53 protein-coding genes and 1 pseudogene (1 of these 54 only partly in view) are annotated in these 56,316 nt (G+C 62.3%); 13 read left to right on the top strand and 41 right to left on the bottom strand.

Annotation, left to right across the window (positions count from 1 at the left end):
- Positions 1-757, top strand: the 3' portion of a protein-coding gene (locus ACE04I_RS21780) for a nucleotide sugar dehydrogenase (protein ID WP_046794912.1). The gene continues 410 nt to the left of window position 1, outside the view; 757 of the gene's 1,167 nt are visible here — the last part of the coding sequence; its start codon lies beyond the left edge, outside the window; the stop codon is at positions 755-757.
- A gap of 12 nt (positions 758-769) precedes the next feature.
- Here the strand turns inward: ACE04I_RS21780 and ACE04I_RS21775 are convergent, their stop codons facing one another.
- The 10 genes from ACE04I_RS21775 to ACE04I_RS21730 form a co-directional block, all read right to left on the bottom strand.
- Complete coding sequence (locus tag ACE04I_RS21775; RefSeq protein ID WP_046795109.1) at positions 770-1,555, bottom strand: metallophosphoesterase family protein; 786 nt, start codon at positions 1,553-1,555, stop codon at positions 770-772.
- The gene (locus tag ACE04I_RS21770) at positions 1,555-2,988 is read right to left on the bottom strand and encodes a phosphomannomutase (protein ID WP_170986273.1); all 1,434 of its coding nucleotides are present in this window, start codon (positions 2,986-2,988) and stop codon (positions 1,555-1,557) included. The genes ACE04I_RS21775 and ACE04I_RS21770 overlap by 1 nt, the downstream gene beginning before the upstream one ends.
- Positions 2,989-3,196: 208 nt before the next feature.
- Entirely contained in the window at positions 3,197-4,063 is an 867-nt protein-coding gene (rfbA, locus tag ACE04I_RS21765; protein WP_046794914.1) for a glucose-1-phosphate thymidylyltransferase RfbA, read from the bottom strand.
- Positions 4,060-4,962, bottom strand: a complete 903-nt coding sequence (rfbD, locus tag ACE04I_RS21760) for a dTDP-4-dehydrorhamnose reductase (RefSeq protein WP_046794915.1) — start codon at positions 4,960-4,962, stop codon at positions 4,060-4,062. Before rfbD ends, rfbA begins: the two co-directional genes overlap by 4 nt.
- Positions 4,963-4,965: 3 nt before the next feature.
- Positions 4,966-6,021 (bottom strand): dTDP-glucose 4,6-dehydratase, encoded by a 1,056-nt coding sequence (rfbB, locus tag ACE04I_RS21755; RefSeq protein ID WP_046794916.1) that lies wholly within the window; start codon positions 6,019-6,021, stop codon positions 4,966-4,968.
- A 27-nt stretch (positions 6,022-6,048) separates the two neighbouring features.
- Entirely contained in the window at positions 6,049-6,603 is a 555-nt protein-coding gene (gene rfbC / locus ACE04I_RS21750; protein WP_046794917.1) for a dTDP-4-dehydrorhamnose 3,5-epimerase, read from the bottom strand.
- A 169-nt stretch (positions 6,604-6,772) separates the two neighbouring features.
- Positions 6,773-7,585 carry an NAD-dependent epimerase/dehydratase family protein gene (locus ACE04I_RS21745; RefSeq protein ID WP_046794918.1) on the bottom strand — a complete coding sequence of 271 codons (813 nt, stop codon included), beginning with the start codon at positions 7,583-7,585 and terminating at the stop codon, positions 6,773-6,775.
- A 4-nt stretch (positions 7,586-7,589) separates the two neighbouring features.
- Positions 7,590-8,459 carry an SMP-30/gluconolactonase/LRE family protein gene (locus ACE04I_RS21740; RefSeq protein ID WP_487207599.1) on the bottom strand — a complete coding sequence of 290 codons (870 nt, stop codon included), beginning with the start codon at positions 8,457-8,459 and terminating at the stop codon, positions 7,590-7,592.
- A gap of 53 nt (positions 8,460-8,512) precedes the next feature.
- Complete coding sequence (locus tag ACE04I_RS21735) at positions 8,513-9,421, bottom strand: dihydrodipicolinate synthase family protein (protein ID WP_046794920.1); 909 nt, start codon at positions 9,419-9,421, stop codon at positions 8,513-8,515.
- 12 nt (positions 9,422-9,433) lie between these two features.
- A complete protein-coding gene (locus ACE04I_RS21730; protein ID WP_046794921.1) occupies positions 9,434-10,117 on the bottom strand; it encodes a GntR family transcriptional regulator in 684 nt (227 codons plus the stop codon).
- 213 nt (positions 10,118-10,330) lie between these two features.
- On the opposite strand from ACE04I_RS21730, the gene araD reads away from it, so the two are divergent.
- Together araD and ACE04I_RS21720 are read left to right on the top strand one after the other, a co-directional pair.
- Positions 10,331-12,058 (top strand): L-arabinonate dehydratase, encoded by a 1,728-nt coding sequence (araD, locus tag ACE04I_RS21725; RefSeq protein WP_046794922.1) that lies wholly within the window; start codon positions 10,331-10,333, stop codon positions 12,056-12,058.
- A 13-nt stretch (positions 12,059-12,071) separates the two neighbouring features.
- Entirely contained in the window at positions 12,072-12,797 is a 726-nt protein-coding gene (locus ACE04I_RS21720; RefSeq protein WP_046794923.1) for a ribonuclease activity regulator RraA, read from the top strand.
- A 38-nt stretch (positions 12,798-12,835) separates the two neighbouring features.
- On the opposite strand, the gene ACE04I_RS21715 is transcribed toward ACE04I_RS21720, so the two are convergent.
- The 6 genes from ACE04I_RS21715 to speB form a co-directional block, all read right to left on the bottom strand.
- A complete protein-coding gene (locus ACE04I_RS21715) occupies positions 12,836-13,609 on the bottom strand; it encodes a carbon-nitrogen hydrolase family protein (protein ID WP_046794924.1) in 774 nt (257 codons plus the stop codon).
- Positions 13,606-14,400, bottom strand: coding sequence for an ABC transporter permease (locus ACE04I_RS21710; RefSeq protein ID WP_046794925.1), 795 nt, complete (start codon positions 14,398-14,400; stop codon positions 13,606-13,608). The genes ACE04I_RS21715 and ACE04I_RS21710 overlap by 4 nt, the downstream gene beginning before the upstream one ends.
- A complete protein-coding gene (locus ACE04I_RS21705; RefSeq protein ID WP_487207598.1) occupies positions 14,397-15,251 on the bottom strand; it encodes an ABC transporter permease in 855 nt (284 codons plus the stop codon). Before ACE04I_RS21705 ends, ACE04I_RS21710 begins: the two co-directional genes overlap by 4 nt.
- Positions 15,248-16,282 carry an ABC transporter ATP-binding protein gene (locus ACE04I_RS21700; protein ID WP_046794927.1) on the bottom strand — a complete coding sequence of 345 codons (1,035 nt, stop codon included), beginning with the start codon at positions 16,280-16,282 and terminating at the stop codon, positions 15,248-15,250. Before ACE04I_RS21700 ends, ACE04I_RS21705 begins: the two co-directional genes overlap by 4 nt.
- Positions 16,283-16,450: 168 nt before the next feature.
- Positions 16,451-17,539 (bottom strand): ABC transporter substrate-binding protein, encoded by a 1,089-nt coding sequence (locus tag ACE04I_RS21695; RefSeq protein WP_046794928.1) that lies wholly within the window; start codon positions 17,537-17,539, stop codon positions 16,451-16,453.
- A 74-nt stretch (positions 17,540-17,613) separates the two neighbouring features.
- Positions 17,614-18,672: an agmatinase gene (speB, locus tag ACE04I_RS21690; RefSeq protein ID WP_046794929.1), complete on the bottom strand. Its 1,059-nt coding sequence runs from the start codon at positions 18,670-18,672 to the stop codon at positions 17,614-17,616.
- A gap of 162 nt (positions 18,673-18,834) precedes the next feature.
- On the opposite strand from speB, the gene gcvA reads away from it, so the two are divergent.
- From gcvA to ACE04I_RS21670, 4 genes are all read left to right on the top strand, one after another.
- Positions 18,835-19,800: a transcriptional regulator GcvA gene (gcvA, locus tag ACE04I_RS21685; protein ID WP_046794930.1), complete on the top strand. Its 966-nt coding sequence runs from the start codon at positions 18,835-18,837 to the stop codon at positions 19,798-19,800.
- Between the two features lie 332 nt (positions 19,801-20,132).
- A complete protein-coding gene (locus tag ACE04I_RS21680) occupies positions 20,133-21,062 on the top strand; it encodes a sugar ABC transporter substrate-binding protein (protein WP_046794931.1) in 930 nt (309 codons plus the stop codon).
- A gap of 72 nt (positions 21,063-21,134) precedes the next feature.
- The gene (locus ACE04I_RS21675) at positions 21,135-22,676 is read left to right on the top strand and encodes a sugar ABC transporter ATP-binding protein (RefSeq protein WP_046794932.1); all 1,542 of its coding nucleotides are present in this window, start codon (positions 21,135-21,137) and stop codon (positions 22,674-22,676) included.
- Between the two features lie 30 nt (positions 22,677-22,706).
- Positions 22,707-23,735, top strand: a complete 1,029-nt coding sequence (locus ACE04I_RS21670) for an ABC transporter permease (protein WP_046794933.1) — start codon at positions 22,707-22,709, stop codon at positions 23,733-23,735.
- Positions 23,736-23,854: 119 nt separating this feature from the next.
- On the opposite strand, the gene ACE04I_RS21665 is transcribed toward ACE04I_RS21670, so the two are convergent.
- From ACE04I_RS21665 to ACE04I_RS21640, 6 genes are all read right to left on the bottom strand, one after another.
- A complete protein-coding gene (locus ACE04I_RS21665; RefSeq protein ID WP_046794934.1) occupies positions 23,855-24,973 on the bottom strand; it encodes a Gfo/Idh/MocA family protein in 1,119 nt (372 codons plus the stop codon).
- Between the two features lie 44 nt (positions 24,974-25,017).
- Complete coding sequence (gene iolB, locus ACE04I_RS21660; RefSeq protein WP_046794935.1) at positions 25,018-25,827, bottom strand: 5-deoxy-glucuronate isomerase; 810 nt, start codon at positions 25,825-25,827, stop codon at positions 25,018-25,020.
- A complete protein-coding gene (gene iolE / locus ACE04I_RS21655) occupies positions 25,824-26,744 on the bottom strand; it encodes a myo-inosose-2 dehydratase (RefSeq protein WP_487207597.1) in 921 nt (306 codons plus the stop codon). The genes iolB and iolE overlap by 4 nt, the downstream gene beginning before the upstream one ends.
- Before the next feature lies 1 nt (position 26,745).
- Complete coding sequence (gene iolD, locus ACE04I_RS21650) at positions 26,746-28,569, bottom strand: 3D-(3,5/4)-trihydroxycyclohexane-1,2-dione acylhydrolase (decyclizing) (RefSeq protein WP_046794937.1); 1,824 nt, start codon at positions 28,567-28,569, stop codon at positions 26,746-26,748.
- The gene (locus tag ACE04I_RS21645) at positions 28,566-30,494 is read right to left on the bottom strand and encodes a bifunctional 5-dehydro-2-deoxygluconokinase/5-dehydro-2-deoxyphosphogluconate aldolase (RefSeq protein WP_046795110.1); all 1,929 of its coding nucleotides are present in this window, start codon (positions 30,492-30,494) and stop codon (positions 28,566-28,568) included. The genes iolD and ACE04I_RS21645 overlap by 4 nt, the downstream gene beginning before the upstream one ends.
- Before the next feature lie 117 nt (positions 30,495-30,611).
- Positions 30,612-31,427 (bottom strand): MurR/RpiR family transcriptional regulator, encoded by an 816-nt coding sequence (locus ACE04I_RS21640; protein WP_046794938.1) that lies wholly within the window; start codon positions 31,425-31,427, stop codon positions 30,612-30,614.
- Between the two features lie 171 nt (positions 31,428-31,598).
- Here ACE04I_RS21640 and iolG point away from each other — a divergent pair, with 171 nt between their 5' ends.
- On the top strand, positions 31,599-32,594 hold the full coding sequence (gene iolG / locus ACE04I_RS21635; RefSeq protein ID WP_046794939.1) for an inositol 2-dehydrogenase: 996 nt from the start codon (positions 31,599-31,601) through the stop codon (positions 32,592-32,594).
- 4 nt (positions 32,595-32,598) lie between these two features.
- On the opposite strand, the gene ACE04I_RS21630 is transcribed toward iolG, so the two are convergent.
- From ACE04I_RS21630 to ACE04I_RS21595, 8 genes and pseudogenes are all read right to left on the bottom strand, one after another.
- Positions 32,599-33,357 (bottom strand): TIGR04290 family methyltransferase, encoded by a 759-nt coding sequence (locus ACE04I_RS21630; protein WP_046794940.1) that lies wholly within the window; start codon positions 33,355-33,357, stop codon positions 32,599-32,601.
- 4 nt (positions 33,358-33,361) lie between these two features.
- Positions 33,362-34,402, bottom strand: a complete 1,041-nt coding sequence (locus ACE04I_RS21625; RefSeq protein WP_487207596.1) for a UDP-glucuronic acid decarboxylase family protein — start codon at positions 34,400-34,402, stop codon at positions 33,362-33,364.
- A gap of 19 nt (positions 34,403-34,421) precedes the next feature.
- Positions 34,422-35,531 carry a CgeB family protein gene (locus tag ACE04I_RS21620; RefSeq protein WP_046794942.1) on the bottom strand — a complete coding sequence of 370 codons (1,110 nt, stop codon included), beginning with the start codon at positions 35,529-35,531 and terminating at the stop codon, positions 34,422-34,424.
- Positions 35,528-36,616, bottom strand: coding sequence for a CgeB family protein (locus ACE04I_RS21615; RefSeq protein WP_046794943.1), 1,089 nt, complete (start codon positions 36,614-36,616; stop codon positions 35,528-35,530). The genes ACE04I_RS21620 and ACE04I_RS21615 overlap by 4 nt, the downstream gene beginning before the upstream one ends.
- The gene (locus ACE04I_RS21610) at positions 36,613-37,743 is read right to left on the bottom strand and encodes a CgeB family protein (protein ID WP_046794944.1); all 1,131 of its coding nucleotides are present in this window, start codon (positions 37,741-37,743) and stop codon (positions 36,613-36,615) included. Before ACE04I_RS21610 ends, ACE04I_RS21615 begins: the two co-directional genes overlap by 4 nt.
- 2 nt (positions 37,744-37,745) lie before the next feature.
- Positions 37,746-38,819: a glycosyltransferase family 4 protein gene (locus tag ACE04I_RS21605; protein ID WP_046795111.1), complete on the bottom strand. Its 1,074-nt coding sequence runs from the start codon at positions 38,817-38,819 to the stop codon at positions 37,746-37,748.
- Positions 38,820-38,857: 38 nt separating this feature from the next.
- Positions 38,858-39,922 (bottom strand): annotated as a pseudogene (locus ACE04I_RS21600) (SDR family NAD(P)-dependent oxidoreductase); the annotation flags it as partial.
- Positions 39,923-39,945: 23 nt separating this feature from the next.
- Positions 39,946-41,055 (bottom strand): NAD-dependent epimerase/dehydratase family protein, encoded by a 1,110-nt coding sequence (locus ACE04I_RS21595; RefSeq protein ID WP_082118368.1) that lies wholly within the window; start codon positions 41,053-41,055, stop codon positions 39,946-39,948.
- A 218-nt stretch (positions 41,056-41,273) separates the two neighbouring features.
- On the opposite strand from ACE04I_RS21595, the gene ACE04I_RS21590 reads away from it, so the two are divergent.
- The 3 genes from ACE04I_RS21590 to ACE04I_RS21580 all read left to right on the top strand — a co-directional run bounded on the left by ACE04I_RS21590 (position 41,274) and on the right by ACE04I_RS21580 (position 45,357).
- Positions 41,274-42,260: an MDR/zinc-dependent alcohol dehydrogenase-like family protein gene (locus ACE04I_RS21590; protein WP_046794947.1), complete on the top strand. Its 987-nt coding sequence runs from the start codon at positions 41,274-41,276 to the stop codon at positions 42,258-42,260.
- Positions 42,257-43,288 (top strand): Gfo/Idh/MocA family protein, encoded by a 1,032-nt coding sequence (locus tag ACE04I_RS21585; protein WP_046794948.1) that lies wholly within the window; start codon positions 42,257-42,259, stop codon positions 43,286-43,288. The genes ACE04I_RS21590 and ACE04I_RS21585 overlap by 4 nt, the downstream gene beginning before the upstream one ends.
- A gap of 92 nt (positions 43,289-43,380) precedes the next feature.
- Positions 43,381-45,357 carry a protein-L-isoaspartate(D-aspartate) O-methyltransferase gene (locus ACE04I_RS21580; protein WP_487207595.1) on the top strand — a complete coding sequence of 659 codons (1,977 nt, stop codon included), beginning with the start codon at positions 43,381-43,383 and terminating at the stop codon, positions 45,355-45,357.
- 18 nt (positions 45,358-45,375) lie between these two features.
- On the opposite strand, the gene ACE04I_RS21575 is transcribed toward ACE04I_RS21580, so the two are convergent.
- Positions 45,376-45,708 carry a four-helix bundle copper-binding protein gene (locus tag ACE04I_RS21575; RefSeq protein ID WP_046794950.1) on the bottom strand — a complete coding sequence of 111 codons (333 nt, stop codon included), beginning with the start codon at positions 45,706-45,708 and terminating at the stop codon, positions 45,376-45,378.
- 71 nt (positions 45,709-45,779) lie between these two features.
- On the bottom strand, positions 45,780-46,112 hold the full coding sequence (locus ACE04I_RS21570; protein WP_046794951.1) for a hypothetical protein: 333 nt from the start codon (positions 46,110-46,112) through the stop codon (positions 45,780-45,782).
- Positions 46,113-46,234: 122 nt separating this feature from the next.
- Between ACE04I_RS21570 and ACE04I_RS21565 the strand changes: the two genes are divergently transcribed.
- Entirely contained in the window at positions 46,235-46,456 is a 222-nt protein-coding gene (locus tag ACE04I_RS21565; RefSeq protein ID WP_046794952.1) for a hypothetical protein, read from the top strand.
- Positions 46,457-46,465: 9 nt separating this feature from the next.
- Here ACE04I_RS21565 and ACE04I_RS21560 read toward each other — a convergent pair whose 3' ends face one another.
- The 4 genes from ACE04I_RS21560 to ACE04I_RS21545 form a co-directional block, all read right to left on the bottom strand.
- A complete protein-coding gene (locus ACE04I_RS21560; protein ID WP_487207594.1) occupies positions 46,466-47,095 on the bottom strand; it encodes a nucleoside triphosphate hydrolase in 630 nt (209 codons plus the stop codon).
- Positions 47,092-47,886, bottom strand: coding sequence for an ATP-binding cassette domain-containing protein (locus tag ACE04I_RS21555; RefSeq protein WP_046794954.1), 795 nt, complete (start codon positions 47,884-47,886; stop codon positions 47,092-47,094). Before ACE04I_RS21555 ends, ACE04I_RS21560 begins: the two co-directional genes overlap by 4 nt.
- A complete protein-coding gene (locus ACE04I_RS21550; protein ID WP_046794955.1) occupies positions 47,886-48,965 on the bottom strand; it encodes an ABC transporter permease in 1,080 nt (359 codons plus the stop codon). The genes ACE04I_RS21555 and ACE04I_RS21550 overlap by 1 nt, the downstream gene beginning before the upstream one ends.
- Positions 48,966-49,122: 157 nt before the next feature.
- Complete coding sequence (locus ACE04I_RS21545) at positions 49,123-50,148, bottom strand: sugar ABC transporter substrate-binding protein (protein WP_046794956.1); 1,026 nt, start codon at positions 50,146-50,148, stop codon at positions 49,123-49,125.
- A gap of 213 nt (positions 50,149-50,361) precedes the next feature.
- Between ACE04I_RS21545 and ACE04I_RS21540 the strand changes: the two genes are divergently transcribed.
- Complete coding sequence (locus ACE04I_RS21540; protein ID WP_046794957.1) at positions 50,362-51,627, top strand: ROK family transcriptional regulator; 1,266 nt, start codon at positions 50,362-50,364, stop codon at positions 51,625-51,627.
- Here the strand turns inward: ACE04I_RS21540 and ACE04I_RS21535 are convergent.
- The 5 genes from ACE04I_RS21535 to galU all read right to left on the bottom strand — a co-directional run.
- Complete coding sequence (locus ACE04I_RS21535) at positions 51,575-51,994, bottom strand: DUF4112 domain-containing protein (RefSeq protein ID WP_046794958.1); 420 nt, start codon at positions 51,992-51,994, stop codon at positions 51,575-51,577. The two genes, ACE04I_RS21540 and ACE04I_RS21535, sit on opposite strands and share 53 nt — an antisense overlap.
- A gap of 94 nt (positions 51,995-52,088) precedes the next feature.
- On the bottom strand, positions 52,089-52,253 hold the full coding sequence (locus ACE04I_RS21530) for a hypothetical protein (protein ID WP_156176947.1): 165 nt from the start codon (positions 52,251-52,253) through the stop codon (positions 52,089-52,091).
- A gap of 169 nt (positions 52,254-52,422) precedes the next feature.
- On the bottom strand, positions 52,423-52,815 hold the full coding sequence (locus ACE04I_RS21525; RefSeq protein ID WP_487207593.1) for a DUF1236 domain-containing protein: 393 nt from the start codon (positions 52,813-52,815) through the stop codon (positions 52,423-52,425).
- Positions 52,816-53,006: 191 nt separating this feature from the next.
- The gene (locus ACE04I_RS21520) at positions 53,007-55,343 is read right to left on the bottom strand and encodes a polysaccharide biosynthesis tyrosine autokinase (protein WP_487207592.1); all 2,337 of its coding nucleotides are present in this window, start codon (positions 55,341-55,343) and stop codon (positions 53,007-53,009) included.
- Between the two features lie 75 nt (positions 55,344-55,418).
- A partial coding sequence (gene galU / locus ACE04I_RS21515; RefSeq protein WP_487207591.1) for a UTP--glucose-1-phosphate uridylyltransferase GalU occupies positions 55,419-56,316 on the bottom strand: 898 nt, incomplete at its 5' end.

Genomic DNA, 56,316 nt, shown 5'->3' with positions numbered 1-56,316 from the left:
CTTCTCGCCCGAGTTCCTGCGTGAAGGTAAGGCGCTGCACGACAATCTCTATCCTTCCCGGATCATCGTCGGCGACAAATCCGAAAGGGCCAGGATCTTTGCGGAACTGCTGCAGGAAGGGGCGATCCACAAGGACGCTCCCGTCATCTTCACCGGATCGAGCGAGGCGGAGGCGATCAAGCTGTTCGCCAATACCTATCTCGCCATGCGGGTTGCCTATTTCAACGAGGTGGACACCTATGCCGCCTCGCGCAGCCTGGCGACCAAGGAAATCATCGACGGCGTCTGCCTCGACCCCCGGATCGGCAGCCATTACAACAATCCCTCCTTCGGCTATGGCGGCTACTGCCTCCCGAAGGATACCAAGCAATTGCTGGCGAACTACAGCGAAGTTCCCCAGGCACTCATCCGAGCGATCGTCGATTCCAACTCGACGCGCAAGGACTTCATCGCCGACAGCATCTACCGCATGGACCCGAAAGTGGTGGGCGTCTACCGCCTGACCATGAAGGTGGGATCGGACAATTTCCGTGATTCCTCCGTCCAAGGCGTGATGAAGCGCATCAAGGCGAAGGGCATCGAGGTCGTGGTCTACGAGCCGTCCTACAACGAGCCGGAATTCTTCAGGTCGACGGTCATCCGCGATCTCGAGGAGTTCAAGGCGCGCAGCGACGTGATCCTCGCCAACCGCATCACGCCCGAGATCGCCGACGTTAAGGACAAGATCTATACGCGCGATCTCTTCGGCGTGGATTGAGCGGCCGGCCGCTCATACAACCGTTGCCCGCCCCTCGTCGATCTTCAGCACGGTCAGGTGACCGGAGAAAAAGGCACCCGTATCGATCCCGATCCGCCCCGGCCCGAACTCCAGTTCCTGAACCGGGGTGTGCCCATGGATCACGAGATAGGGCAATTTCGGGCCTTCCGTCAGGAAAGGGTCCCTGATCCACAGGAGATCCTGATCGCTCTGCTCTTCGAGAGAGATTCCCGGCCGAACGCCCGCATGCACGAAGAAATATTCCCCGATGCGGAAGGTGATCGGCAGCTCCTCGAGGAATTGGCGATGTTTCTGCGGCACGGCGTGTTCGAGAACCGAGCGAAGCGCCTCGCCGTCGGCACCGTAACGGGAGATCAGGTCCTGGGGATCGATGCCGTACGACATCAGGGTCTGCCGACCGCCGAGCTCGAGCCAGTCCCATAAGCGTTTCGGGTTCTGCAGGAAGCGCAGAAAAAGTTCGTCGTGATTGCCGCATAGGGCAATTCTTCTGAGATTATGGCGGTTCGGCGCGATGAGATGATCCAGAACCTCAGCCGAACGCGGCCCCCGATCGACGTAATCGCCGAGCAGCACCACGAGGCCGGGCCGCCCGCGCGCCATGATATCGGCCTGGATACGTTCCTCGGCAGCCAGGAGTTCGTCCAGGCAGCCATGCACGTCACCGATGACATAGATGGGGTAGCGCGGCGGCCTCTCGCCGAGATCGATCCGGCGCCGTGGGGGATTTCTCGACTCCGGAGAGTTCTTTCGCGCCAGCCAGCGCCCGATCTTCAGCATCATGCGCTCTTTCCGCCGGCCGCCCAGGTCTTGACCAGCGCAAGACCTTGTTGAAGCAGGGCCTTGGCGGCGTCTTCCGTCTCGGCTTCGACGTAGCAGCGCATCTCCGGCGCATTGCCGGAAGGACGGAAATGAATAATACGGCCATCCGCCAGGCTCACCCGCAGCCCATCCGTCTCGCTGGTCCAGGCAACCGGCCCGATCGGCGCGAGGAAAGCGGCGAGATTGTCCCGCGAGGCGCCAAGATGCGCCATCAGCGCGGCGCTGGTTTCAACCGGGAAATGTTCCAGACGGTCGGCGGCGGCGAATGGAAGCCCATAACCGGCGACGATCTCGGAGAGCGGGCGCTTCCGTTCCGCAGCGAGGTAGAGGGCCGCCAGCACCGGCAGGAAGCTGTCCCGCGTCGGCAGCGGGCTGATCCGGCCGGACGCGACGGAGAATTCGGAGGCCGTCAGCAAGCCGCCATTCGCCTCGAACCCCATGACTCCGCTCGCCCCTTCATCAAGCGCCTGCATCATTCCGGCGATCACGAAGGGAGAGCCGACCTTCGTGCGCACAACGCGGAAGCTGCCGGCCTTCTCGATCCCGGAATTGGATGTAACGGGGGTGACGACCACCTGGGCACCCAGGAAATTCGCGGCGATGAGACCGAGAAGATCGCCGCGCAAGGGCTCGCCGGTCTCATCCGCCACCAGCGGCCGGTCGCCGTCGCCATCGGCCGAGACGATCGCATCGAGCGCGTGCTTGGCTGCCCAATTGCGCAAGAGGCCGATGGTCTCCTCGGATACGGCTTCCGTATCCACGGGCACGAAATCCTCAGAGCGCCCGAGCGGCAGGGTCTCTGCCCCATAGCCCTCGAGCACCGTCACCAGCAGATCGCGTGCGGTGGTGGAATGCTGATAGACCCCGACCTTAAGGCCGGAAAGCGCCTTCGGCGGAAGAATGGCGGCATTGCGGGCGATGAACAGCGCTTCGGCATCCGCCGACTGGTCATTGGCGGCTCCCGGCGTGGCGTCGATCTCATCCCACTTCAGGCTTGCGGCGATCGCGGTAATGCGCGCTTCGTCCTGCTTGTCGATTTCGCCATCCGGTCGATAGAACTTGATGCCGTTCCGATCGGCCGGGATATGCGATCCGGTCACCATCAGCGAGGCTGCGCCGATCTGGAGACCCTGGAGCGCCAGAGCGGGCGTCGGCAGAGCGCCGCAATCGAGCGGCATCAGGCCAGCGCGGGCGAGCGCGCCGATGCAGGTGGCGGCAATGCCGGGGCTTGATGGACGGAAATCACGACCGACAAGCACGGGATCGCCCGCCTTCGCCATGCCGCTTCCCAGAAGATGCCGGGCAAACGCCGTGGCATAGAGCGCCGAAGCATGCCCTTCCAGATCGACGACAAGCCCGCGAAGGCCGCTGGTTCCGAATTTGAGGCTCAAGGCGCTCTTCCTGCTAAGTGCCGTTTCTGAAACGATGATTTCCATCAACGAGTTCTATGGAGCCATGTTCCAGATGGCAACCGCCTTCGCGCCGATTGAAAGGCATTCCGGTTCAGCAGGTAAAATCGGGTGGTGCACAGAGAGAGCGGTTTGCGGGCCCGATCGTCGTGCTGACGGACGCAAACCGGAACTATCCTGGAGGTAGCGGCTAATCCCGCAGAATCTTGGCGAGATAGCTTCCGTAGGCGCTCTTGCCAAGGTTCGTGGCAAGCAGTTCAAGCCCCCCGGCGTCTATATAGCCCATGCGGTAGGCCACCTCTTCGGGACAGGCGATCTTCAATCCCTGCCGCCGCTCCAGCGTACCCACGAAATCGGAAGCTTCGAGCAGGCTGTCGGGCGTGCCGGTATCCAGCCAGGCGAAACCGCGTCCCATCAGCGTTACGGAAAGGCTGCCGCGTTCGAGATAGGTGCGGTTGACATCGGTGATCTCCAGCTCGCCGCGCGCCGACGGCTTCAGATCGGCCGCGATATCGACGACCTGATGATCATAGAAATAAAGGCCGGTAACCGCCCAGCTGGACTTGGGGTGGGCTGGCTTCTCCTCGATGGATATGGCCGTCATGTCCCGGTCGAACTCCACCACGCCGTATCGTTCCGGATCGGTCACGTGATAGGCGAAGATGGTCGCGCCTTCGGTTTTCGTAGCGCCTTGCTGCAAAAGCTCCGGCAGGCTGTGGCCGTAGAAGATGTTGTCCCCGAGAACGAGAGCGGAGGGCCCGCCCGCGACGAAATCGGCGCCGATGATGAAGGCCTGGGCCAGGCCCTCCGGCCGCGGCTGCGCCGCATATTCCAGCGACAGGCCCCATTGGGAACCATCGCCCAGCAATCGCTGGAAGTTTTCCAGATCATGCGGCGTCGTGATGATGAGGATATCGCGGATTCCCGCCAGCATCAGCGTCGTCAGCGGATAATAGATCATCGGCTTGTCGTAGATAGGCATCAACTGCTTCGAGACCGCCTGGGTGATCGGGTAGAGCCGGGTGCCTGATCCGCCGGCGAGAATGATGCCCTTCATGATTTCACTTCCTCCCGTTGCCCTTCGAGCAGCACTTTCATGGTAGAAGCCAGCGAAACCCTCCAGTCGGGAAGCCTCAGGCCGTAGACCTGCTCCAGCTTGCCGGTGGAAAGCCGCGAATTGGCCGGCCGCCTGGCGGAAGTCGGGTATTCGGCGGTGGTGATCGGCCGCACCCGCACGCTCCTTCGGCCATACCCTTCGGCCAGCCGGAAGATTTCCTCGGCGAACTCCGCCCAGCTTGCCTCCCCCGTGGCAGCCATGTGGAACACGCCGCGCAGGTGCGGATCGGCGCTTTCCCGCAGCCTGCCGGCCGCCACCAGAAGCGCCTGCGCGATATCGAGCGCGGAGGTGGGGCAGCCGAGCTGGTCTGCGACGACGCAGACCTCATCCCGCGTCTCCGCGAGCTGCAGCATGCTCTTCAGAAAATTCTTTCCGTAAGGCGAGTAGATCCAGGCCGTGCGGAAGATCGCGTGGTTCAGCGTCGCTTGGCCGACCCGCCGCTCGCCTTCGAGCTTGGAGGCGCCGTAGACGGAGAGCGGCCCGACCGTGTCTTCCTCCGCATAGGGAGCGGGTTTTTGCCCGTCGAACACGTAATCCGTCGAAAGATGGATTATCGGAACCGACAATTCGCCGGCAACCTTGGCGACCTCGCCCGCGCCAAGGGCATTGACCGCGAAGGCGAGCTCCTTCTCGGTTTCGGCTTTGTCGACCGCCGTATAGGCTGCCGCGGAGATGATGACATCCGGCCTTGCGGCAAGAATGGCTTCCCGGATCGAGTGCGGCTCGGCTAGATCGAGCTCCGGCCGGCCCAGCCGCACCAGGTCGATGCCATGGGCTGGCGCTGCGCTCGCAAGCGCTTGCGCCACCTGACCTTGCTTGCCGGTCACCGCCACGCGCATCGGCTACACCTTCGTGAGCGTTCCAAGCCGCTCCCCCGAATAAACCTTCTCGCGCAAGGGGCGCCACCAGAGTTCGTTGTCGAGATACCAGATGATGGTCTTCTCTATGCCCGTGTCGAAGCTCTCGCGCGGGTTCCAGTCGAGTTCCGCCCTCAGTTTCGTCGCATCGATTGCATATCTGGCGTCATGCCCGGGGCGATCCGTGACATGGCTGATGAGCTTCTCGTGAGGTGCGCCCTGCGGTTTCAGCCGGTCCATGATGGCACAGATCCGCTTGACCACGTCGATGTTTCTGCGCTCGTTCTGACCTCCGACATTGTACTTTTCGCCGATCCTGCCGCGGGAGGCGATGAGATGCAGCGCGCGGGCGTGATCCTCGACATAGAGCCAATCGCGCACATTCGCTCCGCTGCCATAGATCGGCAGCGCCTTCTGCTCGAGCGCGTTGAGGATGGTGAGCGGGATAAGCTTTTCCGGAAAATGGAAGGGGCCGTAATTGTTCGAACAGTTCGAGACGACCACCGGTAATCCATAGGTCCGATGCCAGGCGATCGCCAGGTGATCGCTGGCAGCCTTCGAGGCCGAGTAGGGCGAGGACGGATCGTACGGCGTCATCTCATGAAAAAGCCCTTCGTCCCCGAGCGAACCGTAGACCTCGTCGGTGGAGACATGCAGGAAGCGGAAACCCTCCTTTTCCTCCCCCGAAAGACCGTTCCAATGGTGCAGAGCCGCCTGGAGCAGTTCGAAAGTGCCCATGACATTGGTGTTGATGAAGTCGGCCGCGCCGTTGATCGAGCGATCCACGTGACTTTCGGCGGCAAGATGCATCACCCGATCGGGCCGGAACTCGGCAAAGGCCTGCCGCATGACCCCGCCATCACAGACATCGGCCCGCAGAAAACGATAATTGGGCATGCTCTCGACGGAGCCGAGCGAAGCCAGATTGCCGGCATAGGTGAGCTTGTCGATATTCAGGACTTCAGCCCCCACGTCGTGGACGAGGTGACGCACCACGGCAGATCCTATGAAGCCTGCACCGCCGGTAACCAGAATACGCACGAGGAAGCCTCCAACCTCAATTGAGCGTCAGGGAAACAGATCGGCCTGGTCCGCGAGTATCGGATGTCCCCTGTCCTTGTCGGACAGAACAGCCTCCGCCTCGCCGATGCCCCACTCGATATTCAGCGCCGGATCGTTCCAGGCGATCCCCCGGTCGCTTTCGGGATTGTAGTAATCGGTGACTTGATAGAAGACCTCCGCATTATCGGTCAGCGTGACAAAGCCGTGCGCGAAACCTTCGGGAACCCAGAGCTGCCGGCCGTTTTCAGCGGAAAGCTCCGCGGCGACATGCCTGCCGAAGGTCGGCGAGGAGCGCCTGATGTCCAGGGCGATATCCCGGATCGCCCCTCTCAGGCACCGGACGAGCTTGCCTTGAGCCGCAAGCGGCGTTTGGAAATGCAATCCTCGGACCACGCCCTTTGATCTGGAAAACGACTGATTGTGCTGAACGAAACGGACATTCGGCGCATGCAGGGCGAAAACATCCTCCCGAAACGTCTCGCAAAACCATCCTCGACGATCTTCATGGCGTCGCGGGGTGATCAGCAACGGTCCCTGGATGGATAGTTTTTCGACAAGCATTCAATCCAACACTTTCTCGAACAGGAGAGCCCGCGACGGCCGGAAACTGTCAGCCATCCTTCCTATCAGAAAATTCCGTGCGGTGGATATCATCCGATTTGCCGATCCCCTCCCCCACTCAGGTGAGGTAGGCGGCTTCCGGATATCGACGGTGGGGGGCAGGTCGAGCCTAGCTCTTCCCCTCGGGCGCGCGGCCGTACCCTTGCGAAGTGAAGGAACCGCCCTGGAAGCGGCGGGCGACCGGATCATCCGGATCAGCGGCCACCTTGTCTGCAAAAGCTTCGGCATTGTCTTCGGCGCGGTAGCCGATGCGCGCCGCATCATCCTCTCCCCACCAGGAGCGCGTATTGGCCGAAACGCCCCACAAAAGGGCATGGCCGGTCTTTTCCGCTTCGATTGCGGCGATCACCATCCGCAACAGGTCCGGATAGGAAAACCAGGTGGAGAGATGGCGGATTTCCGTGGGCTCACGGATGGCTGAGCCGATGCGGATATGCACGCTTTCGATCCCGAACTTGTCGAAATAGAAGCTGCCGACATCTTCCGCGAAAAGCTTCGAAACGCCGTAGAAACCGTCCGGCCTCGGCCGATCCCTGACGCTGAGCTTCTTGCCGCGCTCGTAAAAGCCGATCGTGTGGTTCGAACTCGCGAAGATGACCCGCGCGCGGTTGACCCGCGCCGCTTCGAAGACATTGACCGTGCCGACGATATTGCCGGGCAGGATGGTTTCGAAGGATTTCTCGACGGCAACGCCGCCGAAATGGATGATCGTATCGGCACCCTCGGCGACCTTCGCAATCTTCTCCGCATCCGCAAGATCGGCCTGCACGAAACGTGCACCTTCCGGAACCTCGCCCGGAAACGGCAGGATATCGGTCAGCACGAGCCCCGGATAGCGCGAGGCAAGCTCGACGGCCAGGAAGCGGCCGAGCACGCCGGACGCGCCGGTCAACAGAACCTTGCGGCTTGCTGCGTCTGGCATCGGATCAAAGTCCCTTCATGCGTGAAACTGCAGCGCCCGCGACCGGCGCCTTGGCGAGGAAGATGCCGCCCGACAGCGGATATTCCGCAAGCCGCGCTGCGTTGAGCCTGTGGCTCGTGACAAGCATTGTCTTCATATCGGGCCCACAGAAGCACGGCATGGTCGGCGCGCTCGCCGGCACCGGATATTGCGCGACGATTTTGCCGTCCGGGTCATAGCGGTTCAACCGGGCTGCGGAAACGCCGGCACTCCAGTAGAAGCCTTCGGCATCGCAGGCGCCGCCGTCCGGCCGACCCGTCTCCTCGTCGGGATGAGCGATCCGCACGCCTTTGCCGATCTCTCCGGTCGCCGGATCGAAATCATGCCTGTCCAGCCATTTGCCCGCCGAATCCGTGTGGAACATCGTCCGCCCATCCGGCGCCCAGGCAAGCCCGTTCGAGGTGAACATGCCCGTCTTCTTCTTCACGATGCTTCCGTCCGCCGAGACCCGATAGAGCGTGCCGATCGGTTCGCGGTCGGTGCGCTGGTCCATCGTGCCGACCCAGAAGCAACCATCGGGCCCCACCTTGCCGTCGTTGAAGCGGTTGGTCTCGATCTCGCCCTCAAGCCGAGCAAGCGTCCGCCGCTCCCCGGTATCGGGATCGAAGAGGATCACTTCCCGCGCCAGTGCGACGACCAGCCGGCCGCTTTCGCAAAGGCCGAGCGAGCCGACATTCGCCTCGAAGCTCCAGTCGCCGACGATCTCGCCGTTAAGTTTCAGCGCAATCACACGATTGTTGGTGATATCGCAAAGAAAGACCTGGCTGCGTCGTTCGTCCCAGACCGGGCTTTCCCCAAGCGACAGGGTAAGTCCTTCGATTGCCGTGAATTCCATCCGATCCCTCCCACCGGTCCTTCCCACTGGTTCTTCCATGTCCGGCCGCCGCTTCAGGCGGCGATCGGCTCCCAGCTTTTCAGCATCTGTTCAAGCTTGCTGCGGTCCACAGCATCCAATGCGGGAAGCCCCGGTCGGCGCACCGGCCCGACATCCTCGCCACGCAGCATGAGCGCTTCCTTGACGACCGTGACATTGGCACCATTGTTGAACTTGGTGCGCAACGTCTCGAAGCCTGCAATCTCCGCGACGAGCCTGCGAGCCGCCGCATAGTCGCCAGCCTCCAGCGCCTTCCATACCGCAAGAGAGCGCAGCGGATCGACATTGACAAGGCCGGACGTGAAACCCCTGGCTCCCAGCGCATAAAAGGGCGCTGCCCAGCCTTCCGCAAGACCGCAGATCCAGACGGCATCCGTCCCTTCGGTGGCACGAACGCATTCCGAAAGCAGCATCAGGTTGGAGGACGCGAATTTCACGCCGGCGATGTTCGGATGGGTCGCGACCCGCACGAGATCGGCCACGGGGATCGCATCAGAACGGATATAGGCCACCAGCGGCAGTTCGGAGGCTTCCGCGATCGCGATGAAATAATCCGCCTGACAGTGCGGCGCCGCAAAGGGATCGAGCGGGTGGTGTACCATGATACCATCCGCCCCTTCCCGCTTCGCGGCAGCAGCGGTTGCGATCGCCTCGCGTTCCGACCGGCCCGCCGCGGCGGTCACCGCCGCTTTGCCGTCAGCCGCGGCGATGCAGATCGCCTGCAGCCGAAGTACCTCCTCGAAGCGGAGGCTGTAGAACTCACCGGTATTGCCGCCCGAAACGACGTTGTGGACACCCGCATCGGCAATGCGGCGGATGATCTTGCCGGTGAGACCGGGCTCGATCTCCCCGTCTTTCGAGTAGGCGGTAACATGAACGCCCGAAATACCCGTCAGGACGCGCTTGTATTCGCGAATATCCATTCCCCGTTTCCCTTAGTTTTCGGAATGAGCCAGAAAGGCGAGGTGTTTCTCGCCCGAACGTATGACGTGATCGCGCATCAGCCGCTCTGCCAAATCGGGATTTCGCGTGATGATCGCGTTTGCAATGGCCTGATGCTCTTCGAAGGCAAGCAGCCGCTCCGGTTCATCGGAAAGCGCGTTTACACTCGCCGCATGGTCATAAATCTGCTGCCCGCTCTGGAGCCGGCGCAGATAATTGCAGCCCGATGCCTCGTAGATCAGATTGTGGAACTGCTCGTTGAGCCCGATAAGGTGCAACACATCGCTGGTTCTGGAGCCTGCCCGCATGAGCGGCAGAAGTTCCCGCATTCGCTTGATGTGATCCTCGGTGATACGCTTGGCGGCCTGACGCGCGATCATGCTCTCGAGCGCTGCCCGCGCCAGCATCATCTCTTCCGCCTGGGCAGCATCGAAGGTGACATAGATGCCGCGACGCGCTTCCGAACGCACGAGGCCTTCCGCCTCCAGCACGCGCAGCGCTTCCTTCAGCGGGGTCGTGCTGATGCCGAGCTGGGCTGCGAGCTGCCGCTCGTTGAACTTGTCGCCGCTTTTCAGCCGGCCGGAGAGGATCGCTTCGCGGACGAGGCCATAGACGTGGTCACGCAGGCTTTTCAGGAAAACCGGCTCGACTGACAGGAATGGATCCTGATCGGTCATCCTATCCTCCCGCGCCTCTCAGATGCCCAATCGCTACCATCTGAAATTTGATATATCAAGGCTGAAATTTGATATATCAATCCGCAAAAAGCCTGCTAAGTTGCCTGCCGGGAAGAGGTGGTCCCACCTCCCTATGTTCCGTTCCGCGAGTTTAGGAGACAAATCGGAAGGAGCATCGGACAGGGCCAAACAGGATATTCTGGAAGACGATCAATGAAAAAGGCAGATACTCTCCGCAGCGCGAGATGGTTCGCGCCCGACGACCTGCGTTCGTCCGGTCACCGGTCGCGTTTGATGCAGATGGGCTACGACGAGAAGGACTGGGGCAAGAAGCCCATCATCGGCATTCTCAATACGTGGTCGGATCTCAATGCCTGCCATGCCCATTTCAAGGAACGCGTCGAGGACGTGAAGCGTGGCGTTCTGCAGGCGGGCGGCTTTCCGGTGGAGCTTCCGGTGCAGTCGCTTTCCGAAAGCGCGTTGAAGCCAACGTCCATGCTCTACCGCAACTTTCTGGCCATGGAGGCCGAGGAACTGCTGCGGGCGCACCCGATCGACGGGACGGTGCTGATGGGCGGCTGCGACAAGACCACTCCTGCCCTCATCATGGGCGCGGTCAGCGCCGGCCTGCCGACGATCTTCCTGCCGGCCGGCCCGATGCTGCGCGGCAACTACAAGGGTGAATGGCTGGGCTCGGGCTCGGATGCCTGGAAATACTGGGACGAGCGGCGCGCCGGCACGATCTCCGACGAGCAATGGGTCGGCGTCGAGGAAGGCATCGCCCGCTCCTACGGCCACTGCATGACCTTCGGCACCGCGAGCACCATGACCGCGATCACCGAATCCCTCGGCCTGACGCTGCCTGGGGCGAGCTCCATCCCGGCTGCCGATGCCAACCACATCCGCATGAGCACGCGCTGCGGCCGCCGGGCCGTGGAAATGGTCTGGGAAGACCTGACGCCGGGAAAGATCATCACGCCTGCCTCGGTCAAGAACGCCGTGACGGTGGCGATGGCGACCGGCTGTTCCACCAATGCGGTGGTGCACCTGATCGCGATGGCCCGCCGCGCCGGCGTGCCGCTTTCGCTGGACGATCTCGATCTCGCTGGCCGCACGACGCCGGTGGTGGCCAATATACGGCCCTCCGGCAAGAAATACCTGATGGAGGATTTCTATTACGCCGGCGGGCTGAGAGCCCTGATGGCCGAGATCAAGGACCTTCTCGATCTCGATGCGATGACCGTCAGCGGCTTCCCGCTCGGAGAAACGCTGAAGGGCGCCAAGGTCTACAATGACGACGTCATCCGCCCGCTTTCCAACCCGATCTATCCGGAGGGCTCGCTTGCGGTTTTGAGGGGCAATCTCGCCCCCGACGGCTGCGTGATGAAGCCCGCCGCCTGCGAGGAGCGCCTGCGCGTGCATGAAGGCCCGGCTCTCGTCTTCGACAGCTATCCCGAGATGAAGGCGATGATCGACCGCGACGATCTCGACGTGACGCCGGATCACGTGCTGATCCTGCGCAATGCCGGCCCCAAGGGTGGCCCCGGCATGCCGGAATGGGGCATGCTGCCGATCCCGAAGAAGATCCTCAAGCAGGGCTATCGCGACATGCTGCGCATTTCGGATGCTCGCATGAGCGGCACCAGCTATGGCGCCTGCATCCTGCATGTCGCGCCCGAATCCCATGTCGGAGGGCCGCTCGCACTGGTCAAGACGGGCGACATCATCCGCGTCGATGTGCCGAACCGGCGGATCGACATGCTGGTGGATGAGGCGACGCTTGCCCGTCGCCGTGCCGAATGGGTGCCGCCGGCAGAGAAATATGAGCGCGGCTACGGCTGGATGTTCTCCAAACACATCAAGCAGGCCAATGAAGGTTGCGACTTCGACTTCCTGGAACGGGAATTCGGTGCCGCAGCCGGTGAACCGGACATTTACTAAGCGGGGAGACCTGATGACCGATTACGTGCTTTCCGATGCGACGCGCAAGAAATACGAAAGCGTGAGCTGCGCGACGCTCTGCACCGCGCTCTTCAAGCGCGGCCTGCGCAACCAGTTCATCCAGGATGTGCATCCGCTGAAACCCAAAGCCCGTAACATGGTGGGCCAGGCCTTCACCCTGCGCTATATCCCGGCACGCGAGGACCTGAACCCGCTTACCGTCTTCCAGAACCCGGAACATCCGCAACGCGCGGCGGTCGAGCGCTGCCCGCCCGGCCATGTGATGGTGATGGACAGCCGCAAGGACCCACGCGCGGCTTCCGCCGGCTCGATCCTCGTATCGCGGCTGATGGTGCGCGGCGTTGCCGGAGTCGTCACCGATGGCGGTTTCCGCGATAGCCCCGAGATCGCCGAACTCGATATCCCCGCCTATCACTCGCGGCCGTCCGCCCCGACCAACCTGACGCTCCACCAGGCGCTCGACATCAACGTGCCGATCGGCTGCGGCGACGTGGCGGTCTGGCCGGGCGACGTCGTCATCGGCGATGCCGAAGGCGTAGTGATCGTGCCCGCCCATCTCGCCGAAGAGATCGCCGACGAGGCAGTGGAGATGACCGCGTTCGAGGATTTCGTCACCGAGGAAGTGCTGAACGGCCGTTCCATCATCGGCCTCTATCCGGCGACGAAGGAAGAGACGAAGGCCGATTTCGCCAAATGGCGAGCCGCCAAGGGTCGCTAATCTCAACACGGCGCCGCGACGATCGATGTCGCGGTGCTCTACCGGCCTAAATCGGCAAGATAGGTATTTTCCGCTTTCGACTTGGCGAATGCCGCGGGGTCGATCTTCGCGATCAGCAGCGCTTCGCCTTCCACCGGCCCTTCGGCAAGCAGGCTGCCATCCGGTGCTGCGATCCGCGAAAGCCCCGCATAGGCGAAGTTCTCGTCCGCCCCGCAATGATTGATGTAAGCGACGAAAACCTGGTTCTCGAACGCGCGCACCCGGATCATATGCTCGGCGATGAAACTGCCGGACCAGCCTTTCGGCAATGCGGTCGGCACCACCACGAGATCGGCCCCGGCCTTTGCCAGACGACGCACGTTTTCCGGAAACTCCACATCATAGCAGATCAGGAATCCGAGCCTGAGGTTTCCCACAGTCACCAGCACCTCGCGCTGGTCTTCCTGACGGAACCATTGCCGCTCGTAGGGTCCGTAGAGATTGCACTTGCGGTAGACCGCGGTCTGCCCCTTGTCGTCGGTGAAGAAAGCGCTGTTGAAGACGGCTTCATGGGTCTTCTCGGCAAAACCCGCGACGATCGCCAGACCATGCCTTTCAGCCATTTCCGAAAGCCGCTCGGTGACCTCGCCATGGGCGGGAACGGCAAGCGACGGAAACTTCTCCGCCGCGCCATAGCCGGTCAACGCCAGTTCCGGCCCGATCAGCAGATCGGCCCCCTCAGCCTTCGCCCTTTCGGCGGCGCGATCGATCTTGGCGAGGTTCGCCTCGACATCACCCACGATCGATTCCATCTGGAGACCGGCAATCTTCATTTGTCTTCCGCCATGGCTCCGAGCAGTTTCGGCAGGTCGCCGAAGCGGGCGACGAGGCCGAAGACCACCGCTGCGATTGCCAGGAACAACACCGTGACCGAGGCCATGGTGGGCGTATAGCCGTAGCGCAGCGCGTTGAAGATCTTGATCGGCAGGGTTTCCATCGTGAAGCCCACCGTCATGTAGGCGACGATGTACTCATTGAGCGACAGTACGAAGGCGAAGGCATAGCCGGAGACCACATAGGGCAGGATCAGCGGCATCACGACGGTGCGGAAGATCGTCCTGTCATCCGCGCCCATGGTCGCGGCCGCTTCCACCAGCGAACGGTCGATCGCCGAAAAGCCGAGCGACAGCGTCACCAACGGCAGGGTCACGAAGAAGATCGCGTGGCTGATGACCGCGGTCCAAGGCTGGCCATAAAAGCCGGTCGTCGCCCAGAAGGTGAGCAGCCCCAATGCGGTGATGACCGGCGGCAGGGTGAAGGGTGCTACGCCGAGAAGCCGGAAGATGTTTGCCCAGGGCGCTACCCGCCGCCACAGGAACCAGGCAAGCGGCAGCGCGACGAGCAGCGCCAGCGCGGCCGAAAGCGCAGCCAGCGTGACGGAAGCGATGAGCGCATTGCGCCATTCGCTGTTGGTGAAGATCTCGCCATACCAGGAGAGCGAAAAACCCTGCGGCGGAAAGGCGAGCGTCTGTTTCTGGTTGACCGAGACGCCGGCGACGACGATCAGCGGCAGGGCCAGGAACAGGCCGACGAGGAAGAAGAAAAGGCGGCGCAGCGCGGTCATGCGGCCTCCTTCTGGCGTCCGACATAAAGCGCCAGTCCCACGAGACCAAGCGTGACCAGCACGAGGAAGACGGCCATGGCCGCCGCGAACGGCATGTTCGACTGGTAGATCGCCTGGTCGGTGATCAGCACCGAAAGCGTCCAGTGCTGCGGCCGGCCGAGAAGCTGCGGCAGAAGATAGGAGCCAAGCGCGAAGATGAAGACCATGATCAGCGTCGCAAGGATGGTGTTCCTGAGCGCCGGCACGACGACGGTGAAAAAGGCCTTTACCGGAGAGGCGCCGAGGGTGCGCGCCGCTTCCGTCAGCGTCGGGTCGAGCCGCACCAGCGCCGGATAGAGAACCAGCACGGTATAGGGAAAGGCCTGGTAGGTCATCGCGGTCATCACCGCGCCGAAGCTCGGCGTCAGCGCCTGCGGCTGCGCCATCAGCCCCAGCCAGACGAAGAGATTGGTGAGACCCGCCGTGCGCGAGAACAGTGTAGACCAGGCAAAACCGATCATCACTTCCGAGAGCGACAGGATCGAGAGCAGCGCCACCAGCCAGAGGATCTGCACCTTCCGCGCCGTACGGGACAGGAGATAGGTGAAGGGAATGCCGATGACGACGCAGGCAATCGCCACCGCGATCGCCAGCATCAGCGAGAAGCCCAGAACCCGGCCGAAGAACAGGCTGAGGAAGCGTGCATAATTGTCCAGCACGAAGGCCGGCTGGTAGAAGCCGCCCTGCTCGCGCTGGAAGAAGGAAACCGCGATCATCGTGGCGAAGGGCACCACGAAGAACACGGTCAGCATGCCGGCCGGAAAGAAGAGCGGCCCATAGTCGGCGAGGCGCTGGGGCGGTTCGCGTCTCATTTTGCGAGCACCACGCTGGTTTCCGGATCGAGGCGGATGCCGACGCTCTGGCCGACCGTCACTTCCGGCCGGTTGCGCGGCGAGGAAACCGCGACGATCTGCTGGCCGCCCGCTTCCACGAAGGTTTCGATCGCGCCGCCGAGATCACGGATGAAGCTGACCGTGCCCGCGATTACGCCATGGCCGGGAGCAGTCAGTTGAACATCCTCCGGACGGACGGAGAGCGTTCCCTTCGCGCCCTGGGGGATCGAAAGCCCTTCGACCATCTCGCCGAGCACGGTGGCGCGCCCGGCATTATCCGCCGAGAAGGGAATGAGGTTGGTCTGGCCGATGAAATCCGCGACAAAACTGTCGGCCGGCCGGCGATAGATTTCGACCGGTGGCGCGGCCTGGCGGATTTCGCCGCCGTTCATGACGACGACCGTATCGGCCATGGTCATCGCCTCGCGCTGATCGTGGGTAACGACGATCGTGGTAATGCCGAGCCGCTGCTGGAGTTGGCGCAGTTCCACCTGCATGGCCTCGCGCAGCTTGGCGTCGAGCGCCGAAAGTGGCTCATCCAGCAGGAAGAGCTTGGGCGAGATGGCAAGCGCCCTGGCGATCGCCACGCGCTGGCGCTGTCCGCCGGAAAGCTTGCTGACGGAGCGGTCGGCAAAGCCCGGCAGATGGATCATCGCCAGAAGTTCGTCTACCCGCTTCTTCTGCTCCTCCTTACCGACGCCGCGGATGCGCAGCGAATAGGCGATGTTCTCGCCGACCGTCAGGTGCGGAAAGAGCGCCAGCGACTGGAAGACCATGCCGAGCTCGCGCTTGTGGGTCGGCACTTCGGTAATGTCGTGACCGGCAAGATTGATCGAGCCTCGGGTCGGCAGGTCGAGCCCGGCGATCATCCGCATCAGCGTGGTCTTGCCGCAACCGGATGGGCCAAGGAGGCACACGAACGTACCGTCGGGCACCGAGAGGCTGACATCGTTGACGGCGGTAAACGTGCCGAACTGCTTCGTCACGTGCTCAAGGTTCAATCCCGACATTCGGTCTCCGCTGCTAAGCCCCTCCCCCTTGTGGGGAGGGGTTGGGGAGGGGAACATTAGAGCGTGGGTATAACCCCTCCCGGCCCTTCGGGCCACCCTCCCCACAAGGGGGAGGGATGGGTGCCACACGCTTGCTTCTCCCCGCAAGCGCGGAGAGGGGATGAAAACTTACCCCGCAATCATCTCCGTCCACTTCTGGTTCAGGAAGTCGGACTTGCTCTGATAGAGATCGTAGCGCGGAATGATCGGCTCGATATCGGAGGAAACCGCTGCGAATTCCTGGTCCGTCAGGTCGAGCAGGTCGCGCTTGACGGTGGGTGAGGTGCCGACCTTGCGCGACAGCGTCGCCTGGATCGCCGGCTGGCACATGTAATCGATGAAGACATGCGCCTCCTCGGTCTTCTCCGAAGCCCGAGACACGGCCCAGGAGCCGGAATCCAGGATACCGCCTTCCTTCGGGAAGGTAGAGCGGACCGGGAAGCCGTCGGCCGCGGCAAGACCCGTCACGTCGTGATAATATTGCCCCATCGGGATTTCGCCGGATTTCAGCGCCTGCTCGAACTGCGCCTCGTCGCGATACCAGAGCCGCACGTTCGGCTTCACTTCGGCGAGCTTCTCCAGCGCTTTGATGATGCCCTCGTCGGTATCCAGCGCATTGGTGCCCCCAAGGTGGGTTTTCGCCGTCACTTCCAGCAGGAAGGAATTGGAGACGAGCGCCAGCAGCCCGAGCTTGTCGGCATTGGCGGGGTCCCAAAGCGCTGCCCAGGATGTGGGCGCTTCCTTGTAGACGTCGGTATTGGTCACCAGCGTGATGTACCAGGAAACGGCACCGATGCCGGCGATGCGCCCATCCGGATACTTGTTGATGAAACGGTCGATGAGGTTCTTGCTGTTCGGCAGCTTGGCGGCATCGAGCGGCGCCCAAAGATCGTTCGCCTGGCCCTTCAGGATCGCAACCTGAGACATCATCGAAACGTCTGCCGGGGCGGCGCCTGCGCGTGCGGCCTGCTCGAGCTGCACCAGCCAGGCCTCGCCGGTCGGCTCCGCGACCGATTCGACGGCAATGCCGGTCGCCTTGGTGAAATCGGCGAAGATGTTCTTGTCGAAAGAATCCTTGAAGAAGCCGCCATAGACGCCGACCTTCAGGCTCTTCTCCTGGGCCCGCAGCACCGCCGGCATGGCCAGCATGGAGACACCGGCAAGGCCGGCCCCGAGTACGGCGCGGCGGCCGAGTTTGGCGTTGAGAATGTCACGCATGATCTTTACTCCTTTATTTGCCCGCGCGGCCTAGGCCTGCCGGACGAGTTCCCACTCTTTATAGCGCATTTATCTCAGGCCCGCCCCTTCACGGAAGGGCTGAAGACCATCAAGCTGAGGATTTCAAACAATATCTGCGCGCCTGTCTGGGCGGTATTGCTGGTCGCGTCGTATTGCGGCGCGACCTCCACCACATCGCCACCGACGAGATTGATGCCCTTGAGGCCGCGGATGAGCTCCAGGACCTCGCGGGTGGTAAGCCCGCCGATCTCCGGCGTGCCCGTGCCGGGCGCGAAGCTCGGATCGAGGCTGTCGATATCGAAGGAAAGATAGGTCGGCCCGTCGCCGACGATCGCCTTGGCCTTTTCGATGATCGCCGGAATGCCCATGCCGGTCACCTCTTCCGCATGGATCACCGTCATGCCGGAGGCATAGGAGAACTCCCAGAGATATTCCGCGGCACCCCGAATGCCGATCTGGATCGTCCGGGTCGGGTCGAGCACGCCGTCCAGAACCGCATTGCGGAAAGGTCCTGCGTGATGGAACTTCGTCTCGTCGAAAAAGCCGCTCGTGTCGCAATGGGCATCGATATGGATAAGGCCGACCGGCGCCTTCTTTCCAACCGCCTTCAGGATCGGATGCGTGATCGAATGGTCGCCACCGACCGAGAGCGGCAGCACGCCCGCATCGACGATCTGGCCGATGCGCTTTTCGATGTCCTCGTGGCTCATCTCTAGGCGATAGCGGCTGCGGAAGGGAACGTCGCCGATATCCGCGACCCGCAGGTCGAAGACCGGCGCGCATTCCAGCACATGATTATAGGGACCAATGCGCTCGATGGTGCGCAAGGCCCTGGGTCCAAACCGGGAGCCCGGCCGGTTGGTGACGCCGAGGTCCATCGGTATGCCGAGGATCGCCACCTGCAGGTCCTCGAAATCCGGGTTTTCGGAATCCACCGGCAGGTGCGGCGCGCTCACGAAGGTGGGAACGCCGGAATAGGGCGCGACGCGGGTGCCGCGCTTGTTGAAGATCTTGTCGGCGACCTTGCGAAACTTCGGATCGAAGATTTCGCTGCCCTGGCCGTCGAGAAATTTCGTCCGCAATTCCTCGAGCTTCTTCGCGTCGAATGCCATGATTGCTTCACCTGTTCCTGAGTCTGCGCGTGCAGCCTATTTTTTGTTCCCTGAGGATCGCAGCCTCTGTTTTCATCATTATCCGCCGAGACGGGCTGGAAAAGCAATTGAGATTGTTCTAGCAGATGATGTGAGAAAAACTCACACTGGAGCATTCCGGAAATGACGAGCCGGCTCCCTCCCCTCAATCCCCTGCGCGCCTTCGAAGCGACGGCGAGGCGCGGCTCCGTCTCGGCGGCTGCCAGGGAGCTGAACGTCACCCACGGCGCCGTCAGCCACCAGATCAAGGCGCTGGAGGAATCTCTCGGCGTCACCTTGTTCGAGCGCGGCTCCAAACGACTGAAGCTTACTTCCGAAGGCGCACTTCTACTGCCGGCCGTCACCCAGGCTTTCGGCGAAATCGCGGCGGCGACCGCGCAGATGAAGCGCCCGGCCACCAGCGGCGAACTGTCGATCACCTGCGTTCCGGCGCTCTTCTCTTTCTGGATCGTGCCGCGCCTCAATTCCTTCACCGAGCAATTTCCGGGCGTCAGGCTCAAGCTCACCGCATCGAACGATCCCGCTGGACTGCATTCCCCTGATGTCGACGTCTGCATTCTCTACGGAGACGGCAATTGGCCCGATGCCTGGGCGCGCCTTTGGAGCAACCTGCGGCTTTTTCCCGTGGCGAGCCCGACGCTCCTGAACAGCCGACCGCTACGCTCCATCCGTGATCTGGAAGACCACGTACTGCTGCACGGCGATGCCGACGGGCGCGAGTGGAATACATGGTTTGCCGCGGCCGATGCGATCGACCTGCCCCGTCGCCAGCAGCATTTCATGGGCGATGCGCGGTTTTCCACGGAAGCCGCCTTGCATGGGCACGGCATCGCGCTCGGCGATACGATCACGGCGAGCAAGCTCATCGCTAAGGGGGAGCTGATCGTGCCCTTCGACCTGAGCGTTCCGGCAAACGATGCCTTCTATGTCGCCTGCAGGCCTGCCGTGCGGTCGACCCCGATCATCCGAGTCTTTATCGACTGGCTCTTCGCATCGCTGGAAGCCGATCATCTGCCGCAGGTGCAGACCTCCGCGCGCACGCTTATCCGCTCGCGAGGCGGCAAGGGCGCGGAAAAACCCGGCTCGTAATGCTCCTTTCCTCTCCGCCTTGAACTCGTTCCTTTCGCCGCTGCAGACCATGGACAGCGGGAATTGGAACGAATATTCCATCGCTCCTCTTGAGATCGGAAGACGAGAATGGCCGAGAATCCAAGGATTCCCGGTAAATTCTCCGTTTTCCACTTCCAGCACCGTTGACGCCAATCCAAAAAATGGAATAAATTATCCGCATTCCAGGGAAGCGGTGCATTTGTTCCGTTTCGCCGCCCGCGTTGGGAGCGCGGGGGAATGCGCAACCGGCCGGAGGGCCGGTTTCCGGCGAGAACAGGTGGCACCGGACACCGCTTGAGGAGGAAATCACCATGAAGAAGCTCTTTTTGGGTGCCGCGCTTTCCGTCTTGCTGAGCACCGCCGCGCATGCCGAAACCGTCGGCGTATCCATGGCGCTGTTCGACGACAACTTCCTGACCGTGCTGCGCAACGGCATGCAGGATTACGCCAAGACCATGGATGGCGTGACGCTGCAGGTGGAAGACGCCCAGAACGACGTGGCCAAGCAGCAGAGCCAGATCCAGAACTTCATCGCCGCGGGCGTCGATGCCATTATCGTCAACCCGGTCGATACCGATGCCACCACCGCGATGTCGAAGATCGCCGCGGATGCGGGCATTCCGCTCGTCTATGTCAATCGCGAGCCGGTCAACGTCGACACCCTGCCGGACAAACAGGCCTTCGTGGCCTCGGAGGAAATCGTTGCCGGCACGCTGGAAGCCAAGGAAGTCTGCCGCCTTCTCGGCGGCAAGGGCAAGGCCGTCATCATGATGGGCGAGCTTTCCAATCAAGGCGCGCGCATGCGCACCAAGGCGGTGCACGACATTGTCGCCACGGACGAATGCAAGGGCATGGAGATCGTCGAAGAGCAGACGGCGAACTGGCAGCGCACGCAAGGCTCCGACCTTGTCACCAACTGGCTGTCGAGCGGAATCGAGTTCAACGCCGTCATCTCCAACAATGACGAGATGGCGATCGGCGCCATTCAGGCGCTGAAAGCCGCCGGCAAGGACATGAAGGACGTCGTCGTCGCGGGTGTCGATGCCACGCAGGATGCGCTTGCCGCCATGCAGGCCGGAGACCTCGACGTAACGGTGTTCCAGGATGCGGCGGGCCAGGGCAAGGGCGCGTTGGACGCAGCCCTGAAGCTCGCCAAGGGCGAGACGGTCGAGAAGAAGGTCTACATCCCCTTCCAGCTCGTGACACCGGAAAACGTTCAGGAATTCGTCGCCAAGAACTGACGTGACCGAACCCGGGATGCGGGGACCCGCCCCGCATCCCGATTTGCCCGATCAAGCCTTGAGGAGATGGCGATGGTTGTCAGCCCGTCGACAATGGCTGCCGTGCGCAAGAGCGGCGCAGTTCCAAATGCGGAATACCTGCTTTCCGCCGAAGGTATCCGCAAGGAATTTCCGGGCGTGGTCGCCCTTGACGACGTCTCCTTCCGGCTAAAGCGCGGCAGCGTGCATGCGCTGATGGGCGAGAACGGCGCCGGGAAATCGACCCTCATGAAGATACTTGCCGGCATCTACCAGCCGGACAAGGGCAACGTGCAGCTGAAGGGTGTCGACATCCGCCTTTCCTCCCCGCTCGACGCGCTGGAGAACGGCATTGCGATGATCCATCAGGAACTGAACCTGATGGCCTATATGACGGTCGCGGAGAATATCTGGATTCGCCGCGAGCCGCTCAACCGTTTCGGCCTGGTCGATCACGGCGAGATGTACCGGCGCACGGAGGAGCTCTTCGACCGCCTCAATATCGGCATCGATCCCGAGGCGAAGGTCGGGGACCTCTCCGTCGCCAATCGTCAGATGGTCGAGATCGCAAAGGCGGTCTCCTATGAATCCGACGTCCTCATCATGGACGAGCCGACCTCGGCGCTGACCGAGCGCGAGGTTGATCATCTCTTCCGTATCATCCGCGGGCTGCGCGACCAGGGCATCGGCATCGTCTACATCACCCACAAGATGAACGAGCTCTTCGAGATCGCCGACGAGCTCTCCGTATTCCGCGACGGCAAATATATCGGCACCCACGCCTCCACTGAGGTCACCCGCGACGACATCATCCGCATGATGGTGGGCCGAGAAATAACCCAGATGTTCCCGAAGGAGGAGGTGCCGATCGGCAATGTCGTCCTTTCGGTGAAGAACCTGACGCTGAAGAGTGTTTTCAACGACGTTTCGTTCGATCTGCGTGCCGGCGAAATCCTCGGTGTGGCGGGCCTCGTCGGCTCCGGCCGGTCGAACGTCGCCGAAACCCTGTTCGGCGTGACGCCCGCAAGCTCCGGCACCATCGAGATCGACGGAAAACCGGTGGCGATCGATACGCCTACGACAGCCATCCGCAATCGCATGGCTTTCCTGACCGAAGACCGCAAGGACACCGGCTGCCTGCTGATCCTCGACGTGCTGGAGAACATGCAGCTCGCGGTGCTTCAGGACAAGTTCGTCAAGAACGGTTTCGTGCAGGAAAACCAGCTGGAGGAAGTCTGCGAGGAGATGTGCCGCAAGCTGCGCGTCAAAACGCCGAGCCTCGCCGAGCGGGTGGAGAACCTTTCCGGCGGCAACCAGCAGAAAGTGCTGATCGGCCGCTGGATGCTCACCCATCCGCGTATCCTCATTCTCGACGAGCCGACACGCGGCATCGATGTCGGCGCCAAGGCGGAGATCCACCGTCTCGTCTGCGAAATGGCCCGCACCGGGGTGGCGGTCATCATGATCTCTTCGGAAATGCCGGAAATCCTCGGCATGAGCGACCGGATCATGGTGATGCACGAGGGCCGGGTGACCGGCTTCCTCGATCGGGCGGAAGCGACGCAGATCAAGGTCATGGATCTCGCCTCGCGCTGACGCCAACGAAGACTTCAGGAGGAGAAGACAATGAGCACGGACGCTGCCGCCAAAGGCAATCTCAAGGTAACCCCGGCGCGACGTCGGCGGCGCATGCCGCCCGAAGCGAACATCTTTCTCGTATTGATCGCCATAGCGCTCGTCTACGAGCTGCTCGGCTGGATCTTCGTCGGCCAGAGCTTCCTCTTCAACCAGCAGCGCCTGACGATCATGATCCTGCAGGTTTCGGTTATCGGCATCATCGCCGTCGGCGTGACGCAGGTCATCATCACCGGCGGCATTGATCTTTCCTCCGGCTCGGTGGTCGGCATGACGGCAATGCTGTCCGCCAGTGTCGCCCAGTCCTCCACCTGGCCGCGGGCGCTCTATCCGAGCCTCACCGACATGCCCTTCTTCGTGCCGATCGGCGTCGGCATCATCGCGGGCCTGCTGGCCGGCTTCATCAACGGCCAGCTCATAGCCAGGACGAAAATACCGCCCTTCATCGCAACCCTCGGCATGATGGTGACGGCCCGCGGCATTTCCAAATGGTACACCAAAGGCCAGCCGGTCTCCGGCCTGACCGAGAACTTCACCTTTATCGGAACGGGCATCTGGCCGGTCGTCGTATTCCTGGCTGTGGCGATCATCTTCCACATCGCGCTGCGCTATACCCGCTACGGCAAATTCACCTATGCGATCGGCGCCAATGTGCAGGCGGCCCGCGTCTCCGGCATCAATATCGAAGCGCACCTCGTGAAGGTCTATGCGATCGCCGGCATGCTGGCGGGCCTTGCAGGCGTGGTGACGGCGGCGCGCGCTCAGACGGCACAGGCAGGCATGGGCGTGATGTACGAGCTCGACGCCATTGCGGCAGCCGTCATCGGCGGCACCTCGCTCGCCGGCGGCGCGGGGCGCATCACCGGCACTGTGATCGGCACCGTCATCCTCGGTGTCATGACCTCCGGCTTCACTTTCCTGCGCGTGGACGCCTACTATCAGGAAATCGTCAAAGGCATGATTATCGTCGCCGCCGTGGTGACCGACGTCTACCGCCAGAAGAAGCGAGCCAAGGTTTAAAACTGCTTCAAGCCCTCCTCCCAACTGCGGCGCTTCGGCGCCGCTTTCTTTTTGGACCGTAACTCAAAAAAAGCCGCCCGAGAGGCGGCTTTTTTGAGTTTAGGGAGTATGGAGAGAAATCACACCTCGACCGAAATCCAGCGCTGTTCGGTGAATGAACGGGCCATGGCATGCACGCTGCGCTCGATCCTGAGACCATCGTCGAAGCCGATGAGATGCGCCTTCTCGCCCTTGATCGCCGAGATCAATTCCCGGCATTCGATGATCTTCAGATCGTTGAAGCCAAGGCCGTGGCCGGGGGCCGGGATGAAGCGATTATACGGAGCGTGCTCCGGCGCGGCGAGTACCTTGCGGAAGCCGTGCTCGGCCTTGCCGCCCTTGTTCTGGTAAAGCTCGAACTCGTTCATCCGCTCCTGGTCGAAAAGGATCGAACCTTCCGACCCGAAGATCTGCAGCGCGATGCGGCCCTTGCGACCCCAGGCGGAGCGGTTCGCCATCAGCACGGCCGAGACACCGCCCTGGAGACGCACCAGAACGCTCGCCACATCGTGGTTCTCGACGGCGCGCTTGCCGCCGCCGGCAAGCGGCCGCTCCGCATAGGGCTTCACCATATCGGCAATGACCGCGTCCACATGGCCGAACAGCGTAAAGAGCAACGAAAGCGGATGCACGGCGAAGTCGTCGAGCGCGCCATAGCCGGATGACGCCTCGCTCTTCCAATAGAAGAGCGCCTGCGGATCGGCCATGAAATCCTCGTCCATCTCGACCCGGACGTGGTTGACCGCGCCGACAGCTCCCTCGGCGATCAACGCCTTCATATGGCGGATCATCGGGTTCTGGATATAATTGTAGCCCATCGCGGCCACCTTGCCGGACCGCTTGGCCGCGGCCTGCATGCGCTCCGCATCGGCAAGCAGCGGCGCCATCGGCTTTTCGCACCAGACATGCTTGCCGGCCTCGAGTGCTGCGATCGCCATTTCGGCATGGAAGGCATTCGGCGTGGTGACGGAGACGATATCGACAGCCGGATCGGCGATCACGTCGCGCCAGTTACCGGTCGAGGTGGCGAAGCCGAGTTCCGCCGCCTTGCGGGCCGCAAGATCGGCATCGACCTCCGCAAGCGCCACCAGCCGCGGCCGCTCGACATCACCGAAGACGCTCGCCACCGAATTCCAGGCCAGCGCATGGCACTTGCCCATATAGCCGGTCCCGATCAGCCCGACACCCAAGCCAGCCATCTCATCCTCCCAATTCCGATGCCGAAGATATTCAGGCCGGCGCGTCAGGGGTTGTCGCGCCGGTATATCCAGTCATGATCCGGATGGTTCTTGAACCGCCATTTGCGGATCGGCCCGGCCATCACGTTGAGATAATACATTTCGTAGCCATAGGGCGCGCCGCAGGGATGGTGCCCCTTCGGCACCAGAACAAGATCCCCATCCGCGACCGCCATGGTCTCATCCAGCGATCCGTCCTCCGTGAACACGCGCTGGAAACCGAAACCCTGCGCCGGATTGAGCCGGTGATAATAGGTTTCCTCCAGATAGGTCATCTCCGGATAGTTGTCCTCGTCATGCCGATGCGGTGGATAGGATGACCAGTTGCCCGAGGGCGTGAAGACTTCCGTGACGAGCAGGCTCTCAGCAACATCGCGCTCTTCCATGGCGATCGGGAAGATATAGCGTGTATTGGCGCCCTTGCCGCGCTCGGTGAGCGAAAGCCCCTCGGGACCGATCACGCGCGCCTCCCGGCCGGGCTTGGCCGGCGCGGTGCAGACGGCAAGCTGGCAATCGGTCGTGGCGGTCGCGTTCCATTCGGCTCCGGCGGGAATGTAGACGCAATGCGGCGCCTTGCGCTCGAAGACGTTCATGCGGTCGCCGAGTTCGCCGAAATCCTTGCCGCCGCCGGAAATCTCCGCCTTGCCTTCCACCAGAACGAGGATCACTTCCGTCTCGCCGGTCTGCTCGGCGGCATTTTCGCCTGGTTTCAGCTTGTAGAACCCAAAGCCGACATAACCCCAGCCGGCATCCTTCGGCGTCACATCGTGCACCTTGCCGCTGGTGCCCTTCGGTTTGCGCAACAGGTTGGTCATGCTCTCGCCTCCTCCGCCGGCCCCTTGTCGAGGCCGACTGCCTGCGCCATCGCCTTGAGCGAGGAAAGGCCCATGCTCTGGTATTCGAAGGGATTGCGGACATCCGGGTCCTGCTCCGCTTCGATCACCAGCCAGCCCTGGTAGCCGTGCTGGGCTGCAATCCGAAGGACCGGCGTGAACTCGACACCGCCTGCCGCATCGCCCGGCACGGTGAAGACGCCGCGCCGCACGCCCTCAAGAAAGGAAAGCCCCTCCTCCCGCACTTGGGCGGCGATCTCCGGCCGCACGTTCTTGGCATGGATATGCCCGACGCGCGCCATGTGCTTTCGGGCGGCACGCTCCGGATTTCCGCCGCCGAAGAGGCAATGGCCGGTATCGAGCAGCAGTTTCGCATGCGGGCCGGTGTGCAGCATCAGCCTGTCGATCTCGTCCTCGCTCTCGACCACCGTGCCCATATGATGATGGTAGACGAGCGTGATGCCCTGCCCTGCGGCAAACTCCGCCAGTGCCTCGACGCCCGCGCCGAAAGCTTGCCATCGGTCTTCCGCAAGGCGCGGCCGGTCGTTCAACGCCTTGCCATCGTCGCCATGGATAGCGTTCGACGTTTCGCAGACGATGATGACTTTCGAGCCCATCGCCTTCAGAAGATCGAGCGCCGGCTGCATCGCCGCCTTCTCCTCCTCGATCGAGTTGGTCAGCAGGTTCAGCGAGTGCCAACCGGAGACATAACGCAGCCCGCGCGGCTCCAGCACCGCCTTCAGCGCATCCGGCTCCTGCGGGAACTTATGGCCCTTTTCGATGCCGTCGAAGCCGATCTTCGAGGCCTCGTCTAGACATTGGTCGAGGCTGATGTGAGCGCCGAGCGTGCGGTCGTCGTCGTTCGACCAGGCAATGGGATTGGTGCCATACAAAATCATCTTATCGTCTTTCCTTCAGCGCAGTCTCATAAGCGGCGCGAGCCTCGTTCACTTCCCTGCGCGCCGAAACCTCCGGCACCGCCACATCCCACCAGAAGCCGCCCGCATCCGGCGTCGGATAAGGATCGGTATCGATGACGATCACGCTTGCGGCCTCGGCCTCCCGCGCCTCGGCAAGCGCCGTTTCCAGTTCCGCGATGGTCGAGACCTTACGCGCGCCCGCTCCCATGGAGGCGGCATGCGCGGCAAAATCAATCTGCATCGGATTGGCCTGGCTGGTGTGCTTGTAGAGGTTGTTGAACTCTGCCCCGCCGGTCGCCATCTGCAGGCGGTTGATGCAGCCGTAGCCGCGATTGTCGGTAACCACCACGGTGATCTTCATGCCCATGGCAACCGCGGTTGCCAACTCCGAATTCATCATCATGTAGGAGCCGTCGCCCACCATCACGATCACGTCGCGGTCCGGTTCCGCCAGCTTGATACCGAGCCCGCCGGCGATCTCGTAGCCCATGCAGGAAAAGCCGTATTCCATGTGATAGGAAAGCGGCCTGCCCGCCTTCCAGAGCTGGTGCAGCTCTCCAGGCATGGTGCCGGCGGCGCACATGACCACGGTATTGTCGCGCGAGGCGCGCTGTACGGCGCCGATCACCTGCATGTCCGTCGGCAGCACGTTGCCTTCCTTCGGCGCAGCCGTCACCGCGTCGGCCTTCGCGAACCACTCGGCTTTCAGCCGGCCATCCGGCGCCTCGAAGCGATGTTCGCCGAGCGCGGCGCTGATCAGCTCAAGGCCCACTTTCGCGTCGGAGACAAGCGGAATGGCCTCATGCTTGACGCTGTCATAGGACTGGACGTTCAAGGAAAGGATGCGCCGCTTCGGGTTCTTGAAGAGCGCCCAGGAGCCGGTGGTGAAATCCTGGAATCGCGTACCGACACCGATCACCAGATCGGCATTCTCGCAGACCGCATTGGCGCTCGTGGCACCGGTCACGCCCACGGGCCCAAAGTTACAGGCATGGTCCCATGGCAGTGCGGATTTGCCGGCCTGGCTCTCGACCACCGGAATGCAGAACCTGGCGGCAAAATCCTGCAACACCTCCGTCGCACCGGAGTAATGCACGCCGCCGCCTGCCACGATGACCGGATGTTTCGCGGTCCTGATCGCCTCAACGGCACGTTTCAGCTCGCTCTCGTCCGGCCTCGGCCGCCGCCAGTGCCAAACCTTCTTCTCGAAGAAGCTCTCGGGATAATCATAAGCTTCGGCCTGCACATCCTGGCAGAAGGCGAGCGTCACCGGGCCGCAATCGGCCGGATCGGTCATCACCCGCATGGCGCGCGGAAGCGCGGTTAACAGGTGTTCCGGCCGGCTGATACGGTCGAAATAACGGCTGACCGGTCGGAAGCAATCGTTGACGGTGGCGATGCCGTCGCTGAAATCCTCAATCTGCTGCAGCACCGGATCGGGCCCGCGATTGGCAAAGACATCGCCCGGAATGAATAGCACCGGCAAACGGTTCACATGCGCGAGCGCCGCCGCCGTCACCATATTGGCAGCACCCGGTCCGATCGAGGACGTCACCGCCATGGCTCGCTTGCGGCAAAGCTGCTTGGCATAGGCGATCGCCGCATGCGCCATGGACTGCTCGTTCTGGCCGCGATAGGTCGGAAGCTCATCCTGGACGCCTGCGAGCGCCTCGCCGATGCCTGCGACATTGCCGTGGCCGAAGATCGCCCACACGCCGGAAATGAAGGGCACGCCCTCCTCGGTCATCTGATTGGCGAGGTAGCGCACCATCGCCTGCGCCGCCGTCAGCCTCACGGTTTTCATCTTGTCTCTCCCTTTCCGCTTTTCGCCTCCGCGCGAACCGCATCCCAGAACATGCAGAGGTCGCGGTATTTGCCTGCCATATCGGCCACCGCCTCCTCGTCGCCGATCTCGCCCGCAAACCATCGCCGCGCAGCCTCGCCGAAGATCGTTCGCCCCACAGCAAAACCTTTGACGAGATCGAAGCGTGCGGCCGTCTTGAGGCTCTCCCTGAGCTCCGCCATCGGCGCATCGAGACCAAGCACAACGATACCACGCGTATAGGGATCGTGCTTCAGGATCGCTTCGCAGGCATTGGCCCAGGAAGCTTCGGTCTTCATCGGCTCGAGCTTCCACCAGTCCGGATAGATGCCGATTTCGTAGAAACGCTCGATCACCCGCGCCACCGTCCGGTCATCCGTCGGGCCAACCTTGGAGGGAATGACTTCCAGCAGCATTTCCAGCCGGTTCCGACGCGTCGCCGCAAAGAGGCGCTGGATGACGGCTTCCTGCTCGGCTCGCATCTGCCGCGCATCGTCCGGATGATAGAAGCAGAGCACCTTGGCGACGTTATCGAGCGGCCATTCGTTGAGCCCGCCGAAATCGGGGCCAAGCTCCGGCTCAAGCGTCAGCGGTCGCGACCCCGGCCATTCGACCGGCCGGCCGATCCAGAGACCGGTCCCCGTCGCCTTGTAGAGGGTCTCGCGCCCAAGGCGGTTGTCACAGAGAATGCCGTAGCCGTGCCGGTCCCCCGAAACCTCCAGTGCGGCCCTGAGGCAGAGCGCCTTGAAGTCGTCGATCAAGGCCTGTTCTTTCCCGGCTTCCTTGGCGATGGCTTCCAGTTGCATGCGATGATCGAACGCGAAAACCCGGATTTCCGGCCAGTCGCCTGTGCGCGTGGTGGACCAGTGAACCTGTTCCAGCGCCGCGTCCTTGCGCAGCGCCTTGTTTTGTATGCCGGTGCGGAAGAAATACTGCAGCTCCTCCCAGCTTGGATAGGCGGGCGTGCAGCCATGCCGCGAAACCGCGAAAGCACCGCAGGCATTCGCGTATTTCAAAGCCGTCGGCCAATCCTCGCCGGTGAGCCAGCCCTTCATGAGGCCGGCCATGAAGCCGTCACCGGCGCCGAGCACGTTGAAGACTTCGATCGGGAAGCCCTGCCCGGTTTGCCCGTCGTCCAGGCTGCCCGGAATTTGGCCCTCGAAAACCACCGCGCCGAGCGGCCCGCGCTTGCAGACCAGCGCCGCATTCGAAACTCTGCGCACCGCCTTCAGCGCATCCAGCGTATCGGTAGAGCCGCCGGCGATATGGAATTCCTCCTCCGTGCCGACGATCAGGTCGAAAAGATGAAGCGTGGATTGCAGCTTGGCAGTCACCTTGCGAGATTCGATGAAGCGGCTTTCGCCCGCCTCGTGCCCCGCAAGCCCCCAGAGATTGGGGCGGTAATCGATATCGAGCGCGGTACGGGCGCCGTTCTCCCTTGCAAGCCGCAAGGCCTTCAATACGGCCGCTTCGGTATTCGGGTGGGACAGATGCGTGCCGGTGGCGCAGACGCAACGCGCCTCGGCGATGAAGGCCGGATCGATATCGTCCTCGCAAAGCGCCATGTCGGCGCAGTTCTCGCGGTAGAAGATCAGCGGGAACTGATGCTCGTCGCGAATGCCGAGCAGAACCAGCGCTGTCAGCCGTTCCGGATCGGTCTTGACCCCGCGGACATCGACATTTTCGCGGATGAGCTGTTCGCGGATGAAGCGGCCCATATGCTCTGCGCCGACCCGCGTGATCACCGCCGATCTGAGCCCAAGCCGGGCAGCGCCCGCGGCGATATTGGTCGGCGAACCTCCGATATATTTGTTGAAGGAAGCCATGTCCTCCAGGCGTCCGCCGACCTGAGCGCCATAGAGATCGACGGACGATCTGCCGATCGTGATGAGATCGAGTGGCGTCAAAGTTCCCTCCCTGCCGACGGCGAAGCCCGCTTCCGGAACCGCCCCTCCGTTCGGCAATTCCGGACACTGTCAATAATAGACTATAAATTCCATTTTTTCACATTTCAATATGAATATTCAGCCAGACCGTCGTGTCCCGACAGCAACCGAAAGCGCGATCGCGAGACAGAGGGTCGCCGAAAGCGAGCGGAAAGCGCCGAAATCCACCTCCGAGACAGAGAGCGCAATCGCATCGAATTTCCGCAAAGGGCTGACGATCGTATCCGTGAGCGCCACCACCGGAATGCCGCGTTCCCTTACCGACTCCACGAGCTCTATGGTCTCGGACGAATAAGGGGAAAAGGTGATGGCGAGCAGCACATCCCCGGAGCGGATGGCATTGCGATTGTCGAGACGACCGACGGCGCTGTGCAGCATGGCCGGCACATCCATCTTCTCGAAGGCGTAAGCCATATAGCTGGCAACGGGAAAGGAACGCCTCAGCCCGATGATATGGATCATATGGGCGCCGGCGAGCGCCTGCACCGCCTGTTCTATGGTCTGCGGCTCGATCGTCTTCAGGAGGTTTTCCAGCGAAGCGCGCCCCGCCTCCACGAACTCTGCAAGCAGCGCAGAGGGGCTGCCCTCCGCCTTTTCCCGCAGATGATGCAGGCGCGTCGAATAGTCCGGCCAGCCGCCCACATAGGAATCGCGAAACAGCCGCTGCATTTCCGAAAAGCCGGAAAAGCCGAGAATCTGGCAAAAGCGCATGAACGCGGAAGGCTGGACGCCGGCTCCTTCCGCCATCTCCGCCACCGTGGAGACAGCAATGCGGTCCTTGTTGGCCGCAACATAGTCGGCGCATTGGCGCAAACGCTTCGGAAGGTCTTCCGACACTTCCAGCAAGCGCTCCTCGAACGCCTTGATGGTGGCCGGCCCGCCGGTCTCTCCCATGACTTCACTTCCCGTTTCACCGCTTGACATGAACGAAATCGCAATCTAGCAAAATAGAACATATATTCCAAATCGAGATTTGGACAATTCGAGCACTATCAGTTCGGGCCTATGGCGCAAGCAGAAGACGGCTTTGAATGGAATGGCTCAGGCATCCTTGAGAGGAGACACATGGTGACGAAACTGGCGCTGCTCGGAGCCGGGCGCATTGGCAAGGTGCATGCCCGCGCGATCGCGGAGGACAAGCGGGCGAAGCTCGTCGCGGTCGTGGACGCCATGCCTGCGGCGGCTCAGGCGATCGCCGACGGCGCCGGCTGCCGGGTCAGCACGGTGGATGCGGTAGAAGCCGATCCGGCGATCGATGCGGTCATCATCTGCACCCCCACGAATACCCATGCCGACCTGATCGAGCGTTTCGCCAAGGCCGGCAAGGCGATCTTCTGCGAAAAGCCAATTGATCTCGACGTAGCTCGTGCGAGAGCCTGCCTAGAAACGGTGCGCAAGACCGGCGCCAAGGTCATGCTCGGCTTCAACCGCCGCTTCGACCCGCATTTCCGCGCCGTGCGCCAGGCAATCGACGACGGAAAGATCGGCACGGTGGAAATGGTGACCATCACCAGCCGCGATCCAGGCCCGCCGCCCGCGGAATATATCAAGGTCTCCGGCGGCATCTTCCGCGACATGACCATTCATGATTTCGACATGGCCCGCTTCCTGCTCGGGGAAGAGATCGTCAGCGTCATGGCCTCGGGCTCCGTGCTCGTCGATCCCAAGATTGGCGAACTCGGCGACTACGACAGCGCGAGCCTGATCCTCACGACGGCGAGCGGACGGCAATGCGTGATCTCGAATTCGCGGCGCGCAAGCTACGGCTACGATCAGCGCATCGAGGTGCACGGCTCGCTCGGCTCGGTTTCAGCGGAAAACCAGCGGCCGGTATCGATCGAGCTCGCCACCAAAGACGGCTATACCCGCCCGCCGCTGCATGATTTCTTCATGACGCGCTACACGGCGGCCTATGCCGCGGAAATCTCCGCCTTCATCGACAACCTGGAGGGTGGCACGCCGCCTTCGCCCACAGCGGAGGACGGGTTGATCGCGCTGACGCTCGCGGATGCGGCCGTTCGCGCGGCGAGAGAAGGCAAGGCGGTCACCGTCAGCTATTGAAGCCTCATCTCGGGATTGGCGGGGGATCGGCCGCATAGTGCCGCTCCCCGCGCCGGCAGAGATAGACCTCCGGTTCGGGATTGGCCTCGATCACGAAACCGGAGCTCCTGAGCATGGCTTCCGTCGCCGCCTTGTTCGGGAAGAACCAGTTGGTCGGGTCGGAAGCATAGCGCTCCTCCACGAAGAAGAGCTTCGGGTAATCCGGGCGGTCGAAGATATCCTCCTCGGAGAAGTCATAGTCTCCCGCAAGGTCGGGAATGCGCTCACTGCCCCGCTGCAGGCACTGGAACAGCATGAGGTCGCCGACGACGTGATCGTGGATCAGGTCGAGCGCGAGCAGCGGATGGCGCAGGTGATAGAGCACGCCCATGAAGATCACGAGATCGAACATCGCGCCGAGCTTCGCCACGTCATAGACCGACATTTCCCGGAATTCGATTTCCAAGCCCGAATATTCCGCCGCGAACCTCGCCTGCCGCAGATAGTGCGGATCGGAATCGATTCCGAGCACCCGGCCGGCATTGCGCCGCTTCATCTCGAGTGAATAGAAACCCGCATTGCAGCCGATGTCGAGCACGCTGCGGCCCTGGAGATCGTCGGGCAATACGTGCTTGAACTTCGCCCATTTGAAGGCGGGATAGTCTCCGAGGAAATGATCCGGCGCGGTCCTGACCCCGCCGATCTCCATGTTGTGGAACCAGGGGCCCAGTTCCGCGATCTTTTCCTCCAGATCCGATCTTGCCCTGTTCGTCCTCGCATCCATGCCTTCAAGCTCCCAGGGAAATGCCCGTCGAAGTCGACAACCGCCGAAGAGGCGGTTTGATCCGCGGTCGCTCATGATGGAGAGGCGTCGTGGAGAACCAGTCCACCGTCTGGCGCAATCCTTGCGAAAGCGGTATGGTCGGCTCCCATTTCAAAAGCGCCTTGGCCAGGGAAATGTCGGGCCGACGGCGCTGCGGATCGTCCTTCGGCAATGATCTGTGGACGATCTTGGAGGAGGACGGCACCATGGCGAGCACCATGTCCGCCAGTTCGTTGATGGTGAATTCCCCCGGATTGCCGAGATTGACGGGACCTTTGGGATTGGGGTCGACGTCCATCAGCGCGATCAGGCCAGCCACCATATCAGAGACGTAGCAGAAGGAGCGGGTCTGTTCTCCGCTGCCATAGATGGTGAGCGGCTCGCCCGACTGTGCCTGGACGATCAGGTTGGAGACGATGCGCCCGTCATTCGGCTGCATGCGCGGGCCATAGGTGTTGAAGATGCGGGCGACGCGCGCGTCCACACGGCCGGCGCGAAGCACATCGAAGCAAAGCGTCTCTGCCGCACGCTTGCCCTCGTCATAACAGGCTCTCGGACCGGTGCAGTTGACGTTTCCCTGATAATCCTCCCGCTGCGGATGGACTTGCGGATTGCCGTAGACTTCGCTTGTCGACGCCTGCAGGAAGGAAGCTCCATGCCGTTCGGCGAGCGCCAGCAGATTGCCGGTGCCGGCCACGCAGGTCATCATCGTATGGATAGGATCCGCCTGGTATTGCGGCGGCGAGGCAGCGCAGGCGAGATTGTAGATCTGGTCCAGCTGCTCGTCCATGTCATGGAGATCGCAGATATCCTTCTCGATCATTCGAAACTCGGGATGGTTCATCAGCGGCCGCACATTGGCTTCCGATCCGGTGATGTAGCTGTCGACGCAGATCACCCGGTCGCCCTGGGCGAGCAGCGCATCGCAAAGATGCGAGCCGACGAAACCGGCACCGCCGGCCACGAGAATGGTCTTGCCTTTTCCGTTTCGGGTCCGTTGCAGCATTCGACACTCTCCTTGAGCTTCAAGCTGAAATCCGTTCCTGGATGGCGAGCGGCGCCCGCGCCTCTATGTTCTCAAGCGCGCTTACGAGCTCGCGGGCGCGGGCAAGGCCGGTATGACCGCCGATCACGCGCGCCTCAGCCGCCGCCGCGATAGCCTTGCGGTGGTCTTCGTCGATCCGCGTCAGGGCCTCGACCACGTCTTCGGCCTGCCGTGCGATGACCAACGCCTCGCCATCCGGCAGAAGGTCATCGAGCCCGCGCCAGAAATCGCTGATGATCGGCGTGCCGCAGGCAGCGGCTTCGAACAGCCGCACGCTCGGCGACCAGCCCGCCGCGATCATGTCGGATCGCGTGACGTTGAGCGTAAAGCGCTGTCGGCTGTAGAAGGAGGGATGTTCTGCAGGCGGCAGATGTTCGATCCGCTCGACATTCTCCGGCCAGTCGATCTCTCTGGGATATTTCGGGCCGGCCACCACGAAGCGCATCTGCGGCAGCCGGTGCGCAGGCTCGATCAACAGGCTTTCGAGCGTCGGCTGGCGGTCCGGGCTATAGGTGCCGAGATAGCCGAGATCCCAGCATAGGCCCTCGCCCGTGTTCCTGTACCGGCCGGCATCAACGGAGCAATAGAGCGCCACAGCGTTACGCGAGCGGTACTCGCGTTCCAGCCGCGTCAGCACCTCGCCGCCCGAAAAAGAGAAATAGGCATCGAAAAGCGGCACTTGCCTGAGCGCCAGATATTCCTCATCGCCGCGGTCGAGCTTGGCGAGTGTGACCGGCGTGTCGATATCGTAAAAGCAGAGCCGCCTCGGCCGAAGCGCCACCACCTCGTCGATCAACGCGACACCGGCCGGCACATAGGAGCCGATGATGACCGCATCGGCAGACCGGATGCGGTCGGAATAGAGCTGAACCACCTCATCGATGTCGGAATAGTAGGCAAGTTGGCAGAAGTCCGGATCGGACATGTCGCGCTGGTTCGCATACCAGGGCACGTCCCGTTCCAGGAACAGCACGGAATGCCCCTCCGCCTCGAGGCCGCGGATCAATGCCCTGAATGTAGTGGCATGGCCGTTTCCCCAGGAAGAAGAAAGCGTCAGGCCGAGGAAGACGATGTCGAGCGGTTTCGTCATGCGGCGGCCTCCCCTCTGGCGGCATGAGCGCGGAAGATCGCATCCACCTTCTCGGCGCGATGGACATAGGTGTGCTCGGCAAGCACGCGGGCGAGCGCCCGCTCCCCGATCGTCTTTGCCCGCTCACGGCTGAGGCCGGCGAGAAGATCGGCAACATCCTGTCCGTCGCGGGCGACCAGCACCTCCTCGCCCGGCTTCAGGAAGAGATCGATTCCTTCCCAATGATCGGTGATGAGGCAGGCGCCTGCTCCAGCGGCCTCGAAGACACGGGTTGCCGGCGAGAAGCCGTTTTCCGCCATGCTCGCGCGCGAGATATTGAGCACCGCCTTGGGCGTGACGTTGAAGGCGTTATGATCCCGCGTTGAGACATGGCCGATATATCCGACATTCGGCGGCATCGGCTTGTCCTGCCAGCCGGAGCCGCCGAGCAGGAACGTCTGTCCCGGCAGACGGAAAGCGGGTTCGAGGAAGAAATGCTCGACGCGCGCTTCACGGTCCGGCAGGCGGTTTCCGAGAAAGCCGAGATCGGCGGCAAAGCGCCGGTTCTCCGGCACCGGGTGATGGGTTTCGGGATCGAGGGCGTTATAGATGGGCACGCAATCCGCCGCCCCGACCGCGCGGTAGGCATCCACCACCGGTTCACCGCCGCCATAGGTGAGCACGAGATCGACATCGGCAAGCGCCAGGCGCAGCGGATGACCGGGATTCGCGCGGAGTTCGGCAAGTGTGGCCGGCGCATCCACATCCCAGAATATCTTCAACGCACCCGACCGGGCGGCGGATAACACCTGCGAAAGCAAAAGATCGTCCTCGAAGCCGACGCCGCTCGCCTTGACGACGATATCGGCTCGCCTTGCCTCCGCCGCCACGCGGCCGAGCGCCTCGACCGTGCCTTCATAAACCACGACCTTGCACCAATCGGGCGGGTCGATATCGCGGTTCTTCTGCCGGTCGTAGACATCCGGCTCGTAGAAGGTGATGTCGTATCCCTTTTCCGCCAGCGCGCGAAGCAGCCCGCGATAATAGGTGGCGGCACCGTTCCAATAGGCGGAAATAAGGCTCGATCCGTAAAAGGCGATCTTCATTCGGCGGCCTCCCTTGGCTTCAGTTTCTGCATGACGCGAGCCGTACCGATTTCTTCGAGGATCGCGAACAGCTCATCGACGCGATGGCGGCAGGTATGCCGCGCCCGAACGGTCTCGAGCCCTGAGGCGGCAAGGTCCCTTGCGAGACCGGGGTCGGAAAGGACCTCGTTCAGCAGCCTTTCCATCTCCTTCCCGTTGCGGGCGACGAGATAATCCATGCCGGGACGGAAGAGATGCTCGGCATCGTCCCAAGGGGCAGAGACCAGCGGAATGCCGCAGGCGAGCGCTTCGAAGACGCGGATGGTCGGAATGCCCGGCAGGTTCCGCACATAGGGACGCCGGGGAATATGCATCGTCGCCCGGTGCCAGGCGAAGGCGAGTGGAACCTCCGCATTGGCGATCCAGCCGCCATAGGAGATGCCGGCATCCTTGAGTGCGGCAAGCGCCGGCTTGGGATATCGCACGCCGCGAACCATGGTCCTGAGCCCGAGCCTCCTGGCCGGTCGCACAAGAAACTCGGCGATCTCGGCGGACCGCTCGTCATCGCCCCAATTGCCGATCCAGATGAGATCGCCGGCCTTTTCCACGTCCGGCATCGGCCTGAACAACACGTCGTCCGCCGCCTCGTGCCAGGTGAACACCGCCCTGCCCCAGCCGGTCCGCAGATAACGCTGGCGCAGGGTTTCGCCGAAAGCAAGAACGCCGTCATAATCGCTGAGGTCGAGGCCGGCGATATCCTTCTCGGCCGAAACCGCACGATGATGGGTATCATGAAAGAGCAGCGTGAAGCGGCCGCCATTCCTGCGGGCGCGGCCAAGTCTCGCCACCAGCGCCGGTTCGGTCCATTCATGCACCACGACGACATCGGCATCTTCGATCGTGGCCTCGTGGTCGAAGCCATTCTCATAGATCCGTGACTTGAGTTCGGGAAAGGTCTCGCCGAATGTCCGCAGCGCGGCCGGCCCCTGTTCGCGCAGGAGGTTCTCCCGGCTCCAGGCCCCTTCCGGTTCGAGCGCCAGTGCCCGGTGCCCGCGTCGAACGAGATCACGCATTACGCCGCGAAGGAAATGCGCGTTGCCATGGTTCCAGTCCGAAACGAGCGAATGGGTGTAGAAGACGAACTTCATGGTCACTCCGCGGCCGTCAGGGTGTGGTTGCGCCGAAAAAGGTGCTCGTAGATGCTCTTCACGACAGCCGCCTGCGCCTCGACGGTGAAGGCATTCGATCGCTCATAGGCCTTCACCGCGATCGCGGCCCGATGATCGGTATTCTCCGCCAATCCGTTGACGGCATCGGCAAACGCCTGTGAAGCACGCGGATCAGCAAAGACGGCGCAGCCATCCCACAGCTCCCGGTAGACCGGGATATCGGAAAGCACGAGGGCGGCACCGGCACGCGCCGCTTCCAGGGGTGCGAGGCCAAACGGCTCGTAGATCGACGGCGAAACGAAGATCGCCGCCTGCCGCATCAACACCATGGCCCGGCGGTGGGAGAGTTCGCCCCGATGATAAACGTTGCCAAGCTCCAGATATTGCCCGTTGGGGCCGCTATTTGCGCCGGCCATGATCACCGGCCAGCGGATTGCGCGGGCGGCCCGGTCGAGGATCGCGCCGTTCTTGCCCTCGTCCCACCAGCGCCCGACGGCAAGGACGAAATCCTTTTTCGGACCCGGCAGGTTTTCCAGGCTGCTTGCATTATGAACCACGTGCAGGTTGGAGATCGGGCCATAGGCCTCTTCCAGCATCAGAGCATGGCTGTGGCTCGGCGCCAGCACCGCGTCCGCCCGGTCGAAGCCTTCCCGATTGAGGCTATATTGCCAGCGCCAGTCGTCCGGCACGGACGTACCGCGTACCGCGGCGAACCAGGTCACGACGCAGGAATGGGAAAACACCACCACGGGCACGGGCACGCGGAGCCCTGCCGCCTGGGAGGGAAGATTGAGATGGACGAGATCGACATTCTCCCTCGCCACGAGGTCGGCTATCAGCTGCGGCACAGCCTCGACGGCAGCCTCGCCGCGCACCATCCAATCGAGCGGCGCCTCAAGCCAGACGAGCTTGCCGATCGCTTCGGCTTCCTTCCTTTGGTCGTCGGATGGCGGTGGACCGAAGCCGGCAAAGACGACCTCCGTATCCCTTGCCTTCAGCGCCGCGGCCAGATCCATCGCATAACGCCATACCCCGCCGACGGCATCGAGGCTCATCAGTACGCGGCGGACACCGGCCTTGTTCTTTGCTCCGTTCATGCCGTAACCCTCCTTCGTTCGTCGAGGATCGGCGCGCCTCCGAAGCGATGCTCGACCAACCATTCGGCCAGATGCCGAAGGCCGGCCCGCCAGCGCACCCGCGCCTGCCATCCGAGGCGGTTTTCCAGCTTCCGCGTATCGGCCACGAAGAAATACTGGTCACCCGCGCGCCATTCGCTGAAGGAGGTTTCGAGCGGCCGGCCGGTGAGTTTTTCGATCTCGTGCAGCACGGAGAGGATGCTGACTGCGTTTCCAGTGCCGCCGCCGAGATTGAACACCTGCCCGCTCACCCGGTCGATCGCCGCAAGCACGGCGCGATAGGCCGCGACCGCATCGTCCACGTGCAGGACGTCGCGCACCTGCTTTCCGTTGCCGTAGATGGAGACCGGCTCGCCGGCGAGCGCGCGAATGAGGAAATGCGCCACCCATCCCTGGTCCTCGGTCCCGAACTGACGCGGTCCGTAGATGCAGCTCATCCGGAGCACGGCGGTCGGAATACCGAAGGACTTGGCATAATCGAGCACGTACTGGTCGGCGACACCCTTGGAGCATCCATAGGGCGTGCAGAAGTCGAGCGGCCGAGCTTCCCCGATACCGTGCTCACGCACGTCCTCGCTGGCGGGAATATAGCGGTCGTCGAGCTCCAGCATCCTGACATCCTCAAGCGCACCGTAAACCTTGTTGGTGCTTGCGAAGATCACCGGCGCCTTTCTGCCCGCCCGGCGCACCGCCTCCAGCACATTGATGGTGCCGCGGGCATTCGCCTCGAAATCCGCGATTGGATCGGCAAGACTGGTCGTCACCGCCGTCTGGGCTGCGAAATGGAAGACCGCCTTCGCGTCGACAAAGGCCGTTTCGATCGCGCCGGGATCCCGCACGTCTGCCAGCACCGGATGCACCCGGTCGCCATGCCGCTTCCTGAGCCAGGCGAGGTTCTGTTCGACGCCCGGCCGGCTGAGATTGTCGAGGATCACGACTTCCTCGCCTTCGGCGAGAAAGCTTTCCGCGAGATTGGTTCCGATGAAGCCGCTGCCGCCCGTCACGACGATCGGAGCCGCCTTGCGGGATGCGGAACCGGATGCGCTCATGACACAAGTCCCCGCTCTTCCAGTTGCCGTTTCATTTCCGCGCCGCGATCGACAGCCACCGCGCCGCGCACCCATTCGGCGAACTCACCGAGCGAATTTTCCAGCCGGTATCGCGGCTCGAAACCCAGGAGTTCGCGTGCCTTGGAGATATCGGCGAAGCAATTGCGGATATCGCCGGAGCGCGCCTTGTGCATGATGTCGGGCGTGATCCCCGGCACACCCATCGCCTCCGCCAGCAGCAGGGCGACATCGGCGACCGTATAGGATTGGCCGCTGGCAATATTGATGACGTGGCCGGCCGCATTCGGCTTTTCGATCGCCAGGCGGAAAGCACGGGCGACATCCTTCACATGCACGAAATCGCGCCTCTGCCTGCCGTCCTCGAAGATCATCGGCGATTGGCCGTTCGCGAGCCGCGAGGCGAAATTCGCGAGCACCCCCGTATAGGGGTTGGAGAGTGCCTGACCCGCCCCGAAGACGTTGAACAATCTGAGGGCGATCGCCTCGACGCCATAGGCTTCGCCGTAGATCAGCACCTGCTTCTCTTGCGCATATTTCGTAAGCGCATAGATGGAGGCGAGATCGACCGGCTTTTCCTCGTCGGTCGGCACAGGCGTGAGCGCCTCGCCATTGGGACCGAGCGGCTCCCACTCGCCCGCCTTGACCCGCGACGCCCTGCGCCGGACCTGCCCCAGCCTCTGGCCATCGGCGGTCTTGTAGAGGCCCTCGCCATAGACGCTCATCGACGAGGCGACGACGACACGTTTCACCGGCGTGCCGATCATGGATTCGAGCAGGACAGCCGTCCCGAGATCATTGCAGCCGACGTAACGGGCGATCTCGTACATGGATTGCCCCACGCCCACTTCGGCGGCGAGATGGATGACGGAGTCGACATCCTGCAAGGCCTCGGTGACGGCCCCTTTGTCACAGACATCGCCCCGCAGGAATTCGACACCTTCCGGCACACTGGCAGAGCCTTCGCCGTGGACCTGATCGATCATCGCGTCGAGGATGCGGATCGAATAGCCGCCACTGCGCATTTCCTCTGTGACATAGCGGCCAATGAAGCCGCATCCTCCGGTAATGAGCACTTTTTGAAGCACGGAGCCCACCTGTCGTTCGAGGGTTGATGATGATGCATACGAGGGCGGAACAAAGCTTCAGCAGAAATGTTCCGGCCGTTTTCCCTTTCAGGCGAAGGGGCTAGCCGCAGGTTCATCTTTGACATCAACTTCAATGTCTTCTTTGCCAGGAACCGAACCTGGCTTCCGCCATTAATCCTTCGCGAGATTGCGGCTCCGCAAAACCGGAAGGGGCGAGGATGAACAGCGTCATGACGAAGGTACGGACGATGCCGGCCGCCGTGGTTACCGGCCCCGGCCGGCTGGAGGTGCGGCACGTACCGGTCCCGGAGCCGGGTTCCGGCGAGGTGCGCGTGAAACTCGATGGGTGCGGTGTCTGTGCATCCAACCTTGCTCCATGGGCCGGGCCCGAATGGATGCGCTTTCCGACGGAGCCCGGAGGCCTCGGCCACGAGGGTTGGGGGGCGATCGACGCGATTGGTGAAGGCGTTGAAGGGCTCGATGTGGGAGATCGTGTCGCCGCATTGAGCTATCACGCCTATGCCGGATACGACACCGCGCCGGCCGATGCGGTCGTCAAACTGCCCGAGCAGCTCGCAGGCAAACCGTTTCCCGGAGAACCGCTCGGCTGCGCCATGAACATCTTGCGCCGCGCCGAAATCTCCGCCGGACAGACGGTGGCGATCATCGGCATCGGCTTTCTGGGCACCCTGCTGACGCAGCTTTCATCAAGGGCAGGAACACGCGTGATCGCCATTTCGCGGCGTCGCTTCTCACTCGATCTGGCGAAGGCGATGGGCGCTGCGGACGTGATCGAGATGAAGGATCACTGGGAGATCATCGAGAAAGTGAGGCAGCTCACCGGCGGAAATTTCTGCGACCGAGTGATCGAGGCGACCGGCAAACAATGGCCGCTCGACCTCGCCGCCGAACTCACCCGCGAACGAGGCAGGCTCATCATCGCCGGCTATCATCAGGACGGGCCGCGACAGGTGAACATGCAGCTCTGGAACTGGCGGGGGCTGGACGTCGTCAACGCCCATGAGCGGGATGCGCAAGTCTATATGCAAGGCATCCGGGAAGCCGTCGATGCCGTGACGGAAGGCCGGCTCGATCCGCTGCCTCTCTATACACATCGCTATCGGCTGGAAGAACTGGACGAGGCTCTCAACGCCACGCGCGATCGCCCCGAAGGTTTCCTCAAGGCATTGGTGATCTATCCATGAACGAAATGGCCCCGGAACGAAATCTGCGCTCTCCTTCCAGGTCGGTGAGGTTGGGCTTCCTCGGTGTCGGCTGGATCGGCCGTCATCGGATGAAGGCAATCCTCGAGACCGGCGCAGCAGAGGCCGTGGTGATCGCCGATCCTTCCCCCGAAATGGTGGCGGAGGCGCGAGAACTCGCCCCGGCAGCCGAGCTCGCGGCCGGTCTCGACGAATTGCTCGGCTATGACCTCGACGGCATTGTGATCGCGACCCCGAGCGCTCGGCACGCGGAACAGTCGATCCGCGCATTGCGAAAGGGCATCTCTGTTTTTTGCCAGAAACCGCTCGGCCGCACCGCGGAAGAAGTTCGATTGGTCGTGGAAGCGGCCCGCGCCGCCGACCGGCTGCTCGCTGTCGATCTCTCCTATCGCCAGACGGAAGCCATGCGCAAAATCCGCGATCTGATCCGGTCAGGGGAACTCGGCGAAATCTTCGCGACCGACCTTACCTTCCACAACGCCTATGGCCCGGACAAGCCCTGGTTCTATGACAAGGCGCTGTCCGGCGGCGGCTGCGTGATGGATCTCGGCGTCCATTTGGTGGACCTGGCGCTCTGGTCGTTGGATTTTCCAAAGGTGGCCCAGGTCCAAAGCCACTTGATGAACGGCGGTACTCCCCTGCCGGCAGGCAGCGAGCAGGTTGAGGACTTCGCCGTCTCTACACTCGTGCTCGAAAGCGGCGCGATCGTGCGGATCGCCTGTTCCTGGAGATTGCAGGCAGGCCGCGAGGCTGTTATCGGCGCGAGCTTCTTCGGAACGAATGGCGGCGCCGCGATGCGGAACGTCAATGGCTCGTTCTATGATTTCAAGGCTGAGCGGTTTCGGGGCACCTCCACGGAGATATTGACTGAGCCGCCGGATGCCTGGGGTGGCCGGGCCGCCGCCGAATGGGCCATTCGCCTCGCCGCGGGCGAGACCTATGACAGGTCCTGCGAAAAGCTGGTGGAAGTCGCCAGCGTGCTTGACGACATCTACCGGTCTGCCCGGTAGGCAGAGGGATCTGGCTGGGCACTGAAACCTATCTCTCTGCAAAATGTTAGCAGAACGGAAAGCCGCTTCTTCTCCAAGCCGAGGCTGACATCATGCTGGACCTCTCCTATGCCCGAAACCGAATGGTCGACGTTCACTTGGCCGGACGAGGCTTGAAGGATACGCATGTGCTCACCGCCATGCGCGAGGTTCCGCGGGAAGCCTTCGTCGAACCCGGCTTCGAGGAATTCGCCTACGAGGATTCGCCGCTGACGATCGGCGAAGGCCAAACCATTTCCCAGCCCTATATCGTGGCGCTGATGATCGAGAAGGCGCATATCGTCCCTGGCGATACTGTGCTTGAGGTCGGAACGGGTTCCGGCTATGCGGCGGCGGTCATAAGCCGGATCGCCGAGCAGGTCTATACGATCGAGCGATATGCCAGTCTCGGCGCTCAGGCCCGGCAGCGCTTCAAGCGGCTCGGTTTCGAGAATATCGCCGTACAGGTAGGCGACGGCACCAAAGGTTGGCCTGAAGCCGCCCCCTTCGATGCGATCCTGGTTGCAGCGGGCGGGCCGACGGCCCCACAGGCCCTCAAGGAACAACTCGAGATCGGCGGACGCCTGATCATCCCGATCGGCTCGGCTGGAGAACAGCGGCTCGTCCGGATCACCCGCATGAGCGCGACGACCTTCGAAGAGGAGGATTTCGGCGGCGTGCGCTTCGTGCCGCTCATCGGCGAACAGGGCTGGAGAGATGACCGCTTCGGACGGTTGAGGCCGGCGCGCGCTCCCACCCTGCCGCAACGGATCGCCGAGGTGGCCGAAGTGCTGCCGGATTTCGATGATCCCGCTTTCGGCCGGCTGTTCGATCGCTACGGCAACCGGCGTGTCGTGCTCCTTGGCGAGGCGAGCCACGGCACCTCTGAATTCTACCGTGCCCGCGCGGCGATCACCCGCCGCCTCATTGAGAAGCATGGCTTCACCATCGTCGCCGTCGAGGCCGACTGGCCGGATGCGAGCGCGATCGACCGCCATGTCAGGGATCGTGCCGGCGGGCGGGCGAAGGAACTGCCTTTCCAGCGCTTCCCCACCTGGATGTGGCGCAATCGTGAAATGGCGGATTTCATCGGCTGGATGCGCGCACATAACCTCTCGATTGCCGATCCCGAGCACCGGGCCGGCTTTTACGGCCTCGACATCTACAATATGAGCGCATCGATCTCAGCCGTTCTTGCCTATCTCGACCGGACCGATGCGGAAGCGGCGAAGATCGCTCGGCAGCGTTACGGCTGCCTGACCCCCTGGCAGAACGAGCCTTCCACCTATGGGCGCGCGGCGCTGACCGAAGGTTACGGCAGATGCGAGGAGGCGGTGATCGCCCAATGCCGGGAAATGCTCGGGCGCCAGCTCGACAGCGCCTCCGAAGATGGGGACGACCTGCTGGACGCCACTCAGAACGCCAGGCTGATCGCTTCCGCGGAACGCTATTATCGCATAATGTATTACGGCGGGGCGGAGTCCTGGAACCTGCGGGATACGCATATGTTCGAGACGCTGGAACATGTGCTTTTCGCGCGCAGCCCGGAGGCAAAGGCCGTCGTCTGGGCGCATAATTCCCATATCGGCGACGCCCGCCACACCGACATGGGCAGCGCGCGCGAGGAGGTGAATATCGGTCAGCTCTGCCGCGAGCGCTTCGGCAATCAGGCCGCCTTGATCGGCTTCGGCACGCATGAGGGTGAGGTTGCCGCCGCGAGCGACTGGGACGGCGACATGGAGGTCAAGACCATCCGTCCCGCGATGCGCGACAGTTTCGAGGAACTGTTCCATCAGGCGGGTGAGGAACGGTTTCTGCTGGATTTCGAAAGGGATGAAGCGCTCAGGAAGCGTCTCGAGGAACCGCTGCTGGAACGCTTTATCGGAGTCATCTACCGGCCCGAAACGGAACGATTGAGCCACTATATGTATGCCTCGCTCGCCAGGCAGTTCGACGCTTTCGTCTGGTTCGATAGGACCACTCCGGTCATCCCGCTGGGACCGGAGCATCCCCGCGAAGGGCAACCGGAGACCTATCCATTCGGCCTGTGAGAGGGTGATGCACGTGCGTTACGCCGTCATGCGCCGGCAGCTTTCCGCACATCTGCGGCAGGCATCGACGCATTCCTGCATGTCGCCTACCCGCTCGCAGTCATCTGCGCATTCGGCGCAGATCTCGGCACATTCGCGGCATGTGTGCTTGTGATGTGGCGTGCCGATCAGCATGAAATGGGCCGAGGTCCGGCAAATTTCGGCGCATGCCATCATCAGGCGGAAATGCGGTGGCTCGGTATGTTTGCCGCCCATTTCCAGGCAATGCTTCATCGCCGTGGACAGGCAGATGCTGTAGCAGCTCAAACACTCGTCGATGCATTCCCTCATGCCCGGATCGATATGAGCCATGGCGGCCTCCTTGGTCTTCGGCGGGGTAAAACGGCCGAACCGGGCTGAACGTCGTAAGTTCCACGAAGGGCTTATCCCCCGCCTGGATTGTTGGAGGGATTGCGATGGGGCGGCAAATCATTCGGCCTTATGACGGGTGTATTGCCGACCGGAGGAGCGGGTTCCACAAGGTCGCTGTCGCCGACATCAGGCGCCTTCAGCTCACCATTGCAGCGGTCGAGCTTCCGGGAAAGATTTTGCCCGTTGGATTCGGAGCGATCTCGAGGCTGGCTATCGTCCGGCACGGCGCAATCTCCGTTTGCCGGTCTTCTTTCCTCGGCAAAGCCGGATTGCGGCGCAAAGAAGCTCACCGCGATCAGCGAGACCGCAGCGGCAATCCGAACCCATTCTCTCTGCCTGAACATTATTTGCCTCCTTCAGCGATTCCAACCGTTGCAGAGGAGGACTGTTCCGTCGGACGCGCGGGAACCATCGCGTGAGGCGCCGGTTCCGGTCTTGACGATGAGAGACCGAAGGAGGTGCCACCATGCCAGGCAACAGCAAGATCACGACCGGCCTTAACGACCGCCCGAAATCCGCATCGATCGCCCAGAGCGGTCCCGGTATTCCGGACGATTCAGGCAGCCCGATCGAAGCCGATGACCGGCAGATCGAACGAATGAAGGAGAAATTGACGGAGAACCCTCGCGAAAAGCTCAAGAAGGAAGTGCAGGAGCGGATCGAGGCTTCGCAAAAGGGCTCCGAGTAATCGGATGCGTCACTCGACTCCTGCAAGTGTCAGATCGGCGGTCCGCGATCCCGCAAGGATCAAGTGACCATTGGGGAGATCATTGCCCGCAACCTTGGTTTCGACGGCATCCTCCGACAGGCCAAAATGACGCCAGCGGTCGACCAGCCTTTGCTCCAGCACATCGTGCGGCGGCGTGAGCATGATCGAATAGTCGAAAAGCCCCGCAAGCCCCGCCCAGCGTTCTTCCTTGAGCAGCAGATAATTGCCCTCGACGACGATGAAACGATGCTTCGGAGAAATGATGCGGGCCGCGGCGACCGCAAGCTCGCGGCTGCGGTCGAAGACCGGCACCAGAACCTCTTCTTCAGCCTGTCGCACCGCCGTGAGGATATCGGTCAAACCGCGAATGTCGAAGGTCTCCGGCGCACCCTTGCGTGATAGCAGGCCCTTTTCCTTAAGGACGGCATCATCCATGTGAAAGCCGTCCATCGGCAGAACCTCGGCTTGCTCGCCCTTGCCGCGAAGGGCCTGGACGAGCTTATCCGCGAAGGTCGACTTTCCCGCCCCCGGAGGCCCGGCGACGGCGATCAGGAAACGGCGCGCGTCGCCCGCCCGGCCGATGAGATCGTCCGCAATATCGTCCAGGCGTCGGTTCATGCCGGCACGGTTTCCGGGGTCACCGCCTTCGCGCCCGTCATCAGGGCCACCGCGTCGGACATCGTGTAGTCCTTGGGATTGATGACGGTGAGCCGCTTGCCGAGGCGGTGAATGTGGATGCGGTCCGCCACCTCGAAGACATGCGGCATGTTGTGAGAGATGAGCACGATCGGGATGCCCCGCTGCCGCACGTCCGAGATCAGCTCCAGCACCCTCCGGCTTTCCTTTACGCCGAGCGCCGCTGTCGGCTCGTCAAGGATGATGACCTTGGACCCGAAGGCGGCCGCGCGCGCGACGGCAACCCCCTGGCGCTGACCGCCGGAAAGCGTCTCGACCGCCTGATTGATATTCTGGATGGTCATCAGCCCGAGTTCCGAGAGCTTGGCGCGTGCGAATTTTTCCATCGCGCCGTGGTCGAGCTTGCGGAAAACCTTGCCCATGATGCCCGGTTTGCGGATCTCCCGCCCCAGGAACATGTTGTCGGCGATCGAAAGCGCCGGTGAAAGGGCGAGATTCTGGTAGACCGTTTCGATGCCGGCTTCACGAGCTTCCATGGGCGAGGAGAAATGCACCTCCTTGCCCTCCATCTGGATCTCGCCCTCGTCGGGACGGATAGCGCCGGAAATCGCCTTGATGAGCGAGGACTTCCCCGCGCCGTTGTCGCCGATCACGGCCAGGATTTCTCCGGGATAGAGATCGAAATCGGCATGGTCGAGGGCTGTGACGCGGCCGTAACGCTTCACCAACCCGCGAGCGGAGAGGATGGGTTGCCTGTTCTGTTCCTGAGCCATCAGACGGACGCCTTTCTGATCCACTGGTCCACTGCCACGGCGACGATGATGAGGACGCCGATGAGGAGATAGGTCCACTGCACATCCGTGCCGAGAAGGCGCAGGCCCAGCGAGAAGACGCCGACGATGAGCGCGCCGAACATCATTCCCAGAACGGAGCCTCGTCCGCCGAAGAGGGAAATGCCGCCGATCACCACTGCCGTGATGGATTCGATATTGGCGAACTGTCCGGCCGTCGGAGAAACCGAACCGATGCGGCCGATAAGGGCCCAGCCGGCGAGCGCGCAGATGAGGCCGGACATTGTGTAGACCGAGATAAGCATGCGCTTGACGTTGACGCCGGAAAGCTCGGCCGCATCCGGATCGTCGCCGACGGCATAGAGATGCCGGCCCCACGGCGTGTGGTTCAGCACGTACCAGAGGAATGCGACCAGCAGCACCATGGCGATCACGCCATAGGTAAACACCGCTCCGCCGATCCGAAACGTGCTGCCGAAGAACTGCAGGATCGGTGCCGTCGTCTCTATATCCTGCGACCGGATCGTTTCATTGGCAGAATAGAGGAAGTTGGTCGCGAGCACGATCTGCCACATGCCGAGCGTCACGATGAAGGGCGGCAGCTTCATGCGCGCCACCAGAACCCCGTTGATATAGCCGCAGAGCGCGCCGACGCCGAAACCGCAGAGAATGGCGATTTCCGGCGGCAGGCCGTAACGGAACACGAACTGACCCATCACCACCGATGACAGAACCATCATGGCCCCTACCGAAAGGTCGATGCCGGCCGTCATGATGACGAGCGTCTGCGCGGCTCCCACGATGCCGGTAATCGCCACCTGCTGAAGGATCAGCGTCAACGAAAAGGCCGAAAAGAACTTGGTGCCGAGCAGCGATCCGAAGATCAGAAGCGAGATGATGAGCACGATGAGCGACACGGCCGAAGGGCTCGTATGCAGGAAATGCCGGAACTTCTGAACCGCCGAGCGTTCGTTGGCGTCGAATGACGCGATCTCGGTGGAACTGTCCTTCAGGACCTTTTCGTAATCGTGATGCGGCGCGGCCGCCGTTGGGTCGCTCATGAGTTTCCTCCGCCTCAAGCCCGCTCCCACGGTAAATCCAACCAGGACAAGACCCTTGGCGGGACGGGCTTATGCTGCGCCTTCTTCAGCGCACTGTCAAAAATCGGTGAAAGGTCGCGGGGATGCCGAAGCACCCCGCGCGAGTGTCAGCCGGGCATCAGCCCCAGCACTTGGCCAAGCCTTCCTTGGTGTCGATCGACTGCACGCCGGAAACGGGCTTGTCGGTCACCAGCGTCACGCCGGTATCGAAGAAATCCTTGCCTTCGGTCGGCTTCGGCTTCTCGCCGGTATCGGCGAACTTCTTGATCGCCTCGATGCCGAGTGCGGCCATCTGCAGGGGATACTGCTGCGAGGTTGCTCCGATCACGCCTTCCGCGACGTTCTTGACGCCCGGGCAGCCGCCGTCGACTGAAACGATGAGGACGTCCTTTTCGCGGCCAACTGCCTTCAGCGCCTCATAGGCGCCGGCGGCGGCCGGCTCGTTGATGGTGTGGACGACGTTGATGGTCGGGTCCTTCTGGAGAAGGTTTTCCATCGCCGTACGGCCACCCTCTTCGTTCCCGTTGGTGATGTCGTGGCCGACGATCCGCGGATCGTCCTCGTCGCCGATGCGGTTGGCATCCTTCGTGTCGATGCCAAAGCCCATCATGAAGCCCTGGTCGCGCAGGACGTCGACCGAGGGCTGCGACGGCGTCAGATCGAGGAAGGCAACCTTCGCCTCGCTCGCAGCATCGCCCAGCGTTTCCTTCGCCCACTGGCCGATCAGCTTGCCGGCGAGCAGGTTGTCGGTGGCGAACGTCATGTCGGCTGCGTCGATCGGCTCGAGCGGGGTGTCGAGCGCAATCACCAGGAGGCCCGCATCGCGCGCCTTCTTGATGTTCGGCACGATACCCTTGGTGTCGGAAGCCGTGATGAGGATGCCCTTTGCCCCATCGGCAATGCAGGTCTCGATCGCCGCGACCTGGCTTTCGCTGTCGCCGTCGATCTTGCCCGCGTAGGATTTCAGCGTCACGCCGAGCTCCTTTGCCTTGGCGGTCGCGCCTTCCTTCATCTTCACGAAGAACGGATTGGTATCGGTTTTGGTGATGAGGCAGGCGGATACGCCCTGGGCCGATGCAGGCCCTGAAAAGGCGACACCCAGCGCAAGCGCACCGAAGGCGGCGGATAGAACGGTCTTCTTCATGATTTCTCCTCCCAGAATTGCCGACAAAGCGGTTCAAGAACTATCAGGCGCGGTCCAAGCCGCAGAATCGCTCAAGGCTTCCTCCAAGCCGCCGCGCCCTTGCACCCGCTAATTAAGGGGGATTTGAAATTCTTGTCAATAAATAAATCCGATTGAATTATTAATTGGAAGGACGTAAAGGTTGGACAGGCGTGGCATCGGGAGGTTATGCCAATGTCCATGGAGGATACGCTTCACACATCCGTGTTTTCGCCGACGCTGACACCGGCCGGCGGAGCCAATCAGGTGCGCGTGCGCGCCTATAACGAGCGGCTCGTTCTTTCGCTTATCCGCCTCCACGGATCGCTGTCCAAGGCGGAAATCGCCAGGCGCAGCGGGCTTTCCGCCCAGACCGCATCCGTCATCATGCGTTCGCTCGAAAAGGAAGGCTTGCTGCTGCGCGGCGCGCCCGTGCGCGGCAAGGTGGGCCAGCCATCCATCCCCATGCAGCTCAATCCGGATGCTGTCTTTTCCTTCGGGGTCAAGATCGGCCGCCGCAGCGCAGACCTCGTATTGATGGATTTCGTCGGGCGTATCCGCCTCCAGCTTCACGAGACCTTCGCCTTTCCTCTGCCGGACCGCATCATGGCCTTCATCACGAAGGGTATCTCGTCGCTCGAGGCCAAGCTCGATGAAAAGCAGCGCGGCCGCATTGCCGGCATCGGTATCGCAGCCCCCTTCGAACTCTGGAACTGGGCGAAGGAAGTGGGCGCGCCCGAAGGGGCAATGGAGGTCTGGCGGAATTTCGACCTCCAGGCGGAGGCATCCGCCAGAATTTCCTATCCCGTCTATCTGCAGAACGACGCCACCAGCGCTTGTGGAGCCGAACTCGTCTTCGGCATCGGCCCCTCCTACCCGGATTTCGTCTATTTCTTCATCGGCTCCTTCATCGGCGGCGGCATCGTGCTGAATTCGGCGATATTTTCCGGCCGCACCGGAACCGCTGGCGCGGTTGGACCGCTTCCCGTACGCGGAAAGAACGGCGAGACGCGGCAGCTCCTGGAGATCGCCTCCATTTTCGTGCTGGAAAGAATGCTGCAGGAAAAGGGCATCGATCCCGAGCCGCTGTGGTACTCGGCCGACGAGTGGATCGATTTCGGCGAGCCCTTGGAAAACTGGATTCAGGAAACCGCGAAGGCGCTGGCGCAAGCGATCGTGGCCGCGGCTTCCATCATCGATTTCAGCGCCGCGGTGATCGACGGCGGTTTTCCGGACTGGGTGCGCGAACGGATCGTACGGGCGACAATCGAGGAGGCGAGAAAGCTTGATCTCCAGGGCGTCGTCATGCCCGAAATCGTCGAGGGCGCGGTCGGCCCCCAGGCCCGCGCGGTCGGCGGTGCCAGCCTGCCGATCTTTGCCCGCTATCTCACCGATCAGAGCGTGCTGTTCAAGGAGATCGCCTCAGATCGGCCTCATCCAGTCCAAAGTGATCGAGGATGATCTTCACGTTTCGCCGATGTGATTTGAAGTAGATATCGAACAGGTCGCCGATGACCGGCACGCTGCCGGCGACCGCATCGGCGGCGAGATTGCCGAACATCTGCGCCATCTTCTCCTTCGGAAGACCGAACCGGCGCGCCTCGTTGATGATCAGCAGACCGATGAGCGCACCGCTGGCGTCACCGACGACCGGCAAAAGTCCGAGAACGGAATCGGCGCCGAAGCGGATGTTCGTGCCGGGCACGCGGATCGCCGTATCCATGAGCCGCGCGAGCGCTGAAACTCGTCGTAACCGGCGCAGCCGCTCGATACCTTCGAAATCCTGTGTTCGCCCGCCGAACCCGGCTGCATGGGCAGTGCTGGTCATCACGTGGCCTCCTCAGGCCGTTACCTGCTCGAATGAGCAGATGGCGATGGCAAGCGGGTATTTCCAGAAGAGTGGCCAAAGAGCGGCTTGGGTTCTAGGCTTCCTTCGGAGGCTGGTCCGCCAGGCTCTTCGCCTCTTCGGCAAGCTCGGCGAGGCGGCGGGTTATCTCCGCCAGGGCTGCTTCGGCGGCAGCGTCGTGCGCCGGCTCGGCTTCCATTTCCTCGGTGGTTACAGGTTCTTTCGATTTTTCGTCCGGCATAGGAATACCCCTTGATTTTTAGGGAGTTTGGGATGGCTCAATTAGTGCGCCATTAACCATCGACAAGGGAGCGGCGTGAGGTTCGCGGTGAAAGGGAAACTTCACGCCGCTCTTGGAAGGACCGCGTGGGGCGACGGGGACGATGGCTTGCGCGGCCCTTCCATTCGCATCAGTCCAGGACCTGGACGACCGTGCGGCTGCCAGGATCGACGATCACCCGCTGTTCGTTGACGACAGCATAGGCATAGGCAGGTTCCTCGGGGACAGGCATCAGCACCACCTGCTCCGGAATGGGCCTGCCCACGACTACGGGCTGTTCGACGATCACGGCCTGCGGCGGCAACGGCTGTTCGCGCACATAGGTCACGACCCTGTCCGGTGGCGGATCGATGGCCGTACCGGCGACCGCGCCCACGGCGCCGCCAACCGCAGCGCCAACCGGCCCGCCGATGATGGCTCCCGTCACGGCACCGCCCACCGCACCGTTGACCGTGCTTTCCTGCGCCTGTGCCACCGAGGCAAGGCTAAGGATCGCAGCCGACATGATAAGCAGCTTTTTCATGGCAATTCTCCTTTCATGCTTGATCGGAAAACGCCTGCTGTTCAAGGCCGTTCCTGTTTCGGACCTTTGCCTTGAGGCATCGGACTTTTGACCGATAGAAGCGCCTTACCTTCGGCCGGCAGGCGAGCCGCAGCGAAAAGGCCGCGCCTCGCGGCGCGGCCTCGTTCGGTCGGCACGGATTTGGATCCGGCCTATCCTTTCAGGCTCGCCTCTTCCCCATAGTATGACAGGTATCGCTCGCGGAACCGCTCCGGCGCGCCTGGATCGGCGTAGCGATGCAGGTCTTCCATATCCGTCTTGTTGAGGATCACGCCGATCAGTTTCGAGGCGATCTGCGGCTCGCTGTTGAGGACATTCTGAACGGTCTTGGCCGGTGTGACACCCCATTCCGTCACGAAGACGAACCCGTCCACGTGATGGGCGAACGCCTTGGCGTCGATCACCGGAACGAGCGGCGCGAGGTCGACGACGATGACATCGAACTTTTCGCTCACCGTCTCCAGGAACTTGCTCATGCCCTGCGAAGCGAGGAGTTCGCTTGTATGGGCAAGCTTCTTGCTGCGCGAGGTCATCGGCATGATCGTCAGCCGCGTGCGGCGGTCGACGCGCGCAGCACTCGTCCAGGGCGTCTCCCCCAGGATGACCTCGACAAGACCCACCTGAGGCTCCGTCGCCAGCATGCGGCTGAGGCCGGGATTGCGAAGGTCACCGTCGATCACCAGCGTTCGCAGCCCTGAAGCGGCGACCAGACCGGCGAAATTCGCTGCGACGGTGGATTTTCCTTCGCCCGGCAGCGAGGAGACGACGCCGATCACCCGGCAGGTTCTGCCCTGCAGCACGATATCGGAAGCGAGTTTGGTGTTGCGCAGTGTCTCGGCGAAACTCGATCGAGGCGCATCGACGGAAATACGCATCATCTTCCGAAGCGAGATCGGGTCCCCTTCGGGCAGCCGCGCCTCGTCGGTCTCTTCCTTGGCGGATGTTCCGGGTGTTTCGGCCGTCTGTTGGGCGCCGATCAGCGGCAGATAGCCAAGGAACCGGACGCCGAGCTTGTCCTGAACGTCCTGACCCGTGCGGAAGAACCGCTCGCGAAACTCCAGAAGCGTCGCAAGCGCGCCGCCCGCCATCAGGCCAAGCACCAGGGAAAGCGCCATGGTCATTGTCTTGCGCGGACTGGAGGGCGCGGTCGGCACGCCTGCGTCGGAGATCACGCGAGCCTTGGCGATCGGAAAGGACTGCCGCTGCGACGCCTCCTCGAAGCGCCCGAGATAAGATTCGTAGAGCGTTTTAAGCGCCGCCGCCTTCTGCTCCAGCTCCCGCAGCTGCACCATTTCGACATTGGCTTCGGAATTGTGGCCGGCCACGCGATCGATGCTTTCCCTCAGCGATCTCTCACGCGAGCTCGCCACTTCGTATTCGTTGCGGAAACTGCCCGTGAGGTTCTGGAGCTCGCGATAAATCTGGTTGGAGACGTCGTTCTTTTCCCCCTTCAGCGCGACGGCCTGAGGGTGGTCTGCTCCGAATTGCTGGATGATGCCCTGCTCACGTTCGGTAATGGCGGTGTAACGCTTGCGCAGGTCCTGGAGGACCGAATTGTCGGCATCTCGCGAGGAGACGACCGCATTGTTGACAGCCGACTCCGGCCCCTGGTCGATGATCGCCCTGTACTGGTTATAGCGCGCCGAGGCCGTCGCCGCATCGGCCTGCGCGACGATGAGCTGGCTGTTGAGATCGGACAATTGCTGCGAGGACAGGAGTTCGCCGCGCGGCGATATCAGCCCTTTTTCGATCTTGTATTTTTCAACCGCCATCGCCGCTTCCTGCGAGCGCGTGTTGAGATCGTTGAGCCTTTCCTGCAACCAGACGGAGGCCCGCTCCGTCGCGTCGAAATTGGCGTTGAGCTGCTCTTCCAGATAGGAGCTGGCATAGGTGCGCGCCATCATAGCGGAAAGCTGCGGATCGGGAGAGCGGATCGAGACCGCGATCACCGAGCTGCGGCCCACCCGTTCCACGGTCAGCGACTGCTGCAGGACGGCGGCCACCATCTCCCGGCGTCCGGCCCTTGCCGCCTCCTCAGAAACCGGCGGCTTGCCGGGTGTCAGCAGGGAGACGATGCTCTTGATGCTGCCCTTGACGAGAGCGGCCGGAGATTGCGGCGGGTTGACCAGCAATTCGTTCTCCGCGAGGCCCGCGTCATCCACGACCCTGAGGGCAAGCGCCTTGGATTTCAAGATTTCCACCGCACTCGACATGCGATTGTCGATCTGCTGGCTGGTCTGAGCGTTCTGCTCTTCCTCCGCATAGCGGGAAAGATCGTCGTCCACCAGGATCTGGGTCATGGCCGAGTACATCGGCTGCGCCATGAAGAGATAGAGACCGGCCAGAACCACCGCAGCTCCGACGCATGCCGCGATTACGCCGGCACGGCGCACTGCCGCAGCCCAGAGCTTGTCGAGATCAATGAAGGTATCGTTTTCCCGAGGTTCGCTCGGAAACACCGCTCTCGATCGGAAATTCACCTGGTCCATGGCCATTTTACCCTATGGGACTCTGTTTTGGGATGACAGGTTATCCCTGTCATCCCCTTCGATTGCGGAATGCCGTCAGGCGGCCTGAACCCGCGTTTCGTGCGAAGCCAAAATCTCCGGAAGGGATACGGAAAGCTGATCCCTCATATCGGCGCGCAGCATGGAAAACGCGACATTCGCCTCGATGAAGCCGCGCTTGCTGCCGCAATCGAACGTACGGCCCTGATAGGGATGGGCGTGGAACGATTGCGTCTTTGCAAGACGCTGCATGCTGTCGGTCAGCTGGATCTCGTTGCCTGCGCCGCGCTCCTGTCCGGCAAGCAGTTCGAAAATCTCCGGCTGCAGGATGTAGCGTCCGTTGATGTAGTAATTCGATGGCGCTACGGAGGGATCCGGCTTTTCAACCATGCCCGTTACCTCGAAACCGTGCTGTACCGATGTACCCGTGGCGACGATGCCGTAGCTGGAGGTTTCCTCCGGCGCGCATTCTTCCACCGCGATGACATTGCCGCCGACTTCCTCGTAGAGTTCCATGAGACCTGCCATGCAGCCCTGGCGCCCATAGGAGACCATATCGGGAAGCAGAAGCGCGAAAGGTTCGTTGCCAACCAGCTCCCGCGCGCACCATACCGCATGTCCAAGCCCGAGCGGCACTTGCTGGCGCGTATAGCTGACGGTTCCTGCCACCGGCAGCATCTTTTCGAGCTGTGTGACCTGGGTAGTCTTGCCCGAACGGGTAAGCGTCGCGATCAGTTCGGGCGCGCTGTCGAAGTAGTCTTCGATTGCGGTTTTGTTGCGGCTCGTCACGAAGATGATGTGCTCGATACCGGCTTGCATCGCCTCATCGACCGCATATTGCACGACCGGACGATCGACGATCGTCAGCATCTCCTTGGGCATCGCCTTGGTGGCCGGCAGGAATCGGGTTCCGTTTCCGGCGACCGGAATGACGGCTTTCCGAACTGGTCTGTTC

It is taken from the genome of Rhizobium moroccans (genome assembly GCF_057559155.1).
Note: the sequence above shows the minus strand (reverse complement) of the source record. Positions and strands in the feature narration are given on the sequence as shown.

What these genes read in the sequence shown, in the direction of transcription:
- ACE04I_RS21775 (WP_046795109.1), bottom strand. Translation starts at nt 1,555, where the DNA reads ATGCTGAAGATCGGGCGCTGGCTGGCGCGAAAGAACTCTCCGGAGTCG.
- rfbA (WP_046794914.1), bottom strand. Translation starts at nt 4,063, where the DNA reads ATGAAGGGCATCATTCTCGCCGGCGGATCAGGCACCCGGCTCTACCCG.
- rfbD (WP_046794915.1), bottom strand. Translation starts at nt 4,962, where the DNA reads ATGCGCGTGGCGGTGACCGGCAAGCAAGGTCAGGTGGCGCAAGCGCTT.
- rfbC (WP_046794917.1), bottom strand. Translation starts at nt 6,603, where the DNA reads ATGCTTGTCGAAAAACTATCCATCCAGGGACCGTTGCTGATCACCCCG.
- ACE04I_RS21745 (WP_046794918.1), bottom strand. Translation starts at nt 7,585, where the DNA reads ATGCCAGACGCAGCAAGCCGCAAGGTTCTGTTGACCGGCGCGTCCGGC.
- ACE04I_RS21740 (WP_487207599.1), bottom strand. Translation starts at nt 8,459, where the DNA reads ATGGAATTCACGGCAATCGAAGGACTTACCCTGTCGCTTGGGGAAAGC.
- ACE04I_RS21735 (WP_046794920.1), bottom strand. Translation starts at nt 9,421, where the DNA reads ATGGATATTCGCGAATACAAGCGCGTCCTGACGGGTATTTCGGGCGTT.
- ACE04I_RS21730 (WP_046794921.1), bottom strand. Translation starts at nt 10,117, where the DNA reads ATGACCGATCAGGATCCATTCCTGTCAGTCGAGCCGGTTTTCCTGAAA.
- araD (WP_046794922.1), top strand. Translation starts at nt 10,331, where the DNA reads ATGAAAAAGGCAGATACTCTCCGCAGCGCGAGATGGTTCGCGCCCGAC.
- ACE04I_RS21720 (WP_046794923.1), top strand. Translation starts at nt 12,072, where the DNA reads ATGACCGATTACGTGCTTTCCGATGCGACGCGCAAGAAATACGAAAGC.
- ACE04I_RS21715 (WP_046794924.1), bottom strand. Translation starts at nt 13,609, where the DNA reads ATGAAGATTGCCGGTCTCCAGATGGAATCGATCGTGGGTGATGTCGAG.
- ACE04I_RS21710 (WP_046794925.1), bottom strand. Translation starts at nt 14,400, where the DNA reads ATGACCGCGCTGCGCCGCCTTTTCTTCTTCCTCGTCGGCCTGTTCCTG.
- ACE04I_RS21705 (WP_487207598.1), bottom strand. Translation starts at nt 15,251, where the DNA reads ATGAGACGCGAACCGCCCCAGCGCCTCGCCGACTATGGGCCGCTCTTC.
- ACE04I_RS21700 (WP_046794927.1), bottom strand. Translation starts at nt 16,282, where the DNA reads ATGTCGGGATTGAACCTTGAGCACGTGACGAAGCAGTTCGGCACGTTT.
- ACE04I_RS21695 (WP_046794928.1), bottom strand. Translation starts at nt 17,539, where the DNA reads ATGCGTGACATTCTCAACGCCAAACTCGGCCGCCGCGCCGTACTCGGG.
- speB (WP_046794929.1), bottom strand. Translation starts at nt 18,672, where the DNA reads ATGGCATTCGACGCGAAGAAGCTCGAGGAATTGCGGACGAAATTTCTC.
- gcvA (WP_046794930.1), top strand. Translation starts at nt 18,835, where the DNA reads ATGACGAGCCGGCTCCCTCCCCTCAATCCCCTGCGCGCCTTCGAAGCG.
- ACE04I_RS21680 (WP_046794931.1), top strand. Translation starts at nt 20,133, where the DNA reads ATGAAGAAGCTCTTTTTGGGTGCCGCGCTTTCCGTCTTGCTGAGCACC.
- ACE04I_RS21675 (WP_046794932.1), top strand. Translation starts at nt 21,135, where the DNA reads ATGGTTGTCAGCCCGTCGACAATGGCTGCCGTGCGCAAGAGCGGCGCA.
- ACE04I_RS21670 (WP_046794933.1), top strand. Translation starts at nt 22,707, where the DNA reads ATGAGCACGGACGCTGCCGCCAAAGGCAATCTCAAGGTAACCCCGGCG.
- ACE04I_RS21665 (WP_046794934.1), bottom strand. Translation starts at nt 24,973, where the DNA reads ATGGCTGGCTTGGGTGTCGGGCTGATCGGGACCGGCTATATGGGCAAG.
- iolB (WP_046794935.1), bottom strand. Translation starts at nt 25,827, where the DNA reads ATGACCAACCTGTTGCGCAAACCGAAGGGCACCAGCGGCAAGGTGCAC.
- iolE (WP_487207597.1), bottom strand. Translation starts at nt 26,744, where the DNA reads ATGATTTTGTATGGCACCAATCCCATTGCCTGGTCGAACGACGACGAC.
- iolD (WP_046794937.1), bottom strand. Translation starts at nt 28,569, where the DNA reads ATGAAAACCGTGAGGCTGACGGCGGCGCAGGCGATGGTGCGCTACCTC.
- ACE04I_RS21640 (WP_046794938.1), bottom strand. Translation starts at nt 31,427, where the DNA reads ATGGGAGAGACCGGCGGGCCGGCCACCATCAAGGCGTTCGAGGAGCGC.
- iolG (WP_046794939.1), top strand. Translation starts at nt 31,599, where the DNA reads ATGGTGACGAAACTGGCGCTGCTCGGAGCCGGGCGCATTGGCAAGGTG.
- ACE04I_RS21630 (WP_046794940.1), bottom strand. Translation starts at nt 33,357, where the DNA reads ATGGATGCGAGGACGAACAGGGCAAGATCGGATCTGGAGGAAAAGATC.
- ACE04I_RS21625 (WP_487207596.1), bottom strand. Translation starts at nt 34,402, where the DNA reads ATGCTGCAACGGACCCGAAACGGAAAAGGCAAGACCATTCTCGTGGCC.
- ACE04I_RS21620 (WP_046794942.1), bottom strand. Translation starts at nt 35,531, where the DNA reads ATGACGAAACCGCTCGACATCGTCTTCCTCGGCCTGACGCTTTCTTCT.
- ACE04I_RS21615 (WP_046794943.1), bottom strand. Translation starts at nt 36,616, where the DNA reads ATGAAGATCGCCTTTTACGGATCGAGCCTTATTTCCGCCTATTGGAAC.
- ACE04I_RS21610 (WP_046794944.1), bottom strand. Translation starts at nt 37,743, where the DNA reads ATGAAGTTCGTCTTCTACACCCATTCGCTCGTTTCGGACTGGAACCAT.
- ACE04I_RS21605 (WP_046795111.1), bottom strand. Translation starts at nt 38,819, where the DNA reads ATGAGCCTCGATGCCGTCGGCGGGGTATGGCGTTATGCGATGGATCTG.
- ACE04I_RS21590 (WP_046794947.1), top strand. Translation starts at nt 41,274, where the DNA reads ATGAACAGCGTCATGACGAAGGTACGGACGATGCCGGCCGCCGTGGTT.
- ACE04I_RS21585 (WP_046794948.1), top strand. Translation starts at nt 42,257, where the DNA reads ATGAACGAAATGGCCCCGGAACGAAATCTGCGCTCTCCTTCCAGGTCG.
- ACE04I_RS21580 (WP_487207595.1), top strand. Translation starts at nt 43,381, where the DNA reads ATGCTGGACCTCTCCTATGCCCGAAACCGAATGGTCGACGTTCACTTG.
- ACE04I_RS21575 (WP_046794950.1), bottom strand. Translation starts at nt 45,708, where the DNA reads ATGGCTCATATCGATCCGGGCATGAGGGAATGCATCGACGAGTGTTTG.
- ACE04I_RS21570 (WP_046794951.1), bottom strand. Translation starts at nt 46,112, where the DNA reads ATGTTCAGGCAGAGAGAATGGGTTCGGATTGCCGCTGCGGTCTCGCTG.
- ACE04I_RS21565 (WP_046794952.1), top strand. Translation starts at nt 46,235, where the DNA reads ATGCCAGGCAACAGCAAGATCACGACCGGCCTTAACGACCGCCCGAAA.
- ACE04I_RS21560 (WP_487207594.1), bottom strand. Translation starts at nt 47,095, where the DNA reads ATGAACCGACGCCTGGACGATATTGCGGACGATCTCATCGGCCGGGCG.
- ACE04I_RS21555 (WP_046794954.1), bottom strand. Translation starts at nt 47,886, where the DNA reads ATGGCTCAGGAACAGAACAGGCAACCCATCCTCTCCGCTCGCGGGTTG.
- ACE04I_RS21550 (WP_046794955.1), bottom strand. Translation starts at nt 48,965, where the DNA reads ATGAGCGACCCAACGGCGGCCGCGCCGCATCACGATTACGAAAAGGTC.
- ACE04I_RS21545 (WP_046794956.1), bottom strand. Translation starts at nt 50,148, where the DNA reads ATGAAGAAGACCGTTCTATCCGCCGCCTTCGGTGCGCTTGCGCTGGGT.
- ACE04I_RS21540 (WP_046794957.1), top strand. Translation starts at nt 50,362, where the DNA reads ATGTCCATGGAGGATACGCTTCACACATCCGTGTTTTCGCCGACGCTG.
- ACE04I_RS21535 (WP_046794958.1), bottom strand. Translation starts at nt 51,994, where the DNA reads ATGACCAGCACTGCCCATGCAGCCGGGTTCGGCGGGCGAACACAGGAT.
- ACE04I_RS21530 (WP_156176947.1), bottom strand. Translation starts at nt 52,253, where the DNA reads ATGCCGGACGAAAAATCGAAAGAACCTGTAACCACCGAGGAAATGGAA.
- ACE04I_RS21525 (WP_487207593.1), bottom strand. Translation starts at nt 52,815, where the DNA reads ATGAAAAAGCTGCTTATCATGTCGGCTGCGATCCTTAGCCTTGCCTCG.
- ACE04I_RS21520 (WP_487207592.1), bottom strand. Translation starts at nt 55,343, where the DNA reads ATGGACCAGGTGAATTTCCGATCGAGAGCGGTGTTTCCGAGCGAACCT.